55 protein-coding genes (1 of these 55 running past the window's edge) are annotated in these 55,253 nt (G+C 69.9%); 23 read left to right on the forward strand and 32 right to left on the reverse strand.

Annotation, left to right across the window (positions count from 1 at the left end):
* The 4 genes from J4573_RS52110 to J4573_RS52125 form a co-directional block, all read right to left on the reverse strand.
* Positions 1–711: DUF6801 domain-containing protein (locus J4573_RS52110; protein WP_372443054.1), on the reverse strand; the 711-nt coding region annotated here is incomplete at its 3' end.
* 428 nt (positions 712–1,139) lie between these two features.
* The gene (locus tag J4573_RS52115) at positions 1,140–2,165 is read right to left on the reverse strand and encodes a cupin-like domain-containing protein (RefSeq protein WP_208263928.1); all 1,026 of its coding nucleotides are present in this window, start codon (positions 2,163–2,165) and stop codon (positions 1,140–1,142) included.
* Positions 2,166–2,281: 116 nt separating this feature from the next.
* The gene (locus J4573_RS52120) at positions 2,282–3,607 is read right to left on the reverse strand and encodes a DUF6801 domain-containing protein (protein WP_208263929.1); all 1,326 of its coding nucleotides are present in this window, start codon (positions 3,605–3,607) and stop codon (positions 2,282–2,284) included.
* Between the two features lie 28 nt (positions 3,608–3,635).
* A complete protein-coding gene (locus J4573_RS52125) occupies positions 3,636–5,258 on the reverse strand; it encodes a dolichyl-phosphate-mannose--protein mannosyltransferase (RefSeq protein ID WP_208263930.1) in 1,623 nt (540 codons plus the stop codon).
* A gap of 361 nt (positions 5,259–5,619) precedes the next feature.
* On the opposite strand from J4573_RS52125, the gene J4573_RS52130 reads away from it, so the two are divergent.
* A complete protein-coding gene (locus J4573_RS52130) occupies positions 5,620–6,030 on the forward strand; it encodes a hypothetical protein (protein WP_208263931.1) in 411 nt (136 codons plus the stop codon).
* Between the two features lie 284 nt (positions 6,031–6,314).
* On the forward strand, positions 6,315–6,716 hold the full coding sequence (locus J4573_RS52135) for a hypothetical protein (protein ID WP_208263932.1): 402 nt from the start codon (positions 6,315–6,317) through the stop codon (positions 6,714–6,716).
* A 12-nt stretch (positions 6,717–6,728) separates the two neighbouring features.
* Here J4573_RS52135 and J4573_RS52140 read toward each other — a convergent pair whose 3' ends face one another.
* On the reverse strand, positions 6,729–7,703 hold the full coding sequence (locus J4573_RS52140; RefSeq protein WP_208263933.1) for an MCE family protein: 975 nt from the start codon (positions 7,701–7,703) through the stop codon (positions 6,729–6,731).
* Positions 7,703–8,599, reverse strand: coding sequence for a dienelactone hydrolase family protein (locus J4573_RS52145; protein ID WP_208263934.1), 897 nt, complete (start codon positions 8,597–8,599; stop codon positions 7,703–7,705). The genes J4573_RS52140 and J4573_RS52145 overlap by 1 nt, the downstream gene beginning before the upstream one ends.
* A gap of 202 nt (positions 8,600–8,801) precedes the next feature.
* Between J4573_RS52145 and J4573_RS52150 the strand changes: the two genes are divergently transcribed.
* Positions 8,802–9,899: a DUF6801 domain-containing protein gene (locus J4573_RS52150; protein ID WP_208263935.1), complete on the forward strand. Its 1,098-nt coding sequence runs from the start codon at positions 8,802–8,804 to the stop codon at positions 9,897–9,899.
* A 63-nt stretch (positions 9,900–9,962) separates the two neighbouring features.
* Here the strand turns inward: J4573_RS52150 and J4573_RS52155 are convergent, their stop codons facing one another.
* Together J4573_RS52155 and J4573_RS52160 are read right to left on the reverse strand one after the other, a co-directional pair.
* Entirely contained in the window at positions 9,963–10,475 is a 513-nt protein-coding gene (locus J4573_RS52155; protein WP_208263936.1) for a hypothetical protein, read from the reverse strand.
* A 298-nt stretch (positions 10,476–10,773) separates the two neighbouring features.
* Positions 10,774–11,190 (reverse strand): ATP-binding protein, encoded by a 417-nt coding sequence (locus J4573_RS52160; protein ID WP_208263937.1) that lies wholly within the window; start codon positions 11,188–11,190, stop codon positions 10,774–10,776.
* 104 nt (positions 11,191–11,294) lie between these two features.
* On the opposite strand from J4573_RS52160, the gene J4573_RS52165 reads away from it, so the two are divergent.
* From J4573_RS52165 to J4573_RS52180, 4 genes are all read left to right on the forward strand, one after another.
* Positions 11,295–12,104: a helix-turn-helix domain-containing protein gene (locus tag J4573_RS52165; RefSeq protein ID WP_208263938.1), complete on the forward strand. Its 810-nt coding sequence runs from the start codon at positions 11,295–11,297 to the stop codon at positions 12,102–12,104.
* On the forward strand, positions 12,104–12,298 hold the full coding sequence (locus J4573_RS52170) for a DUF397 domain-containing protein (protein ID WP_208263939.1): 195 nt from the start codon (positions 12,104–12,106) through the stop codon (positions 12,296–12,298). Before J4573_RS52165 ends, J4573_RS52170 begins: the two co-directional genes overlap by 1 nt.
* Positions 12,299–12,479: 181 nt before the next feature.
* A complete protein-coding gene (locus J4573_RS52175; RefSeq protein WP_208263940.1) occupies positions 12,480–13,394 on the forward strand; it encodes an NADP-dependent oxidoreductase in 915 nt (304 codons plus the stop codon).
* A gap of 225 nt (positions 13,395–13,619) precedes the next feature.
* The gene (locus J4573_RS52180) at positions 13,620–14,156 is read left to right on the forward strand and encodes a hypothetical protein (RefSeq protein ID WP_208263941.1); all 537 of its coding nucleotides are present in this window, start codon (positions 13,620–13,622) and stop codon (positions 14,154–14,156) included.
* A 53-nt stretch (positions 14,157–14,209) separates the two neighbouring features.
* On the opposite strand, the gene J4573_RS52185 is transcribed toward J4573_RS52180, so the two are convergent.
* Both J4573_RS52185 and J4573_RS52190 read right to left on the reverse strand, forming a co-directional pair.
* Complete coding sequence (locus tag J4573_RS52185) at positions 14,210–14,686, reverse strand: hypothetical protein (protein ID WP_208263942.1); 477 nt, start codon at positions 14,684–14,686, stop codon at positions 14,210–14,212.
* Positions 14,687–14,794: 108 nt separating this feature from the next.
* The gene (locus J4573_RS52190; RefSeq protein WP_208263943.1) at positions 14,795–15,721 is read right to left on the reverse strand and encodes an AraC family transcriptional regulator; all 927 of its coding nucleotides are present in this window, start codon (positions 15,719–15,721) and stop codon (positions 14,795–14,797) included.
* An 86-nt stretch (positions 15,722–15,807) separates the two neighbouring features.
* Between J4573_RS52190 and J4573_RS52195 the strand changes: the two genes are divergently transcribed.
* Complete coding sequence (locus J4573_RS52195; protein ID WP_208263944.1) at positions 15,808–16,128, forward strand: EthD family reductase; 321 nt, start codon at positions 15,808–15,810, stop codon at positions 16,126–16,128.
* A gap of 596 nt (positions 16,129–16,724) precedes the next feature.
* Here J4573_RS52195 and J4573_RS52200 read toward each other — a convergent pair.
* Both J4573_RS52200 and J4573_RS52205 read right to left on the reverse strand, forming a co-directional pair.
* A complete protein-coding gene (locus tag J4573_RS52200) occupies positions 16,725–17,750 on the reverse strand; it encodes a CU044_5270 family protein (RefSeq protein WP_208263945.1) in 1,026 nt (341 codons plus the stop codon).
* On the reverse strand, positions 17,747–18,355 hold the full coding sequence (locus J4573_RS52205) for an RNA polymerase sigma factor (protein ID WP_307797555.1): 609 nt from the start codon (positions 18,353–18,355) through the stop codon (positions 17,747–17,749). The genes J4573_RS52200 and J4573_RS52205 overlap by 4 nt, the downstream gene beginning before the upstream one ends.
* 308 nt (positions 18,356–18,663) lie before the next feature.
* On the opposite strand from J4573_RS52205, the gene J4573_RS52210 reads away from it, so the two are divergent.
* The 3 genes from J4573_RS52210 (at position 18,664) to J4573_RS52220 (ending at position 21,137) form a co-directional block, all read left to right on the forward strand.
* Positions 18,664–19,275, forward strand: a complete 612-nt coding sequence (locus J4573_RS52210) for an SCP2 sterol-binding domain-containing protein (protein WP_208263946.1) — start codon at positions 18,664–18,666, stop codon at positions 19,273–19,275.
* 117 nt (positions 19,276–19,392) lie between these two features.
* On the forward strand, positions 19,393–19,836 hold the full coding sequence (locus tag J4573_RS52215; RefSeq protein WP_208263947.1) for an SCP2 sterol-binding domain-containing protein: 444 nt from the start codon (positions 19,393–19,395) through the stop codon (positions 19,834–19,836).
* Entirely contained in the window at positions 19,836–21,137 is a 1,302-nt protein-coding gene (locus tag J4573_RS52220; RefSeq protein ID WP_208263948.1) for a PucR-like N-terminal domain-containing protein, read from the forward strand. The genes J4573_RS52215 and J4573_RS52220 overlap by 1 nt, the downstream gene beginning before the upstream one ends.
* Here J4573_RS52220 and J4573_RS52225 read toward each other — a convergent pair.
* Positions 21,082–21,873 carry a MerR family transcriptional regulator gene (locus J4573_RS52225; protein WP_208263949.1) on the reverse strand — a complete coding sequence of 264 codons (792 nt, stop codon included), beginning with the start codon at positions 21,871–21,873 and terminating at the stop codon, positions 21,082–21,084. The genes J4573_RS52220 and J4573_RS52225 overlap by 56 nt on opposite strands.
* Positions 21,874–22,148: 275 nt before the next feature.
* On the opposite strand from J4573_RS52225, the gene J4573_RS52230 reads away from it, so the two are divergent.
* Entirely contained in the window at positions 22,149–23,219 is a 1,071-nt protein-coding gene (locus J4573_RS52230; protein ID WP_208263950.1) for a fatty acid desaturase family protein, read from the forward strand.
* A 75-nt stretch (positions 23,220–23,294) separates the two neighbouring features.
* On the opposite strand, the gene J4573_RS52235 is transcribed toward J4573_RS52230, so the two are convergent.
* Both J4573_RS52235 and J4573_RS52240 read right to left on the reverse strand, forming a co-directional pair.
* A complete protein-coding gene (locus tag J4573_RS52235; RefSeq protein ID WP_243775005.1) occupies positions 23,295–23,759 on the reverse strand; it encodes a DUF4267 domain-containing protein in 465 nt (154 codons plus the stop codon).
* A gap of 77 nt (positions 23,760–23,836) precedes the next feature.
* Positions 23,837–24,478, reverse strand: coding sequence for a hemerythrin domain-containing protein (locus tag J4573_RS52240; RefSeq protein ID WP_208263951.1), 642 nt, complete (start codon positions 24,476–24,478; stop codon positions 23,837–23,839).
* Between the two features lie 127 nt (positions 24,479–24,605).
* Here J4573_RS52240 and J4573_RS52245 point away from each other — a divergent pair, with 127 nt between their 5' ends.
* The 3 genes from J4573_RS52245 (at position 24,606) to J4573_RS52255 (ending at position 30,817) form a co-directional block, all read left to right on the forward strand.
* The gene (locus tag J4573_RS52245) at positions 24,606–27,827 is read left to right on the forward strand and encodes an ATP-binding protein (RefSeq protein ID WP_208263952.1); all 3,222 of its coding nucleotides are present in this window, start codon (positions 24,606–24,608) and stop codon (positions 27,825–27,827) included.
* Positions 27,828–28,215: 388 nt separating this feature from the next.
* Positions 28,216–29,421, forward strand: coding sequence for a PucR family transcriptional regulator (locus J4573_RS52250; protein WP_208263953.1), 1,206 nt, complete (start codon positions 28,216–28,218; stop codon positions 29,419–29,421).
* Between the two features lie 229 nt (positions 29,422–29,650).
* Entirely contained in the window at positions 29,651–30,817 is a 1,167-nt protein-coding gene (locus J4573_RS52255) for a hypothetical protein (protein ID WP_208263954.1), read from the forward strand.
* 86 nt (positions 30,818–30,903) lie between these two features.
* Here J4573_RS52255 and J4573_RS52260 read toward each other — a convergent pair whose 3' ends face one another.
* On the reverse strand, positions 30,904–32,547 hold the full coding sequence (locus tag J4573_RS52260) for a sulfatase family protein (protein WP_208263955.1): 1,644 nt from the start codon (positions 32,545–32,547) through the stop codon (positions 30,904–30,906).
* A 153-nt stretch (positions 32,548–32,700) separates the two neighbouring features.
* On the reverse strand, positions 32,701–33,861 hold the full coding sequence (locus J4573_RS52265; RefSeq protein WP_208263956.1) for a PucR family transcriptional regulator: 1,161 nt from the start codon (positions 33,859–33,861) through the stop codon (positions 32,701–32,703).
* A 190-nt stretch (positions 33,862–34,051) separates the two neighbouring features.
* Between J4573_RS52265 and J4573_RS52270 the strand changes: the two genes are divergently transcribed.
* From J4573_RS52270 to J4573_RS52280, 3 genes are all read left to right on the forward strand, one after another.
* On the forward strand, positions 34,052–34,585 hold the full coding sequence (locus tag J4573_RS52270) for an SCP2 sterol-binding domain-containing protein (RefSeq protein WP_243775006.1): 534 nt from the start codon (positions 34,052–34,054) through the stop codon (positions 34,583–34,585).
* Between the two features lie 127 nt (positions 34,586–34,712).
* On the forward strand, positions 34,713–35,477 hold the full coding sequence (locus J4573_RS52275) for a FadR/GntR family transcriptional regulator (RefSeq protein WP_208263957.1): 765 nt from the start codon (positions 34,713–34,715) through the stop codon (positions 35,475–35,477).
* Positions 35,478–35,812: 335 nt separating this feature from the next.
* Complete coding sequence (locus J4573_RS52280; protein WP_208263958.1) at positions 35,813–37,264, forward strand: purine-cytosine permease family protein; 1,452 nt, start codon at positions 35,813–35,815, stop codon at positions 37,262–37,264.
* 76 nt (positions 37,265–37,340) lie between these two features.
* On the opposite strand, the gene J4573_RS52285 is transcribed toward J4573_RS52280, so the two are convergent.
* The 9 genes from J4573_RS52285 to J4573_RS52325 all read right to left on the reverse strand — a co-directional run bounded on the left by J4573_RS52285 (position 37,341) and on the right by J4573_RS52325 (position 45,743).
* Positions 37,341–37,640, reverse strand: coding sequence for a YciI family protein (locus J4573_RS52285; protein WP_208263959.1), 300 nt, complete (start codon positions 37,638–37,640; stop codon positions 37,341–37,343).
* Complete coding sequence (locus tag J4573_RS52290; RefSeq protein ID WP_208263960.1) at positions 37,640–38,380, reverse strand: SDR family NAD(P)-dependent oxidoreductase; 741 nt, start codon at positions 38,378–38,380, stop codon at positions 37,640–37,642. The genes J4573_RS52285 and J4573_RS52290 overlap by 1 nt, the downstream gene beginning before the upstream one ends.
* 78 nt (positions 38,381–38,458) lie before the next feature.
* Positions 38,459–39,814, reverse strand: coding sequence for a dihydroorotase (locus J4573_RS52295; protein WP_208263961.1), 1,356 nt, complete (start codon positions 39,812–39,814; stop codon positions 38,459–38,461).
* 31 nt (positions 39,815–39,845) lie between these two features.
* On the reverse strand, positions 39,846–40,742 hold the full coding sequence (locus J4573_RS52300) for a dipicolinate synthase subunit DpsA (RefSeq protein WP_208263962.1): 897 nt from the start codon (positions 40,740–40,742) through the stop codon (positions 39,846–39,848).
* Positions 40,743–40,771: 29 nt separating this feature from the next.
* Positions 40,772–41,863 (reverse strand): NAD/NADP-dependent octopine/nopaline dehydrogenase family protein, encoded by a 1,092-nt coding sequence (locus J4573_RS52305; RefSeq protein ID WP_208263963.1) that lies wholly within the window; start codon positions 41,861–41,863, stop codon positions 40,772–40,774.
* Positions 41,856–43,010: a mandelate racemase/muconate lactonizing enzyme family protein gene (locus J4573_RS52310; RefSeq protein ID WP_208263964.1), complete on the reverse strand. Its 1,155-nt coding sequence runs from the start codon at positions 43,008–43,010 to the stop codon at positions 41,856–41,858. The genes J4573_RS52305 and J4573_RS52310 overlap by 8 nt, the downstream gene beginning before the upstream one ends.
* A gap of 23 nt (positions 43,011–43,033) precedes the next feature.
* The gene (locus J4573_RS52315) at positions 43,034–44,050 is read right to left on the reverse strand and encodes an isochorismatase family protein (RefSeq protein ID WP_208263966.1); all 1,017 of its coding nucleotides are present in this window, start codon (positions 44,048–44,050) and stop codon (positions 43,034–43,036) included.
* Positions 44,047–44,241: a 2-hydroxymuconate tautomerase gene (gene thmT / locus J4573_RS52320; RefSeq protein ID WP_208263968.1), complete on the reverse strand. Its 195-nt coding sequence runs from the start codon at positions 44,239–44,241 to the stop codon at positions 44,047–44,049. Before thmT ends, J4573_RS52315 begins: the two co-directional genes overlap by 4 nt.
* Positions 44,242–44,261: 20 nt before the next feature.
* Positions 44,262–45,743: an aldehyde dehydrogenase family protein gene (locus tag J4573_RS52325; RefSeq protein ID WP_208263970.1), complete on the reverse strand. Its 1,482-nt coding sequence runs from the start codon at positions 45,741–45,743 to the stop codon at positions 44,262–44,264.
* A gap of 171 nt (positions 45,744–45,914) precedes the next feature.
* Between J4573_RS52325 and J4573_RS52330 the strand changes: the two genes are divergently transcribed.
* From J4573_RS52330 to J4573_RS52345, 4 genes are read left to right on the forward strand one after another with little or no spacing between them, the layout of a single operon-like run.
* A complete protein-coding gene (locus J4573_RS52330) occupies positions 45,915–46,922 on the forward strand; it encodes an ABC transporter substrate-binding protein (protein WP_208263972.1) in 1,008 nt (335 codons plus the stop codon).
* Positions 46,923–46,960: 38 nt separating this feature from the next.
* Complete coding sequence (locus J4573_RS52335; RefSeq protein WP_208263974.1) at positions 46,961–47,719, forward strand: ABC transporter ATP-binding protein; 759 nt, start codon at positions 46,961–46,963, stop codon at positions 47,717–47,719.
* On the forward strand, positions 47,716–48,507 hold the full coding sequence (locus J4573_RS52340) for an ABC transporter permease (RefSeq protein WP_208263975.1): 792 nt from the start codon (positions 47,716–47,718) through the stop codon (positions 48,505–48,507). Before J4573_RS52335 ends, J4573_RS52340 begins: the two co-directional genes overlap by 4 nt.
* Positions 48,508–48,533: 26 nt before the next feature.
* Complete coding sequence (locus J4573_RS52345; protein ID WP_208263981.1) at positions 48,534–49,511, forward strand: ABC transporter substrate-binding protein; 978 nt, start codon at positions 48,534–48,536, stop codon at positions 49,509–49,511.
* Positions 49,512–49,574: 63 nt separating this feature from the next.
* On the opposite strand, the gene J4573_RS52350 is transcribed toward J4573_RS52345, so the two are convergent.
* The 3 genes from J4573_RS52350 to J4573_RS52360 are packed head-to-tail and all read right to left on the reverse strand — an operon-like array spanning position 49,575 to position 51,929.
* A complete protein-coding gene (locus tag J4573_RS52350; RefSeq protein WP_208263991.1) occupies positions 49,575–50,036 on the reverse strand; it encodes a VOC family protein in 462 nt (153 codons plus the stop codon).
* The gene (locus tag J4573_RS52355; protein WP_208263992.1) at positions 50,029–50,796 is read right to left on the reverse strand and encodes a 2-oxo acid dehydrogenase subunit E2; all 768 of its coding nucleotides are present in this window, start codon (positions 50,794–50,796) and stop codon (positions 50,029–50,031) included. Before J4573_RS52355 ends, J4573_RS52350 begins: the two co-directional genes overlap by 8 nt.
* Positions 50,796–51,929 (reverse strand): M24 family metallopeptidase, encoded by a 1,134-nt coding sequence (locus J4573_RS52360; protein ID WP_208263993.1) that lies wholly within the window; start codon positions 51,927–51,929, stop codon positions 50,796–50,798. Before J4573_RS52360 ends, J4573_RS52355 begins: the two co-directional genes overlap by 1 nt.
* A 97-nt stretch (positions 51,930–52,026) precedes the next feature.
* Between J4573_RS52360 and J4573_RS52365 the strand changes: the two genes are divergently transcribed.
* Positions 52,027–53,481: an amidohydrolase family protein gene (locus J4573_RS52365; protein WP_208263994.1), complete on the forward strand. Its 1,455-nt coding sequence runs from the start codon at positions 52,027–52,029 to the stop codon at positions 53,479–53,481.
* 76 nt (positions 53,482–53,557) lie between these two features.
* Here the strand turns inward: J4573_RS52365 and J4573_RS52370 are convergent, their stop codons facing one another.
* The 3 genes in view from J4573_RS52370 to J4573_RS52380 are tightly spaced (at most 4 nt apart) and all read right to left on the reverse strand, a layout consistent with a single transcriptional unit that may run on beyond the window.
* Positions 53,558–54,268 carry a FadR/GntR family transcriptional regulator gene (locus J4573_RS52370; protein ID WP_208263995.1) on the reverse strand — a complete coding sequence of 237 codons (711 nt, stop codon included), beginning with the start codon at positions 54,266–54,268 and terminating at the stop codon, positions 53,558–53,560.
* 4 nt (positions 54,269–54,272) lie between these two features.
* Entirely contained in the window at positions 54,273–54,545 is a 273-nt protein-coding gene (locus J4573_RS52375; RefSeq protein WP_208263996.1) for a biotin/lipoyl-containing protein, read from the reverse strand.
* On the reverse strand, positions 54,545–55,253 hold the 3' portion of the coding sequence (locus J4573_RS52380; protein WP_208263997.1) for an alpha-ketoacid dehydrogenase subunit beta. The gene runs 302 nt beyond the window's last position; only the last 709 of its 1,011 coding nucleotides appear in the window; the start codon falls outside the window, past its right edge; its stop codon occupies positions 54,545–54,547. Before J4573_RS52380 ends, J4573_RS52375 begins: the two co-directional genes overlap by 1 nt.

Genomic DNA, 55,253 nt, shown 5'->3' on the forward strand with positions numbered 1-55,253 from the left:
GAGCTGCACGCCGCCGACGTCGATCCGGCGGCCGTGGCGTGCGCGCGCCGCAACGTCGCCGACAGCGCCGCTGACGGCCACGTCTATGGCGGTGATCTGGAACTCGGTGAGGACCTTGGGGCCGTCGGGCATCGTGCACGCGACGTCCTTGCCACCGGCCCACACGGACGTGCCGTCCGCCTTCTTCGGGTCGATGTGCTGGCTCAGCCCGGTGAGGCTGATCTTGCCGGGGCCGGCCTTGCTGAAGGTGAGCGTCGGAGCGTCGCCCTCGGTGACCAGATCGAAGCCCTGACCGGCCGCCGGGACGTCGATCGGGGTCATGGTGACGTCAATGCTGACCGGCAGGTTCGGGTCTTCCGGGACGCTGACGATCTCGTCGGACGTCGCCGTGCCCTCGAGCTTGGTCGCCTTGACCGCGCGAAGACCGTTGGTGACGGTCGCGCTCAGGTGGGCGGTCGCCTTGATGTGGATCGGCGGCGTCTGCTGCCCCACCGGAATGCTCTTGGGGATGTCGGTCTCGATGGTGATCGGCGTGGGCTGCGCACCGATGAGGGGGTAGGTGCAGTTGAAGTTCGCGTCCACCTTGATCGGGTCCGCCGAGGCGGGGCCCGCGGTGGCGATGGCGCCGGCAAGGGAGACACCGAGGCCGCCGATGGCGGCGATCGCCAGGCCCTTGGCCCTGCTCCGCTTCCGCTTGCTGTTGTTTTCCACTTTCTGCCTTTCTAGTACGCCTAGAACTAGTGCCACTGGACGAGCACTGCCGGGATCCTCTGATCCCCCGAGAGTCAACTCACCTCCAGAAAGGCCGTCGTTCACGTCTTCGGCACTCTCGGAAGACGTAGTCGGCTCCTCGAAACTCGGAGATCAGCAGGGGGTGGCGGATCGCACATTGTGATCCGGATCTCGCACGTTTCGGATCTGTAAACTACCCGTAAGGCAATATGACGTCTTGGGGTGCCGCTGACAAAGTTCGGCTTACTGACACTCACTCTCACAGCAGATCTCGCGGCCCTTCCGGGCGGCTCGCGCAGTCGGCAACAATGCTTCGATGAAAGTTGTCATCGAGTGAGCATCACCGCGAATGAAGGACAAAAAATGCTTCCACTACGAGGAGCGGAAGCATTTCTTGAGGGGGGCCCTCAGAGGTGCTGATAAGTGGTGTAGTTGTCCACGAAGTTGTTGAACTTCAGGAAGTTGGTGTAGCTCATCGTCACGGTGGCCGAGTCGAGGCCCTCGACGTAGTGCCACCAGCCGATCGGGATGAAGAGCACGTCACCCGGGCCGATCGTGCACTCGAGCAGCTGCGCCTTCTGCATGTTGGGGAAACGCTCGTGGTCCGGTGCGCTGCCGTCCACCTCGGAATAGCAGTGCACGTGGTTGTACACGTACGCGGTGTCGTGGAGCGGGACCATCTTCACCAGCTTGCGGCCCATCACCTGTGCCATGAAGTTGTTGGTCAGGTCGTGGTGATAGGGGGTCTTGGTGCCGGGCGGCCCCATCCAGAAGAAGCCCTTGTCGACCGAGTCGCCGTCGAGGTATTCCGAGATCGGGTGGATGTCCTCCCACAGGATGTCGAGCGCCTCGCGGTTGCGTGAGGCGTTGTTCGCCGTCATGTAGAAGTCGTTGGTGCCCGTTCCGTCGGCCGCCGCCTTCTCGACCAGGTCGACGTAGTCGCGGAACAGCATCATCTCTTTGTGCGCCGGCGCGTTGATCTCGAAGTCCGGATCGGACTCGCGGCCGAACTGCACCTCGACCTCGCGGTCCCCGCACCGCTCGCGCAGGTAGTCGAAGTCCCACCTGGTCATCGCGGGCCAGTCCTTGAGCATGCCCGTGATGATGACCGGCCGGTTCTGGTAGTAGTACTGCTCGTAGAACTCGTCCCTGGAGAGCCGCTCACGCCGCTCGATGGTGGAGCCGTTCGGACGCATCCGGCTGAGCCGGCCATAGACCGTCATCGTCCATTCGCGCTTGCGCAGCCGGTTGGCGACGCGCGACCCACCCTGAACATAGGGACTCTCCAGAGCGGAGGCGACCTCGCGCTTGGCCTCCTCCTCGGTCACCTCACCATCCGCGGCCATCGCCGCGCTGATGGCTTCCGGCGGGTTTCCGAGAAGCAGGTTCTCGGAGATCCATCGACGCCAGGTATCCATATCACGCTGCGCCACGCCGATCACTCCTTTTCCTTCTTGGACCCGCCAGTCTCACACGCGGGTGCTGGGCATAAATAGAATCCAAACGAGCGTTTCTCACCGGAGCTTGTAACCGGTTGACAAGCCTTTCGCTACCCGGCCGCCGGGGCGGTTCGTTGCGGCACGGGAACGACCGGCGGGCAGCCCTGGGGAATGGACGGCAGGCAGGTGGCCCCGACGCTCACTCTCATCAGATTTCCTGGTCCGGAGACGGACGCGCTGAAGAGACGGCTGAGGTCGTCACCGCCAGTACCGCATCCGCTGAAGGAGGGAATTGTGAGGGGGCCCTCGAGCACTCCCTCCTCAAGGACGCTTTTCACTGTCCCCTTGAGCACGATGTCGGCCGGTACCCGTGTTTGGCACCGCTTACCGACGCTCAACGCGGAGCCATTGGCACTCGCGCCCGTGATGCGGATCGTCATCTTCATGTGAGCGGTCACCACGTTTCCTGTGGCGACTTCGTAGGTTCCGTAGTCCTTGCCCGGGGCCAGCGGCGCCTGGATCATTTCCATCGCCGCGGTGGTGGGCATGAAGCCGAACGTCAGGAAGGTCGACTTCGACTTGATCGGTTCGACCAGCTTCTGTCGGATGCTGCCCTCGCTGTCGCCGACGCCGGGCACGGCGTAGACGATATTGATCAAGGCGGGCTTCCCGGCCGATCCGTCGTTGAAGACGGTCGCCCCGTTGAGCTTCTTCACGTTGGCGAATCCGCTCATGTACGTACAGCCCGAATCGATCCATCCATCGGGAGTCTCCTTCGGCGGCCCGGCCCACTTGCCGCATTCCGGTGGAATGGTGGGCTCGGCCTTGGGGACCGCGTTCGGCTTCTGTGCCGAGCCGGGCTTGGACACCGGGACGGTGGCGAGGACGCGCGCCTGCCGGGCCGCCGGGGTGCAGTCGACGGCGAGCTTCGAGCCGCCCGCCTTGCTCGGGCTGAGCGTCAGCGCGAGGTCACCGGCCGAGAAGCTCAGGTCACCGGCAGCGGCGGTCTTCGTCGCCGGCACCGTGCCCCTGGCGGACAGCGGCAGGCTTCCCTCGGCCGGGACCGCCGTCGGCGCGCTGGTCAGCCCGGACCACTTGGCCGCGTTCGACGTGCCGTTCTGGGTCACCGCCGTCGTCAGCTGCGCGGTGCCCACGACGGAGTCGCCGCCGGCCTCGCCCACGTCGGCGACGCCCGCCTCGGGGATGGTCACCGTGGTGGTGATCCGGCTCGGCTGGATCGGCTTGCCGACCACGGCGTTCGAAGGGAACGTGCCCTGCACCCGGACCGCGACCTGTTGCGGCCCGGACGGAAACTGGCAGGCGTAGGTCAAGCTGACGTCGGCGTCCTGCGAGCTCGCTGAGGCCCCACCGCCGGACATGGATCCGACCACGAACGCGCTCAGCCCGATGGCCGTCGCCTTACCCAGGAACCTCAAGTGGGGTCACCTCTCCAAAGAACGAACTTCACAGGTGGCCGTGCCACCACAGGCGGGCCTCGTACTCGGACCCGGGGATGGTCTTGGCCGTGAGAATCGAGTGGAAGTACCAAAGAGCCGACGCGGCGACCAACAGATAGACCACTCCCCCGGCTGACAACCATCCGGGCGTCCGCCCCTCCTCCCGGAACCGTGTGCGGAGCCGGTCGAAGAGCAGAACGATCGCCAGGACGGCGAACGGGAGCATCGGCAGCGCGTAACTCGAATACATCGTTCGGTCGGCGAAGCCCGAGGGGAACCACGGCAGCCAGCACGCGGCATAACCGCCGACCGTCACAGCGATCCGCCAGTCACGCACAAAGAACGCCATCAGCACCAGGGCGAGCATCGCCCCGATCGAGACCCACCAGATCGCCGGATTTCCGAGGTCCAGCACTTCACTGACGCACCAGGTCGCGCCGCAACCGTTCTGTCCCGGGACCGGCCTGGCGTGGTACATCAGGGCCGGCTCTTTCACGATCGGCCAGTCCCAGGGCCACGACTGCCCCGGGTTGGGACTCGTCACACTCTCGTGAAAGTCGAAGATCACCTTGTGGTAGTGCCACAGCGACCGGATCGGGTTCAGGAACGTCGGCCAGAGGGTGCTCGGGTGGTGGTCGGCCCAGTCACGCTGAAACCCGGCGATGGCCCGGCCGCCGGGAAGGTCGTCACCGTAGAGGGCCTTCTGCAGACCGGTCCCCGAGATGAGCCAGCCCCACCAGGTGGCCACGTACGTCACGACCGACACGGCGCCGACCGTCACCAGCGACGGGAGCATGTCCAGCTTCAGCATGTCGCGCGAAGGCCGTGCCGCACCCGCCGCCTTGCGCGCGTTCCGGTCCCACACCAGCGCCAGCGCCCAGAAGAAGGCCAGCGGGTAGACACCCGACCACTTCGTGCCGCATGCCAGCCCGAAGCAGACAGCAGCGCCGATCCGCCACCCGTGCCACACGAAGGGACCGCTTGGCCCCTTCCCCTCGGACTTGGCCGCGAGGGCCTCCCGTGTCTTGTCCCGGTCGACCACGAGACAGCCCACGCCGGCGAGGATCCACATCAGCAGGAAGATGTCGAGCATGGCGACGCGGCCGGCCACCAGCCAGATCCCGTCCAAGGCCATCAGCAGCCCGGCCGCGCAGCCCAGCAGCGTCGAGCCGGTCATCCTCCGCGCGATACGCGCCAGGATGAGCACGCACAGCACGCCGGCGATGGCGGACATGAACCTGAAGGCGAACGGATCGGTGCCGAAGAGCGCGATCCCGATCGCGATGAACCATTTGCCCAGCGGTGGATGAACGACGAACGCTCCGCCATACCGCAGGCCCATCTCGGGACGTCCGGACAGGAAGTACCCGTTGGCGGGGTTGCCCTGCTGGAAGTCCTTCCAGTTCTGCTCCACCCCGAAGTGCAGCAGCGAGTACGAGTCCTTGGCGTAGTAGGTCTCGTCCCAGATGATCGTGTGGGGCGCGTCCAGCCGGTTGAACACCAGCAGCCCAGCGAAGGCGGCCACCAGCAGCGGGCCGATCCAGCCCCAGGGCAGCCCGGCGAGACGGTCGCGCACCGACGGCCTGCCCGCCGGCGTCTCCCGCTCGTCGACCGCTGTCGCGGTGCTCACCAAGCCTCACCTTCATCCGATCCAGGGCTACGGACCTGGACCGTAATGAACGTGACACGCCCGCGAAATCACACTGAAGATGAAGTGGCGCCCGGCGATACTCACTCAATTGAGCAGACACGAGTCACACCGACACGGTGGCCGGACGCGTATATCACTCGATGACAAATCAGCGCGCGTTCCGCTCATCCGCCGACTACTGAACGGCGTGATCCGCCCGCCTCTGTAGGAAATTGATAGTCGGGCACGGCACCCGCGCGCCGTTTGACTATTCCTGGCCGTACCGCACGCCCAATCATGAATGTACTTCCCATGACTTTCGCGCAACGACCGCGCCCCCACCCCACCGGAAGGACCGAAGGTGACACGCAGACTCCGACGCCCCCACCTGGCGGCGCTGTTGCTCGTTCCCGCCCTGACCCTCACGGCCTGCGGAGGCGGAGGTGGCGACGACAAGAGCGACACCGCCCAGCCCCCGGCGGCCGCCGACTCCGCGACGCCCTCCACGGGCTCCTCGTCCAGCACCTCAGGCGGAACGACGTCGGGCAACGGAGGCTCGGGCGGCGGGCAGCAGCTCCCCGCGAACTCACCGGTGAAGCCCGGCATGACCAAGGCGCCCAAGCAGGTCGTGAGCTCGTTCGCCCTCTGCATGCGCAAGCACGGCTTCAACGTCCCCAACGACGTCAAGTCATGGAAGCCGCCGGCGGGAACCGACAAGGCCAAGGCCCAGGCCGCGATGGCCGACTGCTTCAACAAGATGGTGGGCAACTAGCCCACCCCACCCCCGAAACGGCCCGGGCAGCACCACCGCCCGGGCCGTTCGCGTTCCTCTGGGAGCTTGCCACTCAGCCGCCTATTTGAAGCCGGCACCCGTGCAGCTGCCTCGCTTGTGCAGGTGGAACCTGATGAAGGCCGTCGCGCCCCTGGGGATCGACACGGCCTTGTTGCTGTCGTGACCGCGCGAGGCCTTTCAGCCGTGGCTGAAAGGGCTGTTGCCCGACGGCCGAGACGAGATATTCAATTCCCCACGTACACAACGGAAAGGGGAAGAGGAAAATGATCGGAATCGCGACCAAGGTCGGCATCGTGGCGGGGGCGGCGATCCTCGCCGCCGGTGGTTCGGGGGTGGCGTCGGCCTCCGTCGCGGCGAAGCCGAGGCCGACGAAGACGGTGTACGCCCACCAAGGCAAGGACCGCGCCGCGGTGACCAAGCGCTTCACGAGCAGCGGCAGCTACTACCAGGTCGAACTGGCGGTATGCGACAGGGAGAAGGACGGGAACAAGGTATACGCGCGATTCGTCATGAACGACCGGGAGCGTGCCTACGGCGACCCCAACAACAGCAAGAAGGGGTGCGGCCTCCAAACATTCAACGGGGACTACACGGTTGAACAGTTCCAGATCTGCGAGGACGACGCGGGCGACGACACCTGCTCGAAGTGGCAGGACGTGGACTGAGCCAGGGCGGCTTCAGCTGCCGGTGCAGAGGGGGATGTCGATGAACAGGTCGCAAGGGTTGATGGAGAAGGGGGCGTTGGTCTGGGCGAGCAGGCTGCCGTTCGGGCCGGGGGCTCGGATGATGTCGTTCAGGCCGCTGAAGAGTTTGGCGAGGCCGTCGATGAGAGTGGGGATGTCGTAGGAGCGTGCGCTCAGGGCGGCTACGGCCTGGCCACCACGGTCGATGATGTGCGCCACGTCGTCGCCGTGGTCGTGCAGGGCGGTGGCGGTGGTGTCGGCCAGGCGGCCGGTCTCGTCGAGGAGGCGGCTCACGTTGTCGGGGCGGCCGTTGAGGGCGGGGTTGAGTTTGTTGAAGTCCCGCACGGCGCTGGTGATGGTGTCGGAACGGGTGCCGAGGACGTCGGCCAGGAGGGGGACGTCCTGGGTCAGCCCGTTGATGTAGGGCAGGTCGTCGTGGAAGGCGTCCACCAGCTGGGCGGTGTTGCCCAGGGTGCGGTGGAGGGCGGGGCCGTCCAGGCCTTGGGCGAACGTGTGGAGGGTGGTCGCCAGGTCCTGGGGTGAGACCGCCGAGGTGAGGTCGTAGGCGGGCTGGGCCAGGTCGGCGGGCTCCACCGGGTCGTGGGTGGTGACGATGGGCTCGTCGTCGGCGAGGAACGCGCCGCTGGTGCCGGTGTCCAGGACCAGATCCTTGGGGCCGAAGATGGAGACCGGCTCGATGGTCGCCGTGGATGAGGCGGGGATGGGCTGGTCCACGTGGAGTGCTACTTGGACCCTGCCGTCCGGGCGGAGGGTCACCTTGTCTATGCCGCCTACGACGATGCCGCGGATCTTTACGTCGGAGTGGGTGTCCAGGCCCTGGCCGGCTCGGCCGAAGACGGCGGTGTGGTGATGCGTCGCGTGGTGCGGGGCGGCCACCCCCACCGCCAGGGCGGTGCCCACGGCGGTGAGGGTGGCCAGGCCCACGATGCCGTGGCCCAGGGCGCGCATCAGCCTGTTGGGCAGGTGTCGCGGTACTCGGCGATGTTCTGGTCCGGCTTGGGGGCCGGGCACAGGAACTGCTCGTAGCGGGTGTCGTTGTCCACGAAACGCTTCATCCACGCGATGGCGTACTTGGCGATGGTGGTGTTCGGCGCGACGAACGTCATGTGCCCGGCGTTCTTGAGCTTGAGGTACGCCTTTTCCGGAGCCGAGGTGAGGTTGTTGTAGAACGGCTCGGCGTGCAAGGAGGGGGCGGCGATGAAGTCGTTGTCGGCGCCCATGATGAGGGTGGGGACCTTGACGTTCTGCCAGCCCTGGTCCAGGTGCCAGGGGGCGAGGGGGATGTCGGCCTTCAGGGAGGGGCGGTTCTGGGCGGCGCGCAGGGTTCCGCCGCCACCCATGGAGTGGCCCATCACGGCGAGGCGGGACGGGTCGACGCGGTCCTTCACCTTGCTCTGGGTGGCCACATAGTCCACCGCCGCAAGGAGTTGCTCTGCACGGGCGTCGGGGGCGTCGAAGAGGGTGTTGGTCTCCAGCGTCATGACGACGAAGCCCTGGGAGGCGAGGCGCGGGCCGTACCAGTCGATCCACGCCTGCGGAGAGACGAAGCCCGGCGAGACGGCGATGGCGCCGAACGTTCCCTGGCTGGTGTCGGTCGGGGCGTAGATGGTGCCCTTGTTGAAGCCCGTTCCGCTGCCCTGCGGCACATCGATCTTCTCGATGGCGAACGGGCCCTTCTCCGCGGTGATGCTCGCCTCGGTGGGGGCCGGCCCTCGCTCGTACGGGCCGGACGCCACGCGGACGGTCAGCGCGGCGTGGGCCGGGGGCGTGACCGCGGCCCCGGACAGGCCGACGACGGCGGCCAGGGACAGAGCCTGAATCGACTTCTTCAGTTGTGCCTTCACCGGGGGGCCTTTCACTCATCGGGCCCTGCGGCGGGGGTGGAGACCGCAGGGTCCGATGAGTGTGCGACTCATCACCTTCGCGAAGCTTCATGCGTACGTACGGAGTTTTTCTGTACGCCTTGTCATCGCGCCACAAGGGACGCGTCCTACTTGGTCTGCCGCTGTCAAGCTTCGGAATCGGCCGCCGTGTTCAGATCGGCGCATGTTGAAGCAAGCAGGAATCATCGCCGTCGCCGCCCTGGGCGCACTGCCGGTCGCCGGACCGGTCTCAGCCGCGCCGACGACCAAGTCGTTCACGTTCACCTGCGCGTTTCCCAATGTGGGCGACAGGCAGGTGAAGGTCGAATACGACACCGATTTCCCGGCGAGCGTCCCGGCCGGGGAGCCGATGCCGGGCAGCACCCTCACCGCGCGCGTGCCCGTGAGCGACAGCCTCGCAGCGGAGCTCCGGCAGAACCAGGATCTGAACCTTGAGGACACCGAGGCGCTGAGAAATCTCACCATCACCGATTCTCAAGGCCGCCGACCACTCAGATACACCGACGCGCCCCACCCTCTGGTCTTGGCCGACCTCCTGGGTTCGGGAACCCGCACGGCTTCCTACACCGCCGTGACCAATGGGCCGACCTTCACCAAGCCGGGTGACGTCACGATCGAGACCGGCCCGCTGGTGCTGTCAATGCTGTCGGGCCACTGGATTCCTTTGCCGCCCGATGGTCTGCCTGGGTTGATCACGGACTGGGCGCCATGCAACCCCGATCCGGGCCAGGACCTCACTTTGGGAAAGGTGCAGGTCACCCCGGCACCACCGAAGAAGCTGGACTTCGGGGTCAAGGGGACGACGTCCCTGAGGGGAAGCGAGCCCATCGCCCTGTCCGGTTCGTTGAAGAGTGAGTACGACGCCTCCACCGGCGAGGTCTCCGGAGACCTGAGCCTGGACCCGGTCACCGGCCACTTCTCCATCGCCGGGTTCATCCCCGCGACCGCCGACCTCGCGTTCAGCCCGGCAGGCAGGACGACGGGCACGTTCAACGGCAAGACCGCCGGCCTCAGCTCGCCGATGAACATCGGGCTGACCTCGATCACGGCGTTCGGCATCCCGGTCGGCGGAGGAACGGACTGCCGGACGACGGCGCCCGTCCAGTTCAACGCGACCGGGTCGGCCTCGGACGACTACTCCGCCGAGGTGTCCGGCGACTACGAGCTGCCCGCGTTCGAGAACTGCGGGCCGCTCACCTTCCTGGTGAACGCGTTCCTTCCCGGGTCGGGCAATCCGCTCAAGCTCAGTCTCACGCGCTGACCCTGATCTCACGAGCCGGTCGGATCGATGTTCGGTCCGACCGGCTCGGCGCGTGGCCTGCGTTCAGTGGCGGGCGGCGAGGACTTCGGGGGGAACGGAGATGCTCGGCTCTTCGAGGTGCAGGCCGGTGGTGTTGGAGGCTTGTTCCATCGCGCGTTCCATTGCCAGCTGGGCGGCCTCCCGGCAGAGGGACGAACTGGGAGCGGTGATCTGGCCCTCGGCGCGGTCGGCGGCCTCCATGGCGGCGGTGGCCGCCTGGTAGGCGTCGTTCAGGAGGTAGGTGGCCAGGCCGCAGTCTTCGTGCGCGACCGCCTGGACTACGGCGCGGGCACCCCATGCGCTGCCCGCCGCGAGCTCGGAGAGCATGCGCGCGACGCCTTCGAGGGTTGAGGCGGGGTCGTCCGGTACGAGGTCGACGACGCCGAGGGCGTGCATCTGCGCGGCACAGGCCGCGTGGATGACGCGCTTGGCGGCGCAGGCGGCCGCCTCACGGTCGGCTTGGTTGCCCGCCTCGGCGGTGACGTAGGTGTACCGCGCGGCGAGCTTGGTATACGCGATGACGTGCTGAATAGGCATGGAAACCCTCTCCTGGCGCGGGGGGCCCAGGTGTGGAAGTGCGGTCAGTCCATGGATCTACGGCAATGAAATACCGCTGTAAATACTCTCCGGTAGGTAAGTAACACCACGTTCACGCGAGGGCCGATCACCGGTCGAACCGTCTTGGTCGTGTGCGAGCCCCCGCCCACCCGAATATGTCGCCGCTGAGCGAACGCAAGATCCCGGCTGCTGAACTCTTCCGCGACGCGACCGCCGGAACGGAACACCCGTAAGTTTCTCCTGACGGGCCCTATTGGCCGTCCGGAAACCTCGCTTGTTACCGGTCGGTAATTACTTCACCAGCATTTACTGGCATCTTTGCCCAGACGATCTTCCCGCCCCCGGCCGGCCAGTGCGTACCCCACAGCTCGGCCAGATGATCGACGATCTCCAGCCCCCGCCCGCCGTCGTCCGCCACGCTCGCCCGCCTCGGCCGCGGCGGCGCCTGCGACGGGTCGTGCACCTCGATGATGAGCGCGCCGGGGATCGTTCGCAGAACGAGCGCGATGAGATGTCCAGGGCAGGCACGGATGCTGTTGGTGGCCAGTTCGCTCACCACCAACAAGGCGTCGTCCATCAACGTCGCACCGGCACCCCATTTGGCGAGCTGCACCTCGGTGAGATCCCGCAGCAGCCCGGCCGACGACGGCACGGCCAGCACCTCGCGCCTGAATTCCTCTTCACGGACGTTCACCCACCAAATGTTGACCCGGGAGATTACTCTCGGCTATGCCTTTGTCACTCCAGATGAGGGCCCGGCACTACACCCCCCGTAGCCCCACGTCAGAGGCGATGCACATGACCGACCTCGACCCGAAGGAATCGATCCAGGCGTTCTACGCGCGAGCCCTCGCCCGCGAACGCACCCGTGCGGGCATGACCCAGGATCAGCTAGGCGCGCATCCAGCCGTCATCGTCTCCGGCAAGCTGATCGGCCACGTCGAGAACTGCCGCCGCCCACCCACCGAACGCCTCTCCAAGGGCATCGACACAGCCCTCAATCTGGAGGAGTACTTCGAGAGCCTCTACGACCACATGGTGAAGGAGGACGGCCAGCCTTCCGATTTCTGGGAGTACCTAGAAGTCGAGCCTCACGCCGACTCGGTCAAGAGCTACGACAGTCAGTGGATTCCCGGACTGCTCCAGACCGAGGAGACCGCACGCGTAATCCTGAGCGCCGAGAACCAGGGCGACAAACTCGAGCGTCTGATCGCCAATCGGATGGAGCGCCAGGAGATCCTTCACCGCGAGGAGCCACCCTGGCTGGTCGTGGCCATCGATGAGCACGTGATCCGACGCACCGTGGGCTCGCGAGAGATCACTCGACGGCAGCTGGACCACCTCTACGCCCTGTCACAGAACCCCAACATCAACATCGTCATCGTGCCGGACGGCGCACAGGTCTACCCGACCGGGTCGTTCATTCTCCTTGGGTTCGCCAAAGGCCCAGACCTCGCCTACCTGGAGTGCGCTGGGGACAACAAGCGCATTCTCGATAACGACAGGAAGGTGAAGGAGCTCTCGATCATCTTCGATCGGATCACCACGGCTGCCATGACGGTGGCAGACTCAAGGGAGCTGATCCGTAAGGTTCGGGAGGGCATGTAATGAGCTTGGACTTCTCGTCCGGTCGCTGGCGCAAGAGCAGCTACAGCGGCGGTGACGAGACCTCGACATGCGTTGAGGTGGCCGGTTTGAACGCGGCCGTCGGCGTGCGGGACAGCAAGGACCCGGACGGGCCCAAGCTGGTCCTCTCCCCCACCGACTGGAGGCTGCTGATCTCTGGGATCAAGCGCCTCTGAGCTTGGATGATGGTGGCGCGAGCAGCGGCGCCCGCCCGTGCCACCATCGAACGACAAACGTAGTTAGCGGGCCGTGTCCGTGGGAAGTCATCGAGTGATCGACCGGCTTCGCTGACTGCTCATCCGTTGCTAGAGCAGGCCGGTACCGACCGTCAGATTCTAGTGACTTAGTGTGGTGACCATGCGCGCAGTTACCTATGACGCCTATGCCTCTGACAACTCGCGGCTGTGGGTGGGCGAGGTGCCCGATCCCAAGGTCGGGCCTGGTCAGGTCCTCATCGAGGTACGGGCCGCCGGGGTCAATCCGGTGGACTGGAAGCTCATGGCCGGTGGCCTGGACGGGATGATGGACGTCTGGTTCCCCGTCATCCCCGGCTGGGACGTCGCCGGGGTGGTGCGGGCGACCGGGCCGGACACCCCTGAGTTCGCGGTGGGCGACGAGGTCCTGTCGTACGCCCGCAAGGACGTCGTGCATGGCGGCACGTTCGCCGAGCTGGTCGCGGTGAACGCGGCCTCGGTCGCCAAGAAGCCGGCGTCGCTCGACTGGAATCAGGCGGCGGGCGTTCCCCTGGCAGGCCTGACCGCGCAACGCAGCCTCGACCGGCTCGACGTCGGCCCCGACGATGTGCTGCTCGTGCACAACGCCTCCGGCGGCGTGGGCAGCTTCGCCGTGCAGATCGCGCGCCATCGCGGCGCGCGGGTCATCGGCACGGCGTCCGAACGCAACCACGACTACCTGAGCGAGCTGGGCGCCGAGCCGATCGCCTACGGGGACGGCGTCGTTGAGCGGATCAAGCAGGCCGCACCCGACGGAGTGACCGCGGTGGCGGACTTCGTGGGCGGGCAGCTGGAGACCACGCTCGCGGTCCTCGCCCAGGGCGGACGTCACGTGTCGATCGCCGATCCCACGGTCGAGCAGAAAGCCGCGAGCGGGCACTGGATCTGGGTGCGCCCGGACGGCGCCAAACTCGCGGGCCTCGTCGAGCTCCCGCTCAAGGTCGAGGTGGCCGGAACGTTCACCCTGGAGAAGGCCGGCGAAGCGTTCGACGCCAGCCGCGAAGGCCACACCCGCGGAAAGCTGATCATCACCCCGTGACCGGGCGACGCCCGGGGCGTTAGCAGTCGGGGCGCTTTTCGCTGTTGTCGTTGTACCAGTTGGCCTGGTCGGAATTCGCCCGGCCGGTGATCCAGATGATCGACTTCGCTCTCGGACTTGTCAAGGGTTCTTTCGTAAGTCACTTTGCGTCATCCGTCGTGGGCTCTTTGAAACTATCGAGGGGCTATTGACAAGGGCCGGAATCCGGCGTGATCATCCAGCATCATGAAGAAGACGAAGGTCATCGCCGCGGCCGCTTCTGTCGCCTTTGCGGGCGGGCTGATGGCGGTAACGCCCGCGGCTTCGGCCGCCTCCAGCACCACCAAGTGCCACAACACCGACAGCAAGAACTACAAGAACTTCGACCTTCCCGGGAAGACCGACATCGTCGGAGAGGGCCGCACCTGCATCACCAAATATTCGGACGGGCGCCTCACGGCGACCATCAGGTTCCAGTGGTCGGAGGCAACGCTTCCCGCGGTCGGCAGCGGCCACAAGTTCGACAAGTTCAACATCAACGTCAGGCTGGATCGCCGACCGAACGGCAGCACAAGTGACATCGCGCTGGCCAAGCGAACCTGCGACGTCACCAGCGACGTCAACGCGGACTGGAGCGGGGAGACCGCCTGCGGCATCAGCGTGCCCGACGCCTACAACTCCTCCTTTGACTTCTCCACCGACGGGTCGCTCACCTACAACATCGACAACGATGGAGACGGCGACTCCACGTTCCAGCTCTACGGATCTCCGCTCGTGAAGTAAGCCGTGAGGTGCGCGTCCATCGTCCCGGTGACGGACGCGCACCTCACGAGATTTCAGCAGTGACCGATGGCCGGTTTCGTGCTCACGTTGTATTCGCGACTGTCGCCAGTGGCGGGCCAATCGATAACGCCGTATGCACGCACGCATTTGTTCCGGCCGTCCAGGCGCTTCGGACCGGCGTAATAGCGGAAGCCGCTGTATTCACCGGCCGAGGCGGTGTAGCTGCCGATGCCGCACCCGCCATTCTTACAGGAGAGCGGATAGGTGTAGATGTACACCCCCATGGCCTTCAGCGTTCCCGAAGTGGTGCTGGAAGAGACCAACTCCGCGCAGTTGTAGTGGCCGTCCCAGTAGAGGTTCAGGTAGGCGAGAGTCTTGCCGCCGCCCGTGAGCCGCTGTTCTTCGACCAGGGTTCCCGAGCAGCGGTCGGCTGCCGCCGCCTGCCCTTGGAAACCGAGAGCTCCGATGAAGGACGTCGCGAGGAGCGCCGCGGCCAGTGCCGCGGGCGCCTTCTTGGTGGTGAATCGCATCGATGTCTCCCATCGCGGGGCCCAGCCCGGCACTCATGAAGCACGGGCGAGTGACTGGAGACTTTCAAGATCCACATCGGTGATCAACGCGCGTCTTGTTGACGATCATCAAGCGTCGCTTGTCCTTGCGCGCCCCCGTCGCCAGCGAGCCGGCGGCATGCCGTAGCGGTTCTTGAACGCTCGGCTGAACGCCGCCTCCGACGTGTAGCCGACCCTCTCCGCGACGTGCACGACCGAAAGGGACGTGTCACGGAGCAGGTCGGTGGCGGCGTCCAGGCGCACGTGCGCGAGATAGGTGGCGGGCGGCTTCCCGACGCGTGCGACGAACCGTTCGGCGAACACCGACCGGGACAGGTTGCACGCCCTGGCCAGTTCCTCGACCGTCCAGTCATGCGCGGGATCCCGGTGGATGACGCTCAGGGACAGCCCGATCTGCGGATCGAACGCGCCCGCCAGCCAGTTGGGCTCGGCGTCCTCGCCCGCCGCCCAGGTGCGCAGGATCTGGATGAAGATCAGATCGAGGATGCGCGAGATCATGACCGCCGACCCCTGAGACGGCGACTGCATCTCGATGACGAGCATCCTCCGGGCGACCTCCAGCCCCTCCGGCGCCCCCTCCCCAGCCAGAACGATCATGGGCGGCAGGCTCCTCAGCAGATGGCTCGCCTGCGGATCCCCGATCCTGAACGTTCCGCTAAGCCACCGCACCACCCCGGCCGGGCGTTCACCCACATCACTGACGTGGTGGGCGTCGCCGCGCGGGAACAGCACGACATCGCCGCGACTGGCACGCTCAACGCGCGGGTCTCCGTCAAGGCGAAGCTCGATCTCGCCCTCTTCGATGAAGTACAGGCTGCCGAACCCGGCGAAGCCGATCGAGAAAGCACCCGGCGGCCGGTACGCGGCGACCCGTTCTCCACTCAGCCGGACGCTTCGCAGCAGCTCAGAGAGCAGGTCATCCGGCTGACTGAGCGCGACGTCCTGCGGGCCCTCGCCGGCCGGACGATCGGCAAGGTTTCCCGGCGGATCGGTCATGGTCGCTGCCCATTCCTCTGATTAGTGTCGACGACCGTGAGCGTGCGCGCGCTGATTCCAACCGGAGATTAGCCGAGAGGCCAGCCATGACCGACCAGGACAAGCCAACCAAAATCACCTTCGTCTACTCCAACCCCACCGACCCGGACGCCTTCGAGGTCGCCTACCCCGAGCAACTCGCGCTCGCGCGCAAGCTCCCCGGCCTGACCCGGCTGCAGGCGTCGAAGGTCTGGCCCAAGGAGGACGGAAGCCCGACCCCCGCGTACCGCTTCCTGGACCTGTACTTCGCCGACTACGCCTCGGCCAGCGCCGCCGCCGCACAGGCAGGCCCCCTCGTAGCCGCCACCCGCGAGCACGCCACCGGAGGCGTGGCGATCGCGTTCGCCGAAGTGCTCGACGAGGCCTAGCAGTTCGCCCGCGCCCCGGCCGCCCGCACCCTCAACACTGCGAAGCGGCCGGGGCCCAGCCGCCCGGCCACACCCTGCCGGACACCACTAACCGGGGCCCGGCGCACCCAATCGGCCGGGAGGCATGGCCGGGTGCGCCCCGGGCGGCCGACTGGCCGGGGCCAGGTGCGCCCGTGCTGCCAGGTGGCCGGAGCCAAGTGCCCCGCCGCCCGGGCCGCGGGGCCGGGTGCGTCCGGGCAGAGGCGGCCGGACACAACTGGCCGGGACCAGATGTGCCCGGGCGGCCGACTGGCTGAGTGGCCGAGGCCAGGTGCGCCCGGGCAGACGCGGCCGGACACAATCTGCCGGACACAACTGGCCGGAACCAGGTGCACCCGTGCGGCCGGATGGCCGCTGCCAGGTGCACCCGTGCGGCCGGATGGCCGCTGCCAGGTGCGTCCGGGCCGGCCAGGTAGCCGTTGCAGGGCGCGCTCGGGCAGCCGGGGCCGGTACGCCCGGGCGGCCTGGTACGGCCGGGCAGAGCCTGCCGGACACAACTGGCCGGGGCCGGGTGCGCCTGGGGCTGGGTGTGCCCGGGGCGGGCGGGGGTAGGGCGGCTAGCTGGGGATCTGGTGGGGCTTGTCTACTACGGCGGCGTGGAGTTGGGCGCTCCAGCGCAGGATGGTGCCGGGCTTGATGCCCTTCTCGAACGCTCGTACGGCCACGGCGCGGTCGCCCAGGTAGCGGAACGTGGTGCGGTCGACGATGATCTGCGTGCTCTTGTCGCCGTCGCTGCGGGTGATGCCCAGGCCGTGCCGCCCCGACAGGTCGGTGGCGTCGCGCGTGACGGTCACGCCCGGGATCTGGGCCAGCGCCTCGTACAAGGCCGCGCGCAGCTTCGGCGGAACGTAGCCGTCGATCGTGTCGGCGATGAGTTCGAACGCCCGCTGGTCGTGGTTCCACTCGGGATCGGCGTCCGCGTACTCGTGCACCTTTTTCAGCAGGGTGCGCGGATCGGTGGGGAGCGAGGCGAGGAAGGCCTGGTCGTCCGGGTTCCACGTTTCGCCGAGGCGAACCTCCGACCAGCCCGTGCCCTTGCCGTTCACCCACGAGATGATCGGCTTCTGGTTGCCGCTCACCGGGCACTGCCGCTCGCTGGGCGGGCATGGCCGGGGTTTGACCGTCTTGACGTCGGTCGGGGTCCAGGTCTGCAGGCGGAACGCCTTGTTCGGTTTCGGAGCGTCGGCGTCCTTGACGGGCGGCCAATTGAACCCCACGCCGGGGACCCCCTTGACCTTGGAGTCGATGTAGACCCACTGGCCGGGCCGGGGGGCGAGCGAGGTGTCCTTGCGCGCCGCGTCGGCCGCCTGCTTCAGCAGCACCGCGGCATCCGCCGGCGGGGTGCCGATCGGGGATGACTTGTCGCCGCCGGGCACGAGCGCGAAACCGATGGTGACGGCTGCGGCCAGGCCACCAGCGATAGCCAGCCGCCGGGCGGACAGGCGGGGGGTGGGGAGGCGGCGGGGGCTCGTGGTCTCGCGTTCGGCCTCGGTTGTCACCGCCAGGTGGGCGGCGGCGAGCGCGTCGGATGTGGGGGCGGGGACTTCGGGCTGCGCGGCGCGCAGTACGTCGAGCTCGTTCATCGTTCGTCCTCCTCGACTGCCATGGACGGGTCGCTGCCGCCCAGGGCGTCGCGCAGCCGCGTGCGGGCTCGGGAGAGCCGCGAGCGGACGGTTCCGATCGGGATGTCCAGGGCCTCGGCGACCTCTTCGTAGGAGAGGTCGGCCCAGGCGACGAGCAGCAATACGTTCCGCTGGCGTGCGGGCAGGGCGGCGAGCGCACCGGCGAGCGGGCCGCTCAGGCCCTGCGCGTCGACGCGGTCGACGATCGCCTCGGTCATCTCCTCGTCCGAGGAGCCGGGACCGATGCGTTCCAGCAGGCGGTACTTCTTGACCTCGGCGGCGCGGTGCCGGGCCATGAGGTTGGTCGCGATGCCGTAGAGCCACGGGAGCGCCTGGCTGCGCGTGACGTCGTAGGCGTTCCGGCGGCGGAACGCGACCAGGAACGTCTCGGCCATCAGGTCGTCCGCGGTGTCGGGGCCGAGGCGTTGTGCGATGTAGCGGTGGATCCGGGGCGCGTGCCGGTCGACCAGCCGCGCGAAGCGTTCCGGCTCGGACCGGGACCGCCGGATCAGCTCGGCGTCGTCGCAGTGGTCCCGGTCGGGGGCCGCCTCGCGCGTGCCGATCACCACCGTCGTCCTCTGTCCAACGGGATCCTCCTGTTGTCGGGGGTGCGTTCACCCGTCTTTCTTCGGAGGAGCCGATCGGGTTCCGCGCGCCGTAATCGCTCGCTCGTTGAGCATTGTGAGCGCACTTCTTGTGGGATTTCTATAAAGCCGCTTCCTTACCTCGAAGGCATATCTCAAAAGGTGATGGCGGTCACCGTGAGCCGCCTTGACGGGTGGCGTTCCCGGCCCGGAGACTGACTGCCACCAATCTATGTCCCGCAGATCTACGGGACTATCGCCCCCGGTAAGAGACCCCGTGGAGGAGTCCGATGGCCGATGTGAACGAGCTCGGGGACATCAAGACCCTGATCACCGACAGCAGCCCTGCCGACCTCAAGGCGCTGCTCGACCAGCTGAGCGCCGACGAGATCAAGGACGTGCTGGGCCGCCTGGACAGCTCCGACTTCCCCGGCCTGCTGGAGAAGGTCGACGGCTCCGTACTGGAGCGGGTCGCCCAGGGGATCGGCCACCCGAGCGAGCTCAAGCAGTTCCTTGAACTGTCGGGCGGTGACGACGCCGTCATCAACGCGTTCGTCTCCAAGGCCGGGACCGATGTCATGCTGGACCGCGTTTTCGCGCTGATGGGCGACCATTTCCTGGCCGAGAAGGTCGGCGGGGACAGCGGCACCGTCGAATGGCACATCACCACGCCGGACGGCGAGAAGGTCTACCACCTCACCATTGAGAACGGGCAGGCCGAGGGCGCGGGCGGTCCCGCCGCCAACGCCCGCACCACGCTGACCATGGCCGGCCCCGACCTGCTGCGCCTGTGCGCGGGGACGCTCGACGGGATCACCGCGTTCATGCACAGCAAGATCAAGCTGTCCGGCGACATGCTCTTCGGCGCGAAGCTGCCGCAGGCCTTCGACACCGCCGCCTGAGCGGACCGCCAGCTGAGCGGGACGCCGCTTGAACCACGTGCGCCGGCCGGGCCCTCGACGGTCCGGCCGGCGCGCGGCCACCGGCCACCGGCGCATGGCCACGGAGACGGGATCACGATGAGTGACAACCTCAAGGGCCTTCTGGACCAGATCGCCTCGCCCTCCGACCTGCGCAAGCTCCTCGACATCGAGGGGATGACGGGGGCGGTGGTCGAGCAGTTCGTCGCGGGCGTCGGCGCGGCCACGGCCCTCGACCAGATCTTCGGGCTGATGGCGATGCGCTTCACACCGAAGGGACGGCTGCGCAGCGGCGTGGTCCAGTGGAACATCGCCACCTCGACGGGCAGGCACCGCTACCAGCTGTTCCTCACCCCGCAGGGCGCCCGCGCCGAACGCGGCAACGCCGCTCCCCCGCGCGTGCTGCTCGCGATGTCGACGCCGACGCTGCTGAACGTGTGCGCGGGACGCTTCGATCCCATCGCGGCACTGGGCCGGGGCGAGCTGAAGATCCGCGGCGACCTGCTCTTCGGCGCCCTGATGCCGCGCTGGTTCGACTACTGATGGACGAGCCGGAGCGGATCCTCATCCTCGAACTGGACACCCAGGCCAAGGTGGCGCTCACGTTGCGCCGGGCGGCCCCCGAGGTCGTGCGGGAGATCGTCGAGGAGATCCGGCGGCAGCTTCCCGACTACGCGTCCGACTCGTACGCGCAGGGCCTGGAACTCACGACGGCCGTGGCGTTCGAGCAGTTCGTCGGCCTGATCGAGGGGCCGGGCATGCCGCACGAGCAGGCGCTGGAGTTCTTCCGCAAGGTGGGCGCGGCGGAGGCGGCGGCGGGGCATGGCCCGCGCGGCTGGCAGGCCGCGATGAACATCGGCGCGCGCATCGCCGTCCGCCACTTCACCGACGCCGTCGGAACGTTCGGCATCGAGATCTCCGCCGCCGCGTACGGCCAGGTGATCTCCGAGACGTTCGCCCACCTGCACCGCCTCGCCGACGCGATGTCGCAGGGGCACGCGGAGGCCGCGGGCGAGGAGATCGTGGACCTCAGCGCGCGGCGGCGTTCACTGCTGCTGGACCGGCTGATCGGCGAGCCGGCGGCAACGGCTACAGGGCCGACGGCGACAGCAGGGCCGACGGCGACGGCGCTCACGCTGGACGAGGTGCGCGAGCTGGCGCGCGAGACCGGCTGGGCGGTTCCGCGGTACGCGGCGGCGGTCGCGCTCAAGCCGGGCGACCAGTGGTCACCGGCGGCGCCGGCCGACGTGCTGTCGGGGCGGCATCTCGCGGCGCCGTGCCTGATCGTTCCGGATCCGGAAGGGCCGGGGCGCAGGCGCGCGCTGGAGTCCTACCTCAAGGGCGAGATGGCGGCGATCGGTCCGACCGTTCCGGTGGAACGGGTCGGCCGGTCGCTGATGTGGGCGCGCCGCGCGCTCGCACTCGCGGTGAAGGGGCACATCGCGCAGTCGAGCGGGCTGGTCGTGACGACCGATCACCTGCCCGCGCTGGCCGTCTACCAGAACAAGGAGCTGATCGCGCACATCGCGGCGCGGCGGCTGAGGCCGCTCAACCAGCTGCGGCAGAACCAGCGGCGGCGATTCGCCGAGACGCTGCAGGCGATCCTGGAGTGCGGGTTCCACGCGCCCATGGCGGCCGCGCGCCTGAAGGTGCACCCTCAGACGGTGCGGCTGCGGGTGCGCAAGCTGGACGAGGTCTTCGGCGACCAGCTCCACGACCCGGACCTCCACATGGAGTTCCTGCTGTCGGTACGGCTGTGGCTGGCGGCCGACCGCGCGGGGATCGAGATCACTGACCGGGAGCCGTCCGGGAGTGTTCTGCGATCCTGGCCATCTGCTTGCTGAGCTCCGCCTGGATCTCGGCGTGCAGCGACCGGGCGAGCAGGCCCTGGACCGCCATGATGCCGACCGGCCGCAGCCGCCGCACCACCTCGGCGAGCTGCACCAGATCCGAGTTCTCGCCGGACATGGCCTCCCCCAGCCCGGCGTGGTCGACGGTCAGCTGAACGAACCGGCGGGAGATCGCGTCACAGTCGCCGCGCAGCTTGGCGGCGATGTCGAACACCGCGTTCAGCCCGATGCCGATCGCGACCAGATCGGCGCCGACCTGGAACAGCCGGGGGCTCGGCACCTCGAAAGCGTCGCCGTTCCAGCGGATGAACTCCAGCTCCTCGGCGCGCGCGAGCGTCGCCTGCAGGTCGGGGAGGTCGGCGGGCGTACGGCCGTCGAGCTCCTCGGCCGGGTAGTCCGGCACGAACGCCTGAACGACCTCGGTCAGCGACATCGTCGCCGCGGTCTCGTCCGACCACGGGTCGGTCAGCGCGCGCTCCAGCCCGAGCAGGTCGCTCAGGTTGTGGCCGCGCTCCCAGGCCGTGATCATCTCGGCGATGCTGGCGAGGGTGTAGCCGCGTTCCTGCAGCTGGGTGATGACCCGGATCCGCGCCAGGTGCGAGTCGTCGTAGAAGCCCACCCGGCCCTGCATGCGGGGCGGCGGCAGCAGCCCGCGCTCCTGGAACCCGCGCACGTGGCGGACGGTCGTACCGGCGGCCCGCGCCAGGTCGTCGATTCGGAATTCAGCCATGCCCGCTTCTGCCCGCTTCTCTGACTCGCCGGAGTCGTCCTTGACGGCTCGTACCGGCTCGTATCGTACTCCGGACCTGCGGTGCGATCATCTATGAGTCATTGAGCGATGAGACGTAGCCGGGATGTGATCGGGACGCGGCCGAGACGCTGCCGGGCCCTCCCTAGATCAATCTGACAAGCGCACGCGTCAGATTGCGCGCCGAACGGCAAGATCCGGCGTCGCCCGCCTGCCTACCGTGTGGTGTCTCATTCGGACTCACGGGAGGGAACGCCGTGCCATCGACCTCGACCTCGACCGCACGACTCACGCGGGCCGACTACGACGAGCTGGGCCGTGAGCTGGACAAGCTGCGCCAGGAGGTCACCGACGACCTCGGCGAGGCGGACGCCCGCTACATCCGGCGGCTGATCGCCGCCCAGCGCGGCCTGGAGGTGGCGGCGCGCGCCGTCCTGATGTTCTCCTCGCGCCGCTGGGCCTGGTGGACGGGCACCGCCGCGCTGTCGGTCGCCAAGATCCTGGAGAACATGGAGATCGGGCACAACGTCCTGCACGGCCAGTGGGACTGGATGCGCGACGAGAAGATCCACTCGACGACCTGGGAGTGGGACACCGCCTGCCCGGCCGACCAGTGGAAGCACTCGCACAACGTCGTCCACCACACGTTCACCAACGTGCTCGGCAAGGACCGCGACGTCGGCTATGGCATCCTGCGCGTCGCCCCCGAACAGGAGTGGCACCCGGTCTACCTCGCGCAGCCGCTCTACAACCTGCTGCTGGCGATGCTCTATGAGTACGGGATCGCGCTGCACGACCTGGCTCCCGAGCTGGTCGAGTCGGGCGAGAAGACCCAGGAGGAGTTCGACCGGCAGCTGAAGGAGATCGGCCACAAGGTCGGGCGGCAGTTCCTGAAGGACTACGTCGCGTTCCCGCTGCTCGCCGGGCCGAACGCGCTGCCGGTGCTGCTCGCCGATCTGACCGCCAACACCATACGGAACGTGTGGGCGCACACCGTCATCTTCTGCGGCCACTTCCCCGGCGGCATCGAGGTGTTCGAGGAGCGGCAGCTGGAGGGCGAGACGCGCGGCGAGTGGTACGTACGCCAGCTTCTCGGCTCGGGCAACATCAGCGGCGGGCGGCTCCTGCACCTGATGACCGGCAACCTCAGCCACCAGATCGAGCACCATCTCTTCCCCGACCTGCCGAGCAACCGCTACGCGCGGATCGCCCCGCAGGTCCGCGAGCTGTGCCGCAAGTACGACCTCCCGTACCGGACGGGCGGTCTCGGCCGCCAGGTCGCCGGCCACTGGCGGAAGATCGTCCGCCTCGCCTTCCCCGGCGGCTGACGACCCAGGCGAACGCCGACACGCGCGAGGTGGCCCGGCCGGAGGGGGCCGGGCCACCTTCGTGGCTCGTGTGGATCAAACCGCTTGCGACGCGGGCACCGGAGCGGGCGCGGGAGCCGGAGCAGGCGCGGCGGTCTTGCGGGTCTCGTTGTGGGTCTCGATGAGGAGCATCAGGCCGTTCACCGCGATCACCGCGCCGGTCAGGCAGTGGACGAAGAGGGCGGTGGCCACGGAGCCGTTGTGGGCCAGCACGGTGGTCATGTCGCCGAACGCGGCGACGGACTCGACCAGCAGCACCCAGCCCAGCGCCCGGCGGTGGCCGGTCACCAGCAGGACGCCCATGCCCAGGGCCATCGCGACGTCGCGGACGCCCTTGATGATCAGGAAGCCGCCGCCGTCGCCGGACGGCCAGGTCGGCAGGCCGAAGCTCTGCGCTCCCGTCTGCGGGCTCAGGATGAACTGCGATCCGAACCAGAGAGCGAAGAGGACGAACGCGGCGGCCAGGAAGGTGTTGATCTTCTTCAGTGAGATGAATGACATTGGTCTTCTCCTTGCGAGTCAGGACGTTGCGGGTCAGGACGCTGTGTGTCGGGACCTGTGTGTCGGGACGCTGCGGGTCAGGCGGCGCGGACGCGGTTGATGTGGCGGGCGTAGCGGGGGCGGCCGAAGACGTGCCAGATGCCGCGTACCGGAGCGGGCAGGGCGGACAGCAGCGTGGCTCGCTCGGCCGGGTTGGCGTCCTCCAGGACGAGGCCGAAGAGGGTGAGCAGGGTGAGCTTGGGCGTGTTGGCCACCAGGTGGTCGCCCAGGGAGGCCCATTCCTTCTCGCTGATGTGCTCGGCCGCGAGCGGGAGGAGGGTGGCCTCCTCGTCGTCGAGGTGCTCGATGAGCACGGCCCGGTGGTCGGCCAGGGCGGCCACGAGCGTGTCGCGTTCGTCGGCCCCGGCGGCGACCTCCCAGGCGGGGAACGCGGCGTCCAGCCTGGTCAGGGTCGCGGCGACCCGCTCGTGCTGGGCCTCCATGCGCAGCACGATCTCGGCCTCCAGATCCACGCGGGCCAGCAGCGGCGGCCACAGCAGCTCGTCCTCGCCCTCGTGGTGGTTCTTCAGTCCCAGCCGGTAGTCGCGGAAGTGGTCGGCGATCACCTTGGCGCGAGCGGTGTCACCCGGGGCGACGGCCGCCACCAGCTCGATCATCAGTCGCGTCTCGCGGCGGAAGGCGCGGTGCACGATCTCCATGTCCTGGGTGTCGATGCTCATCGGTTCCTGCCTCTCAGCCCTGCTTCTCAGCCCTGCTCCGGTTCGATGGCTCAAGACTGCTTCCGGGCTTTTGGAAGGGACTTGGAACCGACTTGGAACCCGCCCCGCGCGTACGATGTCCCACGTCATGGTCTTGATCCGCGTATTGGGCTCTTTCTCGGCCGAGGTGGGCGGCGAGCCCGTTCCCCTGGGCGGGCCGCGGCAGCGGGGCGTGCTGGCCCTGCTGGTGGCGGCGCGCGGCCAGGTGGTGCCCGTCGACCGGATGATCGAGGACCTGTGGCGCGGCGAACCGCCGTCCCGTGCGCTGACCTCCTTGCAGGCGTACGTCTCCAACCTGCGCAAGCTGCTGGAGCCCGGGCGTCCGCCCCGTACTCCGGCCCGGCTGCTGGTGAGCGCGGCGCCCGGCTACGCGCTGCGGCTGCCGCCGGAGTCGGTGGACGCGTGGCGGTTCGAGGATCTGCTCGCCGAGGCCCGTACGGTCACCGACCCGAGCGCCGCCCGCGCGCTCCTGGCCGAGGCGCTCGACCTGTGGCAGGGACCCGCGTTCGCCGAGGTCGCCGACGATCCGTGGGCCGCCGCCGAGACGGCACGGCTGAACGAGCTGCGCCTGGTCGCCCGCGAGCTGCACGTCGCCGCCGGCCTGCGTACCGGCGACCCCGCCGCGGTCGTGCCCGAGGCCGAACGGCTCACCCGCGACGAGCCGCTCCGCGAAGAGGGCTGGCGGCTGCACGCCCTCGCGTTGTGGAGCAGCGGACGCCAGGCCGACGCCCTCGCCACGCTCCGCCGCGCCCGCGAGATCTTCGCCGACGAGCTGGGCCTCGATCCCGGCCCGGAGCTGACGGCGCTGGAGGAGGCGATCCTCACCCAGCGCACCGACATCATGCGCGCGTCCGTTCCCGCCCCCGCGCCGCAACAGCAACCGCAGCCGAAGACGACGCCGCCGCCCAAACCCACGTCCTCGTTCGTGGGACGCGAGGCGGAGCTGTCGGCGCTGGTCACGGCGGCGGGCGAGGCGGCGGCCGACGGGGCCCGCGTCGCCCTGGTCACCGGTGAGGCCGGGCTCGGCAAGTCGACCCTCCTGGAAAACCTCGCCGCGCGCCTCAACGACGACGGCTGGCTCGTCGCCGTCGGCCACTGCCCGGAGGCCGACGGCGCGCCGCCCGCGTGGGCCTGGGTCGAGGCGCTGCGGGCCGTCGCCGCGACCACTCCCCCGAGCGAGTTCACCGACGACCTGGCACCCCTACTGTCCGACACCTCACTGGCGGAAGGCGACGCGGCGGCCGGACGCTTCCGCCTGCGCCAGGCCCTCTGGAACTGGCTCGCGTCGGTCGCCGCCGAACGCCCGCTCGCCATCGTTCTGGACGACCTGCACTGGGCGGACGCCGCGACGCTGGAGCTGCTCAGCGGCAGCGTCAGCCTCCGCGCCCCGATCCTGATCGTCGCCGCGTACCGCGCGGACGAGGGCGAGAGCCTGACCGAAACACTCGGGGCGCTCGCCCGCACCACGCCCCTGCGCCTCGCACTCCCCGGGCTGAACGAGGCGGCCGTCGCGGAGCTCGTACGGACCGAGTGCGAGGCCGACGACGCGACCGTGGCCGGGATCGCCGAGCGGACCGGCGGAAACCCGTTCTACATCCGGGAGAGCGCGCGGCTGCTGAACGGCGAGGGCGCGCTGGTGGCCCTCTCCGACGTTCCCGAGGGCGTACGGGACGTCCTGCGCCGCCGTCTGGCCCGGCTCCCCGAGGGCGGCGTGTCCATCCTCCGGCTGGCCGCCATCGCGGGCCGGGAAAGCTCGGTGGACGTGCTGGTCAAGGCCGCCGACGTGGACGAGGACGGCGTACTCGACGCCCTCGACGCGGGCGTCATCGCCGGGCTGCTGAGCGAGCCGGGTCCGGATCGGATCCGCTTCGTTCACGCGCTCGTCCGGGACACGCTCATCGCGGACGTGAGCCGCCTGCGCGCGACCCGCATGCACGCCCGGATCGCCGCCGCGTTCGAGGGCACCGGCGACATCACCGCGCTCGCCCACCACCACGCCCGCGCCGGGTCGCCGAAGGCCGTCGGCTACTGCGTCCGCGCCGCCGAGCTGGCCGAGGCGCGCTACGCGCACGACGTCGCCGCCGACCTGCTCAAGGACGCGGTCGCCAACTCCACCGACCCGGACGAACGCGTCGACCTGCTCGGCCGCCTGCTCCGCGCGCAGATCCGTGCCGGAGCCGTCGCCGCCGCCCGCGAGACGCGCCGCGAGGCGCTGGAGTACGCCGACTCCCTCGGCCGCGACGACCTGATGATCGCCGCGTTCACCGCCTGGACCGAGCCCACCCCCTGGCAGGCCCGCACGTACGGCACGGTCGACCGGCCCATCGTCGAGCGCCTGAGCCGCCTGCTCAAACGCGGCGACCTGGCGCCCGACGTGCGCGCCCGCCTGCTGATCGTCTACGCCGAGGAGCTGGTGGGCGAGGACGATCCCACCGTTCCGGCGGCGGTACGGGAAGCACTCGACCTCGCGACCGGCCCCCGCCTCCGCGCTGCGGCGCTCCTGCTCCTGCTGAACGAGAGGCCCGTGCAGGAGGAGATGTGCCGCGAGCTGGTGGAGATCGGCATCGAGCACGACCTGCCCGTCTACCGCGTCACCGGACTGATCAACCATGCGGTCGCCGCCGCCGACGCCAACGACCCGGACACCATGCGCCGCGTGACCACCGAGGCCCTGGAACTCGCGCGCGCCTACCGGATGCCCGAGGCGACGGCGGTCGCCGAGATCGCGCTGGCGACCCTCGAGCTCATCGAGGGCCGGTACGCCGAGGCCGAGCGCCTCTACATCAGGGCCGACGAGGGGATGAAGCGGGCCGGATCAGTGCACGCCAACGGCTTCCTCCAACTCGCCCAGGCCGTCATCTGGCTGAACGACGGCACGCTCGGCGAACACCTGGCCGACGTGCGAGCCCTGCACGACATGCTCGGCCCGATGGTCGTCGACCTCTACGCCCTCACCCTCCACGCCAACGGCCGCGACGCCGAAGCCCGCCGTCTCCGCGCCTCGCCATCCCCCATCCGCCCAGACTTCTTCTTCATCTTCCTGACACAACTGCGCGCGATGGCCGCCATGGCCCTGAACGAACGCGACGCCGCCGAGGAGCTCTACGCGACCCTGCTCCCCCACCGCGACGGTCCCCCGGCCGGAGCCACGAGCATCTCCCTGGCCCTGCCACCGCCCGCGCACGTCCTAGGCGAACTGGCCGCCTACCTCGGCCGCGACGACGAGGCCGCCGCCCACTTCGCCGTGGCCGCCGACATCGCCACCCGATGGAACGCCCCTCACTGGGCCGCCGCGTCCTCCGGCCAGTAGAGCGCCGACCGTTCCGCTGGGGGCGGCCGTTTGAGGACAGGGGACAGTTCTACTCGCGGGTTTATCACTGGGTGAGTAGCGGTGGCGGGTGCGGGCCGTTGAGAAACGGGCGGGGTGCGCCAAAGGCGACCGCAAGCGATCGCTTTCTATGTGTGCTGGCGAACATTTCCGTGGCCATCTTTGACAGCCGTTTAGTATGTGGCCCGCGTTTTCTGATCTAACTTCGGGGTGTCCTGGGTCACGACAGGCAAAGGCACGCAGGGGTTCCCCGCTCGGCGTGTCCCACCCCGATGTCGTGATCCCTTGCTACCGCAGGCATGACGGCCGGGTTCGGCTTCCAGCGACCCCGCGAGGGAGCACGGCCCGTCAGGCCACGGAGGTGTGTCCGATGACGCAGACTCTTGATCATGGAGCCGTCGAGGAGCCGGTGCTGCCGGTTCCCCGCGGGCTCGCCTCGTTCATGCGGCCGGAACTGCCCAGCCTGACCGAGGAGATCATCAGCGACATCCGCCGCGGCGTGCCCGAGTACGCCCGTCCGATCGACGGGCCGTACGGGCAGGCGCTGCGCGCGAGCGTGGAAATGCACCTGGGCGCGTTCGTCGACCAGATCGCCGAGCCGGGCGAGGTGCACGAGGCGCACGAGGAGGCCGCCCGCCGGCTCGGCCAGCTGGAGGCGCACGAGGGCCGCAGCCTGGACTGCCTGCAGGCCGCGTTCCGGATCAGCGGCCAGACCGCGTGGCGCAGGATCATGAACGTCGCGCCGCACTACGAGGTCTCCCCCACCGTGCTGTCGCGCCTGGCCGACGCCGTCTTCGACTACATGGACCGGCTCGTGGCGCTGGCGCTGGACGGCTATGTGGAGGCCAAGGAGAGCCCGGTGGCCATCCTGGACGAGCGGCGCAGGCGGTTGTTGCGGCTGATCCTGGAGGGCCCGTCGGTGCCGCGCGCGGCGATCCGCGAGCTGGCCGAGGCCGCCATGTGGAAGCTGCCGGACGAGGTCGTACTGGTCGCGACGCAGCCGAAGGCCCGCCATGTCGCGGCGGCGCTGGACGGCGACGTGCTGGTCGACTTCGAGGGCGCCTCACCGCACCTGCTGATGCCGGGTCCGCTCACGACCGGACGGCTGGCCATGCTGAAGGCGGCGATCCCCGACCACCGGGTGGCCGTCGGGCTGAGCGTCCCGCTCGGCCGCGCGGTCGACTCGCTGCGGTGGGCACGGCAGGCGCTCGCCCTGGCCGCACGCGGCGTGCTCGACGACGGGCCGCTGACGCTGTGCGAGGACCACCTGGTCACGCTGTGGCTGCTGTCGGACGTTCAGCTGATCGAGCAGCTCGCCCGGCGCCAGCTGTCGGCGATGGACGACCTGACCCCCGCCCAGCGGGAACGGCTGACCGAGACGCTGCGGACCTGGCTGGTCACCCGGGGAACGGCGGCCGAGATCGCCGACCTGTTGCACGTTCACCCGCAGACCGTGCGCTACCGGATGCGGCAGCTGGAGCGAACGTTCGGGCACCGGCTCCAGGATCCCGAGACGCGGTTCGGGATCGAGGTCGTGCTGCGGGCGATGCATCTGCGTCGCCGCGCCGGCACCTGAGAATTGCGCGCCCGGTGACAATGCCGGGCGCGCATGGAATCCACGGATGCGCAGCGGTTATCAGACTCCCGGTCGAATGCTTGCCGGTCGGTCCGGCCCGTGGTCTCTTTCTCTCATGCAATTCCTTCACCCCTGAGATTGGCGGCGAACAAAAGTGCGCGCAGGACGCTCGCTCAAGACGGCCGGATCGGTTCTCGCGGTCGGTTTGGGCGCCGCGTCCGTGGCCTCGGTGACCATCCATCTGCCGGGCATGGGCGGCGGCTCCCCCTCGCCGATGGCGAGCTTCGGCAAGGCGACCGATCCGACGACGACGCCCACGCCGAGCGAGGTCGACTCCTCGACACCGAAGCCCGCGCCGACCCCCACTCCCGCGCCCAGGCCGACGCCTACGCCGACTCCCACCCCTACGCCGACACCGACTCCCACCCCGACGCCCACACCCACGCCAACTCCGACGCCGACCCCCACGCCGACGCCAACCCCGACTCCCACGCCAACCCCGACGCCGACGCCGACCGCCCCGAAGCTGTCGCTCAGCCTGTCGGTGTCGGCCGGGTCCACCAGCCCGGGCGGTGGCGTGACCGCGACACTGAACGTCAAGGCGTCGAAGGCGCAGGCCCAGGGCACGGTCGTGCACCTGTGGGCGCCGGGGGCGACCGCCTCCCCCGACTCTCAGGGCCTCGGGACGGTGAACGGGAGCCGTTCGGCGGTCGCGTACGTGCGCGTCCCGGCGACCGCCGCGGCGGGTACGATCCAGCTGGTGGCGACGGCGACCGCCTCGGGCGCGTCGGCCGTGACCGCGACGCGGACCCTCACCGTCACCGGCTCCCCGAACACGACGCCACCGCCGTCGGGCGGCGGCGCGGCCCTTCCGCCCGGCTCGCCGAGCCTGCCGCCCGGCATGACGCCGCCGACGGCGAACGGTCCCCAGGTGGCCCTGCCGCCGATCGCTCCGCCGCAGGTGGCGCCGAACATGCAGGTGGCCGCGCCGCTGCGCAAGGTGGGGCTGCGCAGCAACGCCACTCTGGAGAACAACCGTGACGACCTGACCGCCGTGCAGGCGGGGTGGCTCGCCGCCCTGCTGACGGTCGGCTGGCTCACGGTGATCAGGCTGCGGCTGGCCCGCCGTGACGACCACAAGGGCCGCCGGGCCGGCCGCCTCCAAGTCGCCCCCGCGGGCGCCGACCCCCGAGTGGCCGCCGCAGGCCGCGCCGCCGCAGGCCGCGCCGCCGCGGTCCAGAGCCCGGCACCGCCTGCGTCCCAGCGCCCGGCCCCGCCCGCGGCCCAGGCCCAGCGTCCGGCCGGGTCCACGCGGCGCAAGCCCGCTCCCACGGGGCGCCACGCGACCCCGCCGGCGCCCAGCCGCCGCGCGGCCAAGAAGAAGCGCCGCAGCTAAGCCCTACAACAACGCCGATCTTGCTCTGAGCGCCCTCCCAACGGCCTTGGGAGGGCGCTCAGAGCAAGATCGGTTGATGGAGAGTGCTAGCCGCGGTCGGCTTGGCGGCAGGTGGCTGCCTTGCAACTGCGGTAGGCGGCCAGCCAGGACGAGAAGTGGTTGAGCCTGGCGCGGATGCGGTTGGCCCGGGGTGGGCGGTCTTTCCCGATGAGGCGAGGGTCTCCGGCCAGGTTGCGCAGCTCGTACGGGTCTGCGGCCAGGTCGTAGAGCTGTCTCTCGCCGGTCACGTACTCCACGTAGAGGTAGCGGTCGGTGCGCAGGGCGGCGTACGTCGGCGGGAGGGGGCATCCCCTGCCGTGCCTGGCTCGCGTATCGCAGTCAGGGCCTTCGGGATGGTTCTTGGCCTTGCCCGCGTAGAACTCCATCAACATCGCCTTGCGCCAGTTGCCCGGCGTGTGTCCCTTGAGAACGGGGAGCAGAGAGCGGCCTTCGGTGAAGGAAGGGGTCTTGGCGCCGCCTATCGCGGCGATGGTGGGGGCCAGGTCCACAGTGCCGGCCAGTGCGTTGACGGAACGGCCTGCCGGGATGCCCGGGCCACGGATGACGAAGGGGATGCGGATGTCCTCCTCGTAGGGCGTCGTCTTGCCGGGCGGCAGCCGGTGCTCGCCGAGGTGGAAACCGTTGTCGGAGGTGAAGATGACGTAGGTGTTCTGAAGTCGCTGGGTGTCGCGCAGGGTCTTCATCAGGGAGCCGACCATGTCGTTCACCGAGAGCATGGAGCGCAGGCGGTCGCGGTAGATGCCGTCGATCCGCTTGATGTCCTTCTTGCAGAGCTTCGGCTTGTTCCGCAGCCAACGTGGCTCTTTGAATGTGCCCGCCTTGTTGAAGGAGGGCGGCCGCGGTGCCTTCACGTTCTTGAACGCGGCGGTGTGGCGGGCCGCGGAGGGCGCGGGGAGATGCGGCGCGAGCGGGGCCAGGTAGAGGAAGAACGGCTTGTCGCGGGGTGAGTCGTGGACGAAGGAATTCGCCCTGCGCGCCAGGACGTCGTCCAGGTGGTCGGCGGGTCCGTGCCCGTACGGGATGGAAAAGCCCTGCTCGACCAGGTGATAGTCGCGCTGCTGATACATGTGGCGCTGCGAGGGCACGTGCCAGTCGTCCCAGCCGGGCGGAACGTAGGTGGCGGGCGCGCTGGCCGGGTAGCCGTTCAGGAACTTGCCGACGAAGCCGGTCCGGTACCCGGCGGACTTCATCCACGTGCCGATCGTCGACTGGTCCTCGCGCCTGGCGTGAAACTCGGGGAAGCCGCCGTTCGGCGGGTTGTTGGTCCGCACGCCGTGGCTGTGCACGTACTGCGACCGCAGGATGGTCGAACGGGACGGGCAGCACCAGGAGTCGGACACGAAGAAGTTGCTCAGGCTCGTTCCCTCACGGCGCAGGCGCGCGATGTTGGGGAACAGCCGCAGGTCGGTGCGGTCGAGGTCGTCGGTCACGATCATGATCACGTTGGGCTGGGGCCTGCCGTGCCGGAGCCGGACTCCGGACCTCGACCGCGCGGCGCCCGACGACGCCGAGCTCGCGCCGAGCGTCACGCTCGTTCCGGCCATCAGGCTTCCGGCGCCGGACATACCCAGCGTGACTGCCGAGGCCGCGCTCAACTCACCCGCCGCACCGCCCTCCGGGCCGCGTTCGGCGCCCGCGTCGGGCATTCCGATCGCCAGGGCCAGCACCACCGACAGCAGTGTCGCGACCGCTACGGACCTGCGAAAACGTTGCGCCGCACGCAGGCGATTGCGTGGTCTTGCGAGCTGGCGGTGAACGGCACGGTTCAACGAACCCCCCTTTGCTGTTTTACGCTCACACCCTTCCCGACTACTAGATCATCATCACTCGGAGTAAGATTCTTTACCTTGCGGCCGCTCCTGCGCCCGCGCGTGCAGGATCATCTCGATCTCCAGGCAGCGGCGCGGGTCGCGGAGCTCGTCCCCGAACAGTTCCTCCAGGTGGCGGAGGCGGTAGCGCACGGTCTGCGGGTGGATGTGCAGCAGCTCGCCGACCTCGGTCGCGTTGAACCTGTTCTCCAGCAGGGCCAGCAGCGTCTCGCTGAGCCGTTCGGCCTGCACGGGCGTGAGCTCGTTCAGCGGCGCGAGGCGTTCGGCGGCCAGTTGCTCGATGAGGTCCTGCGCCTGGAACACGACCAGCGTCGGAACGTGGTCGATCGTCCGGATCACCTCGTGGTGCGGCAGCGTCCCGCGGCGCGCGAGCAGGGCGGCCTCGCGCGCCCAGCGGGCCGACTCGGCCGCGCGTGAGAGCGGGACGGTGGGTCCCACAGCGACGATCCAGCGCGGCAGCAACGGCTCCAGCAGGCGCAGCCGTCCCGGGCCGTCGGGGTCGGGCAGCAGCAGGCACGGCTCGGCGCCGTCCACGTCGACCAGCACGTCGGGCGGCATGGGCGGGAACTCGCGGTCGGTCACGTCGCGCGGGTGCAGGTTCACGACGGCGGCGGTACGGGGCGGATCCCAGCCGGCCGAACGCGCCGCCTCGCCGACCGCGTCCGCGTCCACACCCGCGTTCGGCCCGGTCCCCGGATCGGCCAGCAGCAGCGCGAGCAACCGGGTCCGGCGCCGGTGCTGGGCGTCGGCGGTGCCGGACGTCTCGGCGTCGTGCCCGCGCGCGACCAGTTCCGACACCGCGTCCAGATAGCCGAAGTGGGCCTCGGCGATGTGCCCGAGCACCGCGCGGTCCAGGTCGAGGGCGTCCACAGCGCCGTTCAATGTCCGCCACACCGCACGCCCCGACCGCCGCAACCGCCCGTGCACGTCGGCCAGGTCGCGGCCCTCGCGGGCGAGCTGCCGGCCGAGGTCGACGCAGCGGGAGGCGACGTGTTCGCGGGCCGACTGCGGGTCCTCGATCAGGCTGCAGAAGCCGTCGAGGAAGTCCTGGCCGCCCTCCGGCGCGCCGTCCTGCCTGGTGTAGGGGCGCAGGCGCGCGGCGAGCTCGCGGGGAATCGCCTCGAACGGGCGGGTGTCCAACCGGGGCTGTCCCATGAGAACCACTCCCTCCGCACGGAGCCGCCGCTTGTGGAACTCCGAGTCCCACAAGATTGCCCCGCGCCGTCCCGCACCGGTATCCGGCTGGATGACAACCGTGCGCGGCGGAACACGCGATCGGTGAGTATCTGGCCCGCGAAACCTGCTCATAACGTCAACGCGACCGTCGAGCAGGAGGGGACGAGGGATGACGATGGCCGAGGACAACATGGCCGAGGACAAGGTGGCCGACGACGACGTGGCCGACGACGACGTGGCCGGGCTCAGGGAGCTGGTCGGGAGGATCAGCACTCCGCAGGAACTGCGGCAGGTGCTGGACGCGGTGGGGACCGACGACGAGCTCGAGCGGATCGTGACCGAGGTGGGCTGCGAGGCCGTCCTGGACCGGGTCTTCGCCCTGATGGGGACGCGTTTTCTCGCAGGCAGAGCGGGCCGGGAGAGCGGCATCGTCCAGTGGAACATCCAGACGCCGGACGGCCTCCGCGCGTACCACGTCACCATCGCCGAGGGCACCGCGGTCGGCGGCCGCGGCGCGGTGGAGCGGCCGCGCACCACGCTGACCGTGTCGACGCCCGACGTGCTGCGGATCTGCTCGGGGCGGCTGAACGGGGTCAGCGCGTTCATGGCCGGGAAGATCAAGCTGTCAGGGGACATGATGTTCGGCGCCAGGCTGGAGAGCCTCTTCGACAACGACGCGGGAGGGAGTGCTACCGGGACGTAGGATGGTCACTGGCATGATATGTCACATGTACTGATACGCTTGATCAACCGCCGGTGTGGCCCGTCCACGGAGCCGTTCGACAGCCGTTCAACGGAGCACGGCGAGCCGCCCACAAGGAGCGAGGGTCATGACCGCCAAGTACGAGGCGCCCGACGGACTGAGCCAGTTCACCGCCGTGCGGCGCACCAGCCCGACCCAGCAGGTGCGCGAGCAGCTGCTGGAGGCGATCGAGCGCGGTGACATCGCTCCGGGGGCCATCCTGCCGTCCGAACGCGTCCTGTGCGAGACGTTCGGGGTCAGCCGGGTCAGCGTGCGCGAGGCGCTCGCCGGCCTGGAGGCCATGAAGATCATCGAGATCAGGCACGGCCGGGGCGCGTTCGTGCGCCGGAGCATCAACGAGCAGTACGCCGAGCCGTTCGCCAAGTACCTGGAGCTGCACCGCGACGAGCTGATCGAGCTCAACAAGGTGCGGGGCGCCCTGGACGAGCTCGCCGCCGCCGAGGTCGCCGAGCATGCGACCGAGGAGGGGCTGGCCGAGATCGAGCGGGCCGCCGCCGCCTTCGCGGCGGCCGCCTCGGCCGACCAGCCCAACATCGCCGAGGTGTCGCGGCTGGACGTGGAGTTCCACCTGTCCATCGCGCGGGCGACGGGCGGCGAGCTGCTGCCGCGCCTGCTCGGTGAGCTGAACGACGTCATGACCGAGTCCCGCCCGGCGACGTTCTCGCACGAGGGCCAGCTCGCCCGCTCGATCAAGGACCACCAGGCCGTCGTCGCGGCGCTGCGCAGCCGGGACGCCGCCAAGGCCCGCAAGACCATGCAGAAGCACATGGCGGCCATCCGCGACTGGTACGAGGACCTGCCGGCCAAGCCCGGCAAGGGCGACGAGGCCTGATTCTCACGAGCCGAGGGCTGATTCTCACGAGCCGAGGGCTGATCCACACGGCCTGAGGCCTGATTCTCACGAGGTTCGAGCGTCTTCGACGAGCTTCCGAGCGGCGCGCACGGGGGTCCCGATCGCGGGGCCCCCGTTCGCTATTGGTACACACGTGCAGGTCACAGGGTTGTGGAACGGACCAAATCGGCCCATCGTGACCATTGTCACCCGGCCACCCGAGAGGTAAGGTCTTCACTTGTATTACATGTGACCAGTCACCATCTGGATCGCACAGCCTCGTCCCGCCCGCGGCCCCCGCCCCGGGAGGGACGCGTGAGGAGACGGGTAGGCGCATGACCGACACTCCACAGGTGGAAGAGGAACTCGCCAGGCGCTATCGGCAGCCGAAGGGCGTCGAGCAGTTCGGCGCCGAGCCGATCCCGGACGAGTTGCGGACCGTCCGCTGGTGGGACATCTTCGCCATGGTCCTCAACTTCGTGGTCAACCCCGGGACCATCGTGATCAGCGGTGCCCTGGTGGCCGCGGGCATGTCGCTCTGGGAGGCGACGCTCACCGGCTTCCTCAGCATCCTGGTCGGGTTCAGCGTGTACCTGGTCGCGGCCACGGTCGGGGTGGACTACGGCATCCCGGGCCTGGTCAGCATGCGCGCGGTGTTCGGAACGCGCGGCGCCGGGGCGACCTCGGTGCTGCGGGCGCTGTCCAGCGTGTACTGGTTCGCCTTCCAGACGGTGTCCGGCGGCGTCGGCATCGCGGCGGTGCTGCGCGCCCTGTTCGACACCAAGATCTCACTGAACGTGATCATCGTCTGTTTCGCGGTGTTCCAGATCCTGGTCGCGACCGTCGGCTACAACTCGCTGAAGTCGCTGTCCCGCGTGGCCTTCGTGCTGAAGATCGCCTTCTCGGCGGTCATCGTCGTGGTGCTGATGACCTATCCCCAGTCCAGCTACCACCCGGACGCGGTGTTCGCGTTCGCCGGAACGGGCCACGGCAAGGTCGCCCTCATCGCGCTCTGGACCACCAGCATGGCCGCGGCCTGGTTCTCCAACTTCACCGACGCGGCCGACTTCTGCCGCTACTCGCGCACCCGCGTCGACATGTGGGTCGGAACGTTCCTGGCGGCCGTCGTCGGCCAGCTCATCTGCTCGTTCATCGGCGGCTACGCCGTCGCGGCCGTGCTCGGCAAGACCGACAGCGCGTTCGACGTGATCGTGACCGCCACCCAGGGCTCGGTGTGGCTCCTGGTGCTGATCCTGGTCTACATCGTCCTGGACAACTGGACGATCAACGTTCAGAACCTCTACACGGCGGGCCTGGCCGTCACGACGCTGCTGTCGCGCGTCGGCCGGTTCTGGGGCACCCTCGCCGTCGGCCTGGTCGGCCTAGGGGTGTCGCTGGCACCCGGCCTGGTCAGCCACTACACCGACTACATGGGCAAACTGGCCGACCTGTTCGCGCCGATGGCCGGGGTCTTCGTGGCCCACTACGTGATCCTGCTGCGGACCAGGCTCGACCGGCCCGCGCTGTTCGAGACCGACTCCCGGTACGCCTACTGGCAGGGCTACAACTGGATCGCCCTGTTCTGGGTCGTGGTCGGCTACTTCATCAACGGGGCCGTGCCGGAGAAGTACATCAACATCGTGGTGACCGCCGTGGCGACCGGCGCGCTCTACCTGATCACGATGCTGATCGCGCGCCGCCGGTGGCCGGTGGTCGCGGCCGGCAGCGAGCCGGTGCACGTCATGGAACGGCCGGTCCCCACTCCGGCGGACCGCGCGACGGTTTAGGAGACAGGAGACGGGGGTGCGCGGAGACGGGGACTCCGCGCACCCCCGTCTCCGCGCGTTCAGGCTCGTGCGCCGCTCACCCTCGGGCGCCCTCTGAGAAGACCGGGAGCACCGCGTCGATCTCCACCGTGGCGAACACACCGGCACGGGTGAACGGGTCGGCGGCGACGAACTCCTCAGCGTCCTGCCTGGCAGCGACCTCCAGAACGAACAGCTGCCCGCACCGGGTCACACCGTCATCGGCGACCAGCGGCCCCGAGAACCTGATCAGCTCGGCCCGCTCGTCCACATAACGCCGATGCTCCGCCAGAACGGCTTTGCGCAGCGGCCCCGAGTCCGGCACGTCGCGGCACAGGACCATGTGGAACGCGGCCATCAGGCGGTGAACGCGGCGTCGATGGCGATCTCGGCGCCGGAGACGTACTTGCTGCCGTCCCCGGCCAGGAAGAGCACCAGCTCCGCGACCTCGTCCGGCGTGCCGAGCCGCCCGGACGGCACGAGCCCGGCCAGCTGCGACCGGGCCTCGTCCCCGCCCCCGATCATCGGGGTGTCGATCACGCCAGGGCAGATGGCGTTCACCCGGATGCCGCCGGCGGCCAGCTCCCAAGCGGCGGCCCGCGTCATGCCGCGCACCGCCCACTTGCTCGCGGCGTAGGCGAACGGCATGCCGCCGCCCTTCAGGCCCGCGGTCGAGCACGTGTTGACGATCGATCCGCCGCCGCCGTCGCGCATCAGCGGGGCGACGGCGTTCATGCCCAGGTAGACGCCGGTCTGGTTGACCTCGACGACCCGCCGGTAGGCCTCGGGCGTGGTGTCGTACAGCCCCTCGTCGGCCCAGATCCCGGCGTTGTTGACCAGGATGTCGATGCGCCCGTGGTCGGTGCGCGCCGTCCGTACGAGATCGGCCCAGGCCGCCTCGTCGGTGACGTCGAGAGGCACGAAGCGGCCCGGCACGGCCAGTTCGGCGGCCACCTTCTCCCCTGCCCCGCCCGGCAGGTCGGCGACGATGACGAGCGCGCCGTGCTCGGCGAGCAGCCGTGCCTCCGCCGCGCCCTGCCCGGTGTACGAACCGGCCCCGGTGACGACCGCGACCTTCCCGTCCAGTTCTGCTTTCACGTCAGGCCTTCCTCTAAAGCGACTCTGAAACGACGAAGCCGCCGCCTCGCGGGCGGCGGCTTCCTTTCGAATGGGCGATTAAGCGACTTCGGACTCGGGACGGTTCACGCACAGCCCGCGCCCTCGTTCGGAGTCGTCGACCTGGCCGTCGGCGAAGACCTGCCGGCCGCGCGAGAACGTCATGACGGGCCAGCCCTTGAGGCGCTGCCCCTCCCACAGGCTGGTGCCCTTGCCGCCGTGCACCACGGGACGTTCCTCGTCCAGGTCCACCACGACCAGGTCCGCGTCGGCGCCGACCTGCAGCGAGCCCTTGCGCCCGTGCAGCCCGAACCGGCGGGCCGGGTTGTAGGAGTTCATCCGGACCAGGTCGCTGAGCGGCAGGCCCCGCTCGTGCACGCCGTGGTGCAGCATCAGCGGCAGCTCCCAGGCGAACGAGACCACGCCCGGCTTCTCCGACCACAGGTCGCCGCCGTTCTTGCGGAACGGGACGTGGTCGGTGCCGATCGTCCCGATCGCGCCGCCGAGCATGGCCTGCCACAGCCCGTCCTGCTCGTGCTCGTCGCGCAGCGGCGGGGAGATCTTGGCGGTGGCGTCCAGGTCGGGGTCGTAGGCGGTACGCGTCAGGTAGTGCGGGCAGGTCTCGACGGTGACGTCCACGCCGCGGGCGCGCGCCTCGGCGGCGATCTGCGGGCCGTTGCCGACGGAGGTGTGCACGATGTAGAGCGGGCAGCCGGTCAGCTCGGCGAGCTTGATGACCCGGACGATGGCCTCCTCCTCGACGAAGGACGGCCTCGACTCGGTGTAGGCGCCCAGGTCCTGCCGGCCCGTCGCCTTCATCTCCTCCTTGAGCATCGCCGCGAGCTCGGTGTTCTCACAGTGCACCGAGACGACGCCGTTCGGCAGCTTGGCGGCCTCTCGCATCGCGCCGTACACCCAGGCGTCGGTGGACGAGCGGATGCCGATCGGGTTGCCCGGCTCGTAGCCCATGTGGCACTTGAACGACTGGACGCCCGTCTCGGCGGCGACCCGGGGGATCTCGGCGATGTGCTCCTCACGCTGGATGCCCCAGTGGAAGCCGAAGTCGATGGTCGACTGGGCCTCGCCGCGCGCCCGCCGCTCCTTGTAGAAGTCGACGTAGCCGCCGTTGGCGTTCCGGGCGAACAGCAGCACGGTGGTCACGCCGCCGCTCGCGGCGGCGGCCGTCTCGGTGTGCATGTCCTCGTCGTAGTCGTAGTCCACGCCGAGATGGCAGTGCGGGTCGACGACGCCGGGCATCAGCACGCGGCCGTCGAGGTCGATCTCCCGCGTGCCGGACGGCAGGTCGGCGTCCGCGCCGACCGCGACGATCAGGCCGTCGCGGACCGCGACCCCGCCGTGGAACTCGCCGGTGTGGGTGACGACGCGACCGCCGCGCAGGACCAGGTCAGCCTTCATGCCGCTCCTCCTTCAGGGCGCTTCATGGCCTTCATGCGCTTCCCCTCTTCTCCTCGATCTCGGTGATGCGCCGGAAGACCCCCGACCACTGGCTGGCGCCGACGGTCACCGGGGCGCGGCGGCCGAGGCCGCGCGCCCACACCGCCCGGTGCCCGAGGGCACGGGCGGCGTCCAGGTCGATGCCGCCGGGCGGCGCGGCCAGGTCCATGACCAGGCTCGCCGGGGGCAGCCGCCGCAGAACGGCCTCGTCGACGATCCGCGACGGCACCGTGGAGAACAGCATCGACAGCCCCGCCGCGCGTTCGGGCAGCCCGGTGAGGGGATGCGGTACGCACCCGGCGGCGCGGGCGTCGGCGCGCTGGACGGGGTTGCGGGCGAACAGGTGCACGCGCGCGCCCAGCAGGACCAGGGTGCGGGCGAGCAGCCGGCCGATGTTGCCGTGGCCGACCACGCCGACCTCGGCGTCGTGGATGGTCACGTCGGTCTCGGCGATGGCGATCTGCAGCGCGCCCTCGACGATGGCCGGGCCGCGCAGCAGCATGAGCTCGGTGTCGTGCTCGTACTCGACCAGCTCGATCCCGTGCGCGGCGGCGGCCTCCCTGAGCAGGTCGTCCGGCCAGCCCAGGATGATCTTCGCGCCCGGTGCGAGCCCGGCCAGCAGCGCGGCGTCGGGCCGGATCGGCTCCGGCGAGGACGGCGCGAACAGGGTGCCGTCGGCGGCGATCCCGGGGATCGGGAACAGCGCGTAGTCCGCGCCCGCCAGCGCCTCGGCCGCCGTCTGGGCGCGGGTGACGCCCGCGATCCCGCCGTCCGGCCACGGGAAGCCGTACGCCCGTACGGTCGCGCCGGTGGTGGCGGCGAGCCGGGCGATCTCTCGTTCGCGCTCGTCGCCGCCGACGACCGCGATCACTCGCTCTGACAGTTGCATGGTTCCTCTCAAGACAGTCCCCGTACGGCTCAAGACAGCCCCCGTACGACGGCGAGGACGCCGGGGACGTCCAGTCCTCCGAGCCCGAGCCGCGCGGCGTCCAGGCCGGTCGCCGCCGGGTCCTCGCCGGTCGCCGTCGCACCCAGCGTGAGCAGGGCGTGCGCGGTCGGCACCGGCACGCCCGCGAGCCCGGCGAGGGCGGTGAACGGCAGCAGCCCGTACGGCAGGTCCTCGCGGTAGTAGCGGTGCGCGAACGAGGACGGCGCCGCGATCTGGCGGTTGGCCGCTCCCCCGCTCACCGCGCCGACCACGTCGCCGCGTTCGGCCGCGACCGGGTCGGCCGTGCCGATCGCCGTCATCTCCGCGAGCAGGCCGGGCAGCGCGTGCCCGAACGCCCGGGCGACCGCGCGCCGTTCCTCGTCGAGCGAGGTCAGCACGCGGGCGACCCCGGCCGTCATGCCCTCCACGTAGAAGGTGAAGTCGCCGCCGGTCGCCTCGACCCAGGCCGCGCCCAGGACGGCTCCCGGTGGGTGCAGCACGAGGTTGACGTTCGACAGGCTCGACGCCAGGACGTCCGGCACGGCGCTCGCGCCCCGGAAGAGGCTCAGCCCGTAGTCCAGCGCGTCCTGCCCGCCGGGCAGGCACGCGGCTCGCACCGTTCCCGCCCTGCCGGTGGTGACGACGACTCCGGACTTGACCCGTGCGACGTACGTCAGCGTCGAGAACTCGGCCAGCGGCGGCAGCTCCGCACGGCACTCGGCGAACACGGCGCGGGCGTGCAGCGCGCCGCCCGTGTGCCCGGGGTTGAGCACGATCGGGACCCGTACCGGCAGCCGCGCCAGGTCGATGAACAGCGACCGGTGCGCGATGCTGGGCAGGCAGACGACCGCCACGTCCGCGCCTTGCAGCGCCTCGGCCAGATCGGTCGTCATGACCTGCGGCTGGGCCTCGCCGTCGCCCTGCACCCCGGCGTACGGAACGGCCTTGCGCTCACTGAACGGCGCCAGCGTCATGGGGTTGCGGTTCCAGAGCCGGACGTCGTGACCGGCGAGGGTCAGCTCGACCACGGCCGACAGCCCGCCGGCTCCGGCGCCCAGCACCGCGACGGTCGTCTTAGACACGGTACTTTTCGATCTTCGCGCGATCGACCTCGATGCCGAGGCCGGGACCGTTCGGCACCATGACCCGTCCGTCCACGAACCCGAACGGCTCGGTGACCAGGTCGTCGAGGTAGTAGATGCCCGCGATGGACGGGCCGTCGGAGCCCTCGGGCTTGGAGACCGGGCACACGCTCGGCAGCGTCGCGATCCGCAGCGCCGAGCCGAGCTGCAGGTTGGCGGCGTTGCCGATGCCGGTCTCGATGGAGCCGCCGATGTCGCAGTACATGCCGAGGTCCTCGGCGATCTCCGCCTGCCGCCGCGCCCGGTACAGGCCGCCGGGCTTGGTGACGTAGCAGGAGAAGCACTGGGCTGCGTCGAGCTCGTTCAGCTCCAGGATGTCGTGGACGGTCCAGGCGGACTCGTCGGCCATCACCGGGCTGGTGATCCGGGCGGCGACCCGGGCCAGGTCGCGGGCGGAGGCGAGCGGCTGCTCGCACAGCAGGATGTCGTGCTCCTCCTGCCGCAGCGTCACGTCGATCGCCTGGTGAACCGAGGCGTAGCCCTCGTTGCCGTCCACCCGGATCTTGACGGCGGCGCCGAGGCGGCGGCGCAGCTCGCGGACCAGCGTGACGTCGCGCTCGGGGTCCAGGCCCGTCTTGCACTTGATCGTGCGGGCGCCCTCCGCGACGGCCTGCTCGGCCTCGGTGTAGCAGCGCTCCAGCTCCATGATGCCGAGCGAGTGCGCGACCTCGATGCCGTCGCGGTGCCGCCCGCCGAGCAGCGTGGAGACGGGCACGCCGAGGGCCTTGCCGGCCGCGTCGTAGCAGGCCACGTCGATCGCGGCCTTGGCGTACGGGTGACCCTTGATCGCCTTGTCCATGTGCGCGTGCAGGACGCCGATCTCGGCGGGGTCCAGGCCGGTGACGGCGTGCCGCAGGTGGTCGAGCACGATGTGCTGGACGGTCTCGGGCGTCTCGCCGTAGTAGCGCATGTGGGCGCCGCCCCAGGTGCCGCCGGCGGGGGCCTCGCCCCAGCCGGTGATCCCCTCGTCGGTGCTCAGCTCGATGATCGCGTGGTGGCCGATCGGGGTGTTCATCTTGGAGGCCCAGTTGTGGTCGCGGCGCGCGGGCAGCCGGACCAGGTGGACCTGAATGTCGGTGATCTTCATGTGTGCGGTCCCAGGGGGTCAGGTCAGGGCTTGGACAGGTCGACGAGCTCGATCTCGTTGCCGTCGGGGTCGGCGATGTAGACGGTGTAGCCGTACGGCCCGGGCCCGGGGCCGCGCACGATGGTGTGGCCGGCGGTACGGGCGCGTTCGGCGAGGCCGTCGATGTCGCGCGCGCTGAAGCACAGGTGCTGCAGCGTGCCGCCCGCGCCGGTGCCGCCCTCGGTCAGGCCGAGGCCCTGGTGGGTGACGACCAGGCGGCGGCCGTCGCGGAAGTCCTCGCGCTTGCGGACCGAGAAGCCCAGCACGCCGGTGTAGAAGCCGACCGAGGCGTCCAGGTCGACCGTCTCCAGCAGCAGGTGGTGAACGTTCAGCGCCTGTGGCCTGGCGGCCCGGTCGAGCCAGGAGGTCACCTCGTCGCTGGTGGCCAGCACGCCGAGGTACTGCGACCAGACGGCCTGCGCGGTCTCGGTCCAGGCGGGCCGTACGGCGGCGATCGCGTCGGTGACCGCGACCACGTCGTAGTCGCGCAGGTACGCCTCGCGCAGCGTCGTCTCGACGCAGGCGTTCGCGGTGAGACCGGCGACGAACAGGCCCTGGACGCCGAGCATGTCCAGCAGCGCCTGGAGCCGGGTCTCGTAGAACGCGCCGAACCGGTGCTTGGTCACCATCATGGTGGGGTCGTCGGCCAGGTCGGCCAACTCGTCCACGATCGCGGCGTCCCAGGAGCCGGACACCGCCGAGACGCGCTTGCGCTTGCTGGTGTGGGACGGCAGGACCTTGCGGGCCCGTGCCGCGTCGCGTTCGAGATGGACCTGCTCGGTCCAGATCACCGGCAGCCCGGCCGCGCGGAACCTCTCGGCGAGCTTGCGGACCGGCGCGATCGTGGCCTGCGCGGGCTTCACGTCCACGCCGGAGACGCCGAGGGTGCCCTCGTCGTGGCAGAACGCGTTCTGCATGTCGATGAGCAGCAGCGCGGTCTTCTCGGGGACCAGCGCGTCCAGCACGTGCGCCTCGGCCTGCGTCTCGTCCGTGCCGCTCATGCGTCGGTCCGGTCGGTGCCGAGCACGCCCGCGCGCGCCCAGTTCTCCTTCGTGTACTCCTGGATGGCCACGTGCAGGCCGTCCGGGCGCGCGTCGGCGTGCTCCACCATGGCCTCGGTGATGGCCTTGGTCAGCGCGCGCTTCTGCTCGACGGTGCGCCCTTCCCACAGGTGCACGGTGACGAATGGCATCGTCCTGTCTCCTTTTCAGATCACCAGAGGGTGGGGGCGGCGTCGAAGTTCAGGTGCTTGGTCTCGGTGAACTCGAGAATCCCCTCGACGCCCTGCTGGCGGCCGAGACCCGACTTCTTGAACCCGCCGACCTCGGCCTCGCCGTAGAAGTGGTGGTAGGTGTTGATCCAGACCGTCCCCGCGTTGACGGCACGGCCGACCCGCCAGGCGCGGTCCAGGTCGGTGGTCCAGATGCCGGCCGCGAGCCCGAACTCGGTGTCCTCGGCCAGCTCGATCGCCTCGGCCTCGTCGGCGAAGCCCTGGACGGTCAGCACCGGCCCGAAGATCTCCTCCTGGACCAGCCGCGAGTCGCGGGCGAGCCCGCCGACGACGGTCGGCGCGACGAACGCGCCCTCGGGCAGCCCGGCGGGCAGCGCCGCGCTGGCGAGGATGTCGCCTTCCTTGCGTGCCAGCTCGATGTAGTCGTTCACCTCGCGCTGCTGGCCGCGCGACACGACCGGGCCGATCTGGGTCGCGGGGTCCAGCGGGTCGCCTAGCCGCAGCGCGTTGGTGCGCTCGGCCAGCCGGGCGACGAACTCCTCGCGCACCGACTCCTCGACCAGCAGCCTGCTGCCGGCCGTGCAGATCTGGCCGGTGGTGCTGAAGACCGCGTTGAGCGCGCCTTCCAGCGCCTTGTCCATCCGCGCGTCGGCGAAGACGATGTTGGGCGACTTGCCGCCCAGCTCCAGGGAGACCTTGCGCAGGTCGTCGGCGGCGCGCTTCATCACGCCGATGCCGGTGCCGGTCTCGCCGGTGAACGCGATCATGTGCACGTCGCGGTGCCCGACGAGCGCGTCGCCGGTGACGCCGCCCGAGCCGACCGCGCAGCCGAGGATGCCGGCCGGCAGGTCGGGGTCGGCGGCCAGCAGGGCCAGCGCCTCGACGGTGATCGCGGGCGTGAGGCTGGCGGGCTTCACCACGCAGGCGTTGCCGGCCGCGAGGGCGGGCGCCAGGGCGCGGACGAGCAGCACCAGCGGCCAGTTCCACGGCGTGATGATCCCGACGACGCCGATCGGCTCGCGCAGCACGACGCCGTGCGCGTTGTCGCCGAGCGCGATCGCGCGGCCGTAGAGGGTGCGGGCCATGCCGGCGTAGAACTCGACCATCTCGGCCGAGCCCAGCACCTCGCTGCGGGCCTCGCCGATCGTCTTGCCCTGCTCGCGGGTGAGCAGCTCGGCGAGCCGGTCCACGTCGGCGCGCAGCGCCTCGGCGTACCGGAACAGGACGCGGGCCCTGATCGCGCCGTCGTTGCGCCACTTGGCGGTGCGCAGCGCCTGGTGGGCGCGGCCGACCAGCTCGTCGACGTCGGCGGGCGTGGAGGTGGCGAGCGAGGCGACGGTCTCGCCGGTCGTGGGATCGGTCGTCGCGATCTCCTCGCCACGGGCGAGATAGAAGGCGTGTTCGGTGCTGGGGAGCCGAAGCGGGGTCCAGCTCGCGCGGTGCGCGGTGGGGGATTCGGACAAGGCTGATCCCTTCCAAGCGGATTCAAGGCCGTCCGTAACGGCTTTGTAACGACGCCTTGAGGTCTTGCGGAGGCGTGCCGACTGTTCTACATCTATGCATATCACACATCAGGCCAGTGGATACATGTCATACCAGTTGCATCCCATGCATCCCGGCCGGAAAGAGGAAGCATGGCCTTCCCACGCCCTCCGACCCCCACCAGCCCACGGCGCCGGCGCAGGCTGACCGCCGCGCTCCTGCTCGCGGTGATCACGCCGGCCGTCGCCGCCGGGTGCGCGCACCGGGGCACGGGCAGCGGACCCGTCACGATCCTCACGAACTGGTTCCCGCAGGCCGAGCTCGGCGGCTACTGGCAGGCCGCCGCCGCCCAACCCGCCGCAGGCGGCAAGGAACGCCCGCTCAAGGTGCTGCCGGGCGGCCCGGGCATCCAGACGATCCCCCAGGTCGCGGCCGGCAAGGCCGTGTTCGGGGTGGCGACCGGCGCCGACGACCTGCTCGTCGCGCGCAAGCAGGGCCTGCCGATCGTCGCGGTGTTCGCCCCGTTCCGGGCCAACATCACCTGCCTGACCGCGCACGCCGGAACGGGGCTGCGCACGTTCGCCGACCTCAGCGGGCGCCGCGTCGCCAAGGTGCAGAGCCGCCCGTGGTGGGAGTACATCAAGCGGCACTACAAGCTGAACGGCGTCCAGGAGATCAACTACACGGGTTCGCTGGCGGCCTTCACCAAGGACCGCTCGCTGGTCCAGCAGTGCTACGTGACCTCCGAGCCGTACTACCTCCAGCGCGACAAGGTCCCGGTCACCACGCTGTCGATCTCCGACCAGGGCGGTTACGCCGCCTACAGCAACGTGCTCTTCACGACCGAGGACACCATCAAGCGCGATCCAGGCCTGGTCCGTTCGGTGGTGGCGCGGGTCGCCCGCGGCTGGACCGGCTTCGGCACCGATCCGGCGCCGGGCAGGCAGGCGATCCTCGCCGCCAACAAGGACGCCGACGGCGGAGTGATCGACTACGCCGTCCGCACCATGCGGGCGGGCAAGTGGACCACCTCGCCCGCCGGCTCGATGAGCGCGGCCCAGTGGCAGAAGATCCGCGACCAGGTCGCCGAGGCGGGCCTGATCCCGACGAACACCGACGTCAAGGGCGCCTTCACGACCCAGTTCCTGCCGTCCTCATGAGGACCGCGGACCAACTTCAGAAAGGCGGTGCATGGCCCATGACAGATCAGAAAGCACCCCCGGCGGCGCTCCTCCACCTCCGGGCCGTGGCGAAGACCTTCCCGAACGGGACCGAGGCGCTCGCGCCGGTCGACCTGGCCATGGCGGGCGGCGAGTTCGTCAGCCTGCTCGGCCCGTCCGGCTGCGGCAAGTCGACGCTGCTGCGGATCATCGCCGGGCTCACCGAGCCCAGCTCGGGAACGGTCGAGCTGCCCGACGAGCACCGCAGGGCGTTCGTGTTCCAGGACCCCACGCTGCTGCCGTGGCGGACCGTGGACCGCAACGCCCGGCTGCTGCTGGAGCTGGAGGGCGTTCCCAAGGCGGAACGGCTCGAACGCGCGTCGGCCGCGCTGAAGATGGTCGGCCTCGCCGGGTTCGAGAAGTCCTACCCGCGCAACCTGTCGGGCGGCATGCGGATGCGGCTCTCGCTGGCCCGCGCGCTCGCGCTGCGCCCGAAGTTCTTCCTGATGGACGAGCCGTTCTCGGCGCTCGACGAGATCACCCGCGAGAGCCTCCAGGACGAGCTGCTGCGGATCTGGGGATCCGAGGGCTTCACCTCGGTCTTCGTCACCCACAACCTCTACGAGGCGATCTACCTCTCACACCGGGTCGTGGTCATGTCGCCGCGCCCCGGCCGGATCGAGCGGATCTTCGAGATCCCCTTCGAGTACCCGCGCTCCCCCGAGCTGCGCTCCACCCCCGAGTTCTCGGCGCTCGGCGCCGAGGTCGCCGCCTGCCTGAGGGAGGTCTCCCGATGAACCGTAAGATCCTGCGCACCGCCGGTCCACCGGCCCTGGTCTTCGTCCTGGTCATCGGCGCCTGGTGGCTGCTGTCGGCCACGGTGTACGGCTCGTCCAACTACCTGCTGCCGCGCCCGCCCGCGGTGCTGGACGCCGCCGTGGACAACGCCGGGACGCTGGGCGCCGGGCTGCGGATCACGTTCGTGGAGGCCGCCGCCGGGTTCCTGCTCGCCATCGCCGTCGGGATGCTCGGCGCCGTGGTGATGAGCCTGGCCAAGCCGCTGGAACGCAGCCTCTACCCGTACGCGGTGCTGCTGCAGACCGTGCCGATCGTCGCGGTCGCGCCGGTCATCGTGCTGTGGTTCGGCTACAACCAGACCTCGGTGATCGTGATCTCGTTCATGATCTCGGTCTTCCCGATCCTCAGTAACACCCTGCTCGGGCTGCTGTCGGCCGACCGCAACCACCTGGACCTGTTCCGCATGCACCGCGCCGCCCGGCGCACCCAGTTCCTGAAGCTGCGGCTGCCGGGCGCGCTGCCCAACATCTTCGCCGGGCTGCGCGTCTCGGCCGGGCTGTCGGTGATCGGCGCCATCGTCGGCGAGTTCATCATCGGCTCCGGCGGCCAGGAGGGCGGCCTCGGCGTGAAGGTCATCTTCGCGCAGTCGCGGCTGGCGACCGCGCTGCTGTTCGCCGAGGTGCTGGCCGCGACCCTGCTGGGCTTCGCGTTTTTCCTCACCGTCTCGGTCCTCGGCAACCGGCTGCTGCGGTCCTGGCACGAGTCCGCGATGCGCGGCGACACCTGATGGCACCGGAAACAAAGGACACCACCATGAAGAGACTCGGCAGGACGTTCACAGGCGTCATCGCGCTCGCGGCGCTCGGCACGGCCGCCACCGGGTGCGCCGGGCAGGCGGCGAGCGGCGCGGCGGCCAAGAACCCGGTCATCCTGACCAACTGGTTCGCGCAGGCGGAGCAGGGCGGCTACTGGCAGGCCGCCGCCGACCAGACCGCCAAGGGCGAGGGCGTGACCCTCAACGTCAAGCAGGGCGGCCCCGGCATCCAGACGATCCCGCAGGTCACCGCCGGGCAGGCCACGTTCGGCGTCGGGAACGCCGACGAGGTCCTGGTCGCCCGGAAGAACGGCCTGCCCATCGTGGCCGTCGCCGCGGGCTTCGACACCAACCTGCAGTGCATGATGTTCCACAAGCCGTCGGGCATCAGCTCGTTCAAGGACCTGAACGGCCGCACGGTCGCGCGCATCCCCAGCCCGTACTGGGACTACCTGAAGCACGGCTTCGGCCTGAACAAGGTCAAGGAGATCAACAACACCGGTTCGCTCGCCGACTTCAAGCGCAACAAGGACCTCGTGCAGCAGTGCTACGTCACGGCCGAGCCGTACACGGCGCAGAAGGAGGGCATCAAGGACCTCGCGCTGCTGAACGTGGCCAAGGACGGCGGCTACAACCCGTACGGCAACCTGCTCTTCACCACCGAACAGGTCATCAAGCAGAACCCTGACCTGGTCCGCAAGGTGGTCGCCGCGAGCATCCGGGGCTGGAAGGACTTCAACACCGACCCCGCCGCGGCCAAGAAGACCGTCCTCAGCACCAACCCCGACACCGTGCCCGACGCGTTCGACTTCGCCGCCGCGACGATCAAGAAGGGCGGCTACCTGGGCGCCGATCCCGGCTCGATGACCGATCAGCGCTGGCGGACGCTCCGCGACCAGCTCGGCTCGGCCGGCGTCGTTCCGAAGGACTTCGACTACCAGAAGGCCTTCACGACGAAGTACCTGCCCGCAGGGTGAGGACAAAGGCCCTGGTGGCGCGGCGCCGTTGCCGCGCCACCAGGGCCTTTGGGCTTGTGCTGATCAGGACTGCTGCGGCTGCCCCCAGGAGAGCAGCTCGATGAGGCAACCCCAGGGCGTGGTGACGAACGCGTTGGTCATCCCCGGCGTCGGCCCCTCCGCGAACGTGACCGGCCGTCCCACGACGCCGACCCCGGGCACGGATTCGAGCGCGGCGAGCGTGCCGGGCACGTCGTCCACCTCGATGCCCAGGTGGGTGCCGCCCGGCAGGTCGGCGCGCGGCGGCGCCTCCCCGGTGGCGCCCGCCGACCACCACTGGATCAGCTCGACCCTGGCGCCGCCGATGTCGAGCATGACCAGCGCGAACGCGGCGTCGTCCGGCGCTCCGAGGCGCTGCGTCCCGCCGTCGATGCGCGGCAGCCGGAACACCTCCTTGGCCGCGAAGTGCGCGCTGAAGAACGCGACGGCCTCCTCCAGATCGGGGACGTTCATGCCCACGTGGTCCAGCACCCTGCGGTCACTCATCGCCGGGCTCCAGCTCCAGGTCCGCGGCGGCGATCGGGCGGCTCTCCAGGCCGTCCTTCAGCGCGGTCAGGAAGCGGGCGGCGTCGGCGCCGTCCACGAGCCGGTGGTCGTAGGTGAGGCACAGGTAGGCCATGTCGCGGATCTCCACCCGTTCCGCCTCGCCCGTGCCGACGACGACCGGGCGCCGCTCGGCCTTGCCGACCGCGAGGATCCCGGTCTCGGGCGCGTTCAGGATCGGGGTGTCCAGCAGCGAGCCTCGCGACCCGGTGTTGGTGATCGTGAACGTGCCGTCCATGATGTCGTCGGGGCGCAGCTTGCGGGCGCGTGCCCGCCCGGCGACGCCCGCGATGCCCTGGGCCAGCCCCGCCACCGACAGCGTCCCCGCGTCCTTGAGGTTGGGCACCATGAGCCCGGCCTCGGTGTCCACGGCGAACCCCAGGTTGATCCGCCGGTGGTAGGAGGCGGTGCCCGCGTCGGTGTCGATGGTCGCGTTCAGCATCCGGTGCTCGGGCAGCGCCCGGCAGACGGCCGCGGCGACCACCGCGAGCGGGGAGAGCGAGACGCCGTGCACGGCGCGGAACCGTTCACCGTGCGCGGCACGGGCCGCCATGATCGGGCCGAAGTCCGCCTCGACCACGCTGGTGAGCTGGGCGGAGCCCTGCAGGCTCTGGTGCATCCGGGCGGCGATCACCTTGCGGACGCGACTCAGCTTCTCGACCTGCACGTCCTCGTCCGGCGTCGTCTCTGCGATCAGGTCCATCACGCCTCGATCCTGAAGAGCTCGTCGGTGCCCGTCACGTCCGACAGCAGATGGCAGCCGTCCTCCTCGACCGAGACCATGTCCTTGATCTGCATCCCGAAGCCATGGCCGCTGCGGTAGACCAGCGGCTCCATGCCGAGGACCATGCCGGCCTCCAGCGTCTCGGTCGCGTGCGGGCCGAGGTAGGGCCGCTCGTGCAGGTTGACGCCGATGCTGTGCCCGACGAACGAGATCGGCGGCATGCCGAGCTGCTCGAACTCGGCCAGGAACGTGGCGTACACGTCGCGGGCCGCGGCCCCGGGGCGGATCGCCTCGCGGACCAGGTACTTGCACTTCACCAGGTTCTGGTAGATCCGTTCGGCCTCGGGCGGCGCCTCGCCGACCACGGCGGTACGGCAGACGCCCGCCTGGTAGCCGTCCAGCACCGAGAAGATCTCGACGCGGCAGACGTCGCCGGGCTCCAGAACGCGGGTGGTCGGGCCGACGTTCGGCAGCTGGCTGCGCTCGCCGGTCGCGACGATCATCAGCTTGAACTGCTGCGCGCCCTGCTCGTACACCGAGCGGGTGAGCGCGGCGGCGATGTCCATCTCGGTGTCGCCGGCGCGGACCGCGCGCAGCGAGTCGCCGATGGCCTGGTCGGAGATCCGCGACAGCCGGGCCAGCAGGTCCCGTTCGCGCGGGGTCTTGAGCCGCCGCGCGCGGGTGATGAGGTCGTCGGCGGGGCGCAGCGCGGCGCCGGCGAGCGCGTCGGCCAGGACGCCGTGGTCGGTGACCGACAGGTACCCGAGCTCCATGCCGATCGTGCCGCCCGCCAGGCCCAGCTCGCGGAGCTGGTCGGCGAGCGCGGCCATCGGGTCGCCGGTGAACTCGGCCCAGCCGCGCACCGGCAGGTCGGGCCGGGCGGCGCGGACGGTCGACTCCTCCATGTCGACGCAGACGATCGCCTCGCGGGCGTCCGCGGTGACGATGTGCGCGGCGTGCCGCCAGCGCATCAGGGGCTGCGACGGGATGACGAACCCGGCGGCGTAGGCGACGTTCTCCGGAGAGAGGCAGACGATGGCGTCCAGCCCGGCCTCCGTGGCGTACTCCGCGAGCCTGCGGGCGATCTCATTGGACGCGGCCGGACCGGCCATGTGCACTCTCCTTCGGGGAGCCGACGGTCTAACTGGTATTACAACAGATATGATATGACTGAGGTCTTGGACGTCAAGAGCCTGTCAAGGAGCCCGGATGACCCATCCCGACGCGACGGCGGGGCGCCGCACCCTCATCGAGCACCTGGAGTTCGCGCTCACCGTGGACGCCGGTGACCGCGTGCTGCGCGACGCCGCCCTGCTGCTGCACGACGACCGCATCGCCGACCTCGGGCCGACCGGCGAGGTGCTGGCCAGGCTCGGCGACACCCCCGTGGACGAGCGGATCGACGGCCGCCGCCTGGGCGTGATCCCGGGGCTGATCGACACCCACGTGCACCTGTCGGAGACGCTCAGCCGGGCGGTCTTCCCCGACGTGCTGTCCACCCGGGCCTGGGTGTTCCACTGGGCCAAGCCGTTCTACGCGCACGTCGACGACCAGGACGAGGAGGTCAGCGTCCGGCTCGGCGTCACCGAGATGCTCCGTTCGGGCACGACCTGCTTCCTGGACATGGGCGCGCAGAACGACGCGGGCCTCACCGCGCGCGCCGCCGGTGCCGCCGGGATCCGCGGCGTCGTCGGCCGGCACGCCGCCGACCGCAAGCCCGAGAAGATCCCGCCCGGCTGGTCGCAGGAGATGGTCGACCACCACTTCTTCCCCGACCACCGCGTCGCGCTCGAGGCGCTGGAGGAGTCGGTACGGAACTGGAACGGCTACGCGGGCGGCCGGATCCGCTGCTGGGTCAACATCGAGGGCAAGGAGCCGTGCAGCCTCGAACTGCACGTCGGTGCCCGCGACCTGGCCGAGCGGCTCGGGGTCGGCACGACCTACCACATCGCCTCCTCCATCGAGGAGTCGCGCGTCAGCGAGAAGAAGTACGGCCGGTGGCCGGTGACGCGCGTCGCCGAGGGCGGCGGGCTCGGTCCCAATCTGGTGCTCGCGCACGCCGTCGCGCTGACCGACGAGGAGGTCGGGAGTCTCGCCGAGCACGGCACGTCGGTGGCGTTCTGCCCGTCCACCTCGCTCAAGCTGGCCAAGGGCGCGACCGCCATCGGCAAGTACCCCGAGATGGTCGAGGCGGGCGTCAGCGTCGGCCTCGGCACCGACGGGGTCTCGGCGGCCGGCAACCTCAACCTGCACCGCCAGGTGCACCTGGTCGCTGGGCTGTTCAAGGACGCCCGGCTCGACCCGACCCTGGTCGGCGCGCGCAAGGCGCTGCGGATGGCGACCATCGACGGCGCGAAGGCGCTCGGCTGGGACGACCAGATCGGCTCCCTGGAGGTCGGCAAGCAGGCCGACCTGGTGTTCTTCGACCTCGACCACCACGAGTGGACGCCGTACTCCGACGCGCTCCAGGCGCTGGTGTGGTCGGCGAGCGCGGCCAGCATCGCCGAGACGTGGGTCGCGGGCCGGCGGCTGTACGACGGCGCCCGCGTCACGACGGTCGACGAGCCCGCGCTGCGCGCCGAGGCCCGCGAACGCGCCCGCTCGATCGTGGCGAAGGCCGGGCTGAACGACGACGTCCCGGTCACCACCACGCTCTACGACTGATCCGAGCCCCCCCATCCCCCAGAAAAGAGGGGCACCCCGCAGGCGGGGTGCCCCTCTTTCGTTCTTTCCCTTGGCGTCAGCCGGGGTCGTGCTCGTCGGCAGGGAAGTCCGCGACCCAGCGGCGTACGCGCGCCACGTGCTCGGACGCGTGCCGTCCCGCCGCCTCGGCGTCGTGCCCGACGATCGCGTCCACGATCGCCTGGTGCTCGGCCGCCGAACGCGCCAGCTGCCCGTCCCGCGACAGCGTGATCAGGCGCGACTCGGTGAGCAGCCCGTGCAGGTCGGTGAGCAGGACGGGCAGCAGCCCGCCCGCCCCGGCCTCGGCCACCGACACGTGGAACGCGACGTCCAGCTCGGCGGCCCGGTCGAAGTCGGGCCGCGGCGCACCGGCCATCTCCAGGTAGGCACGGTGCGCCTCGACGACGCGTTCGGCGCGGGTGCCGTTCGCGGCCTCGCGCGCGGCGAGCCGGTCGAGGGCGCCGCGCACGGCCAGCAGTTCCAGCAGCTGGCCGCGGTGCAACTCCAGGTAGCGGCCGAACGAGCCCACGTAGTGCGCGGCCGCGCCCTCGCGGACGAACGTGCCGCGCCCGTGCCGGACGTCGATCAGGCCCATCGCCTCAAGGCCCGCGAGGGCCTGCCGGACGCTGACCCGGCTGACCTGGAACACCTCGCACAGCTCGCGTTCGGACGGCAGGGCCGCCCCCGTGGGGAGCGTGCCCTGCCGGATGCCCCGCAACAGCTGTTCCCGGACCTGCTGGGTGGAGCTCACCCACGTGGCGGCCCGCAACGGCTCAGGAACCCGCGGCGAACGAGGCGTAGTCGGCCTCGTCGGCGGCGATCACCATGACCGGCGTGCCGACCTTGACCTCGTCGCCATCGGCGGCCAGCGCCCGCGCGAAGACGCCGTTCACCGGCGACTCCAGCTCGACCTCGATCTTGTCGGTCTCGACCAGGGCCAGCACCTGGCCCTCGGTGACGGGCTGGCCGGGCTCGATCTGCCACTCGGTGATCACGCCCTCCTCCATCGACAGCCCCCACTTGGGCATCGGGTAGGTCTCGGCCATCAGTGCTCTCCCTTCTCGTCCAGCTTCTTGTCCAGCAACCGCCGGACGGTGTCGGCGATCCGTTCGGCGCCGGGCAGCGTGTGGTTCTCCATCACGGGCGCGTACGGGACGGGTGTGTTGAGCGCACCCACCCGGGCGACCGGGGCGGTGAGCAGCTCATGGCACTCGCCGGCCGCCCAGGCCGCGATCTCGGCGCCGAAGCCGCCGCGCGTCGGCGCCTCGTGCGCGATGACGAGCCGGCCGGTCTTGGCGATCGAGGCGCGCAGCCCCGCGTGGTCGAACGGGACCAGCGTGCGCGGGTCGAAGATCTCGCAGGAGATGCCCTCGCTCTCGAGGGTCTCGGCGGCGGCGGAGGCGTGCTCGCGGGTCTTCAGGTACGACACGATCGTCACGTCGGTGCCCTCGCGGTGGATCCGGCCGGTGCCGAACGGGATCGGCTCGACCTCCACCACGTCGCCCGCCGGGCCGCCACGGCCGCCGTACTGCTGCTTGTGCTCGAAGAAGATCACCGGGTCGGGGTCCCGGATCGCCTGCCGCAGCAGGCCCTTGGCGTCCTGCGGGGTGGACGGGGCCACGATCTTCAGCCCCGGCACGTTGACGAACCACGACTCCAGCGACTGGGAGTGCTGCGCGGCGGTCGAGCCGGAGGTGCCGGTGACCATCCGGACGACCATCGGCGCCGACAGCCGGCCGCCGGTCATGTAGTGG

The sequence above is a fragment of the Actinomadura barringtoniae genome (assembly GCF_017573505.1).
Lineage (GTDB): Bacteria > Actinomycetota > Actinomycetes > Streptosporangiales > Streptosporangiaceae > Spirillospora > Spirillospora barringtoniae.

What these genes read in the sequence shown, in the direction of transcription:
- J4573_RS52135 (WP_208263932.1), top strand. Translation starts at nt 6,315, where the DNA reads ATGATCGGAATCGCGACCAAGGTCGGCATCGTGGCGGGGGCGGCGATC.
- J4573_RS52140 (WP_208263933.1), bottom strand. Translation starts at nt 7,703, where the DNA reads ATGCGCGCCCTGGGCCACGGCATCGTGGGCCTGGCCACCCTCACCGCC.
- J4573_RS52150 (WP_208263935.1), top strand. Translation starts at nt 8,802, where the DNA reads ATGTTGAAGCAAGCAGGAATCATCGCCGTCGCCGCCCTGGGCGCACTG.
- J4573_RS52155 (WP_208263936.1), bottom strand. Translation starts at nt 10,475, where the DNA reads ATGCCTATTCAGCACGTCATCGCGTATACCAAGCTCGCCGCGCGGTAC.
- J4573_RS52165 (WP_208263938.1), top strand. Translation starts at nt 11,295, where the DNA reads ATGACCGACCTCGACCCGAAGGAATCGATCCAGGCGTTCTACGCGCGA.
- J4573_RS52170 (WP_208263939.1), top strand. Translation starts at nt 12,104, where the DNA reads ATGAGCTTGGACTTCTCGTCCGGTCGCTGGCGCAAGAGCAGCTACAGC.
- J4573_RS52175 (WP_208263940.1), top strand. Translation starts at nt 12,480, where the DNA reads ATGCGCGCAGTTACCTATGACGCCTATGCCTCTGACAACTCGCGGCTG.
- J4573_RS52180 (WP_208263941.1), top strand. Translation starts at nt 13,620, where the DNA reads ATGAAGAAGACGAAGGTCATCGCCGCGGCCGCTTCTGTCGCCTTTGCG.
- J4573_RS52185 (WP_208263942.1), bottom strand. Translation starts at nt 14,686, where the DNA reads ATGCGATTCACCACCAAGAAGGCGCCCGCGGCACTGGCCGCGGCGCTC.
- J4573_RS52190 (WP_208263943.1), bottom strand. Translation starts at nt 15,721, where the DNA reads ATGACCGATCCGCCGGGAAACCTTGCCGATCGTCCGGCCGGCGAGGGC.
- J4573_RS52195 (WP_208263944.1), top strand. Translation starts at nt 15,808, where the DNA reads ATGACCGACCAGGACAAGCCAACCAAAATCACCTTCGTCTACTCCAAC.
- J4573_RS52200 (WP_208263945.1), bottom strand. Translation starts at nt 17,750, where the DNA reads ATGAACGAGCTCGACGTACTGCGCGCCGCGCAGCCCGAAGTCCCCGCC.
- J4573_RS52210 (WP_208263946.1), top strand. Translation starts at nt 18,664, where the DNA reads ATGGCCGATGTGAACGAGCTCGGGGACATCAAGACCCTGATCACCGAC.
- J4573_RS52215 (WP_208263947.1), top strand. Translation starts at nt 19,393, where the DNA reads ATGAGTGACAACCTCAAGGGCCTTCTGGACCAGATCGCCTCGCCCTCC.
- J4573_RS52220 (WP_208263948.1), top strand. Translation starts at nt 19,836, where the DNA reads ATGGACGAGCCGGAGCGGATCCTCATCCTCGAACTGGACACCCAGGCC.
- J4573_RS52225 (WP_208263949.1), bottom strand. Translation starts at nt 21,873, where the DNA reads ATGGCTGAATTCCGAATCGACGACCTGGCGCGGGCCGCCGGTACGACC.
- J4573_RS52235 (WP_243775005.1), bottom strand. Translation starts at nt 23,759, where the DNA reads ATGTCATTCATCTCACTGAAGAAGATCAACACCTTCCTGGCCGCCGCG.
- J4573_RS52240 (WP_208263951.1), bottom strand. Translation starts at nt 24,478, where the DNA reads ATGAGCATCGACACCCAGGACATGGAGATCGTGCACCGCGCCTTCCGC.
- J4573_RS52245 (WP_208263952.1), top strand. Translation starts at nt 24,606, where the DNA reads ATGGTCTTGATCCGCGTATTGGGCTCTTTCTCGGCCGAGGTGGGCGGC.
- J4573_RS52250 (WP_208263953.1), top strand. Translation starts at nt 28,216, where the DNA reads ATGACGCAGACTCTTGATCATGGAGCCGTCGAGGAGCCGGTGCTGCCG.
- J4573_RS52265 (WP_208263956.1), bottom strand. Translation starts at nt 33,861, where the DNA reads ATGGGACAGCCCCGGTTGGACACCCGCCCGTTCGAGGCGATTCCCCGC.
- J4573_RS52270 (WP_243775006.1), top strand. Translation starts at nt 34,052, where the DNA reads ATGACGATGGCCGAGGACAACATGGCCGAGGACAAGGTGGCCGACGAC.
- J4573_RS52275 (WP_208263957.1), top strand. Translation starts at nt 34,713, where the DNA reads ATGACCGCCAAGTACGAGGCGCCCGACGGACTGAGCCAGTTCACCGCC.
- J4573_RS52280 (WP_208263958.1), top strand. Translation starts at nt 35,813, where the DNA reads ATGACCGACACTCCACAGGTGGAAGAGGAACTCGCCAGGCGCTATCGG.
- J4573_RS52285 (WP_208263959.1), bottom strand. Translation starts at nt 37,640, where the DNA reads ATGGCCGCGTTCCACATGGTCCTGTGCCGCGACGTGCCGGACTCGGGG.
- J4573_RS52295 (WP_208263961.1), bottom strand. Translation starts at nt 39,814, where the DNA reads ATGAAGGCTGACCTGGTCCTGCGCGGCGGTCGCGTCGTCACCCACACC.
- J4573_RS52300 (WP_208263962.1), bottom strand. Translation starts at nt 40,742, where the DNA reads ATGCAACTGTCAGAGCGAGTGATCGCGGTCGTCGGCGGCGACGAGCGC.
- J4573_RS52310 (WP_208263964.1), bottom strand. Translation starts at nt 43,010, where the DNA reads ATGAAGATCACCGACATTCAGGTCCACCTGGTCCGGCTGCCCGCGCGC.
- J4573_RS52315 (WP_208263966.1), bottom strand. Translation starts at nt 44,050, where the DNA reads ATGAGCGGCACGGACGAGACGCAGGCCGAGGCGCACGTGCTGGACGCG.
- thmT (WP_208263968.1), bottom strand. Translation starts at nt 44,241, where the DNA reads ATGCCATTCGTCACCGTGCACCTGTGGGAAGGGCGCACCGTCGAGCAG.
- J4573_RS52330 (WP_208263972.1), top strand. Translation starts at nt 45,915, where the DNA reads ATGGCCTTCCCACGCCCTCCGACCCCCACCAGCCCACGGCGCCGGCGC.
- J4573_RS52335 (WP_208263974.1), top strand. Translation starts at nt 46,961, where the DNA reads ATGACAGATCAGAAAGCACCCCCGGCGGCGCTCCTCCACCTCCGGGCC.
- J4573_RS52340 (WP_208263975.1), top strand. Translation starts at nt 47,716, where the DNA reads ATGAACCGTAAGATCCTGCGCACCGCCGGTCCACCGGCCCTGGTCTTC.
- J4573_RS52345 (WP_208263981.1), top strand. Translation starts at nt 48,534, where the DNA reads ATGAAGAGACTCGGCAGGACGTTCACAGGCGTCATCGCGCTCGCGGCG.
- J4573_RS52350 (WP_208263991.1), bottom strand. Translation starts at nt 50,036, where the DNA reads ATGAGTGACCGCAGGGTGCTGGACCACGTGGGCATGAACGTCCCCGAT.
- J4573_RS52355 (WP_208263992.1), bottom strand. Translation starts at nt 50,796, where the DNA reads ATGGACCTGATCGCAGAGACGACGCCGGACGAGGACGTGCAGGTCGAG.
- J4573_RS52360 (WP_208263993.1), bottom strand. Translation starts at nt 51,929, where the DNA reads ATGGCCGGTCCGGCCGCGTCCAATGAGATCGCCCGCAGGCTCGCGGAG.
- J4573_RS52365 (WP_208263994.1), top strand. Translation starts at nt 52,027, where the DNA reads ATGACCCATCCCGACGCGACGGCGGGGCGCCGCACCCTCATCGAGCAC.
- J4573_RS52375 (WP_208263996.1), bottom strand. Translation starts at nt 54,545, where the DNA reads ATGGCCGAGACCTACCCGATGCCCAAGTGGGGGCTGTCGATGGAGGAG.